The sequence below is a fragment of the Clostridium sp. C2-6-12 genome (assembly GCF_009928485.1).
GTDB lineage: Bacteria > Bacillota > Clostridia > Clostridiales > Clostridiaceae > Clostridium.
Genome location: NZ_JAABNP010000008.1, coordinates 115,343 through 164,826, shown reverse-complemented (window position 1 = coordinate 164,826; position 49,484 = coordinate 115,343). Strand labels below are relative to the sequence as shown.

47 protein-coding genes and 2 pseudogenes (1 of these 49 cut by a window edge) are annotated in these 49,484 nt (G+C 29.1%); 44 read left to right on the top strand and 5 right to left on the bottom strand.

What is annotated here, in order from left to right:
* Window positions 1-971 (bottom strand): annotated as a pseudogene (locus tag GXK56_RS09015) (collagen-like protein); the annotation flags it as partial.
* A 247-nt stretch (window positions 972-1,218) separates the two neighbouring features.
* Between GXK56_RS09015 and rfbA the strand changes: the two are divergent.
* The 4 genes from rfbA to rfbB are packed head-to-tail and all read left to right on the top strand — an operon-like array spanning window position 1,219 to window position 4,682.
* Window positions 1,219-2,106: a glucose-1-phosphate thymidylyltransferase RfbA gene (gene rfbA / locus GXK56_RS09010; RefSeq protein WP_160687132.1), complete on the top strand. Its 888-nt coding sequence runs from the start codon at window positions 1,219-1,221 to the stop codon at window positions 2,104-2,106.
* A gap of 12 nt (window positions 2,107-2,118) precedes the next feature.
* Entirely contained in the window at window positions 2,119-2,727 is a 609-nt protein-coding gene (gene rfbC / locus GXK56_RS09005; RefSeq protein WP_243156066.1) for a dTDP-4-dehydrorhamnose 3,5-epimerase, read from the top strand.
* Between the two features lie 8 nt (window positions 2,728-2,735).
* On the top strand, window positions 2,736-3,617 hold the full coding sequence (rfbD, locus tag GXK56_RS09000; protein ID WP_160687131.1) for a dTDP-4-dehydrorhamnose reductase: 882 nt from the start codon (window positions 2,736-2,738) through the stop codon (window positions 3,615-3,617).
* A 12-nt stretch (window positions 3,618-3,629) separates the two neighbouring features.
* A complete protein-coding gene (gene rfbB, locus GXK56_RS08995) occupies window positions 3,630-4,682 on the top strand; it encodes a dTDP-glucose 4,6-dehydratase (RefSeq protein WP_160687130.1) in 1,053 nt (350 codons plus the stop codon).
* Between the two features lie 248 nt (window positions 4,683-4,930).
* On the opposite strand, the gene GXK56_RS08990 is transcribed toward rfbB, so the two are convergent.
* Window positions 4,931-5,725 (bottom strand): HAD family hydrolase, encoded by a 795-nt coding sequence (locus GXK56_RS08990; protein WP_160687129.1) that lies wholly within the window; start codon window positions 5,723-5,725, stop codon window positions 4,931-4,933.
* 349 nt (window positions 5,726-6,074) lie between these two features.
* Between GXK56_RS08990 and lexA the strand changes: the two genes are divergently transcribed.
* The 3 genes from lexA (at window position 6,075) to fetB (ending at window position 9,174) form a co-directional block, all read left to right on the top strand.
* Window positions 6,075-7,598, top strand: a complete 1,524-nt coding sequence (lexA, locus tag GXK56_RS08985) for a transcriptional repressor LexA (RefSeq protein ID WP_160687128.1) — start codon at window positions 6,075-6,077, stop codon at window positions 7,596-7,598.
* A 168-nt stretch (window positions 7,599-7,766) separates the two neighbouring features.
* Entirely contained in the window at window positions 7,767-8,402 is a 636-nt protein-coding gene (locus GXK56_RS08980) for an ATP-binding cassette domain-containing protein (RefSeq protein WP_160687149.1), read from the top strand.
* Window positions 8,395-9,174: an iron export ABC transporter permease subunit FetB gene (fetB, locus tag GXK56_RS08975; protein ID WP_160687127.1), complete on the top strand. Its 780-nt coding sequence runs from the start codon at window positions 8,395-8,397 to the stop codon at window positions 9,172-9,174. Before GXK56_RS08980 ends, fetB begins: the two co-directional genes overlap by 8 nt.
* Before the next feature lie 29 nt (window positions 9,175-9,203).
* On the opposite strand, the gene GXK56_RS08970 is transcribed toward fetB, so the two are convergent.
* Window positions 9,204-9,782: a hypothetical protein gene (locus GXK56_RS08970; protein WP_160687126.1), complete on the bottom strand. Its 579-nt coding sequence runs from the start codon at window positions 9,780-9,782 to the stop codon at window positions 9,204-9,206.
* 215 nt (window positions 9,783-9,997) lie between these two features.
* Here GXK56_RS08970 and GXK56_RS08965 point away from each other — a divergent pair, with 215 nt between their 5' ends.
* The 11 genes from GXK56_RS08965 to GXK56_RS08915 all read left to right on the top strand — a co-directional run bounded on the left by GXK56_RS08965 (window position 9,998) and on the right by GXK56_RS08915 (window position 19,233).
* On the top strand, window positions 9,998-11,461 hold the full coding sequence (locus GXK56_RS08965) for an NADP-dependent glyceraldehyde-3-phosphate dehydrogenase (RefSeq protein WP_160687125.1): 1,464 nt from the start codon (window positions 9,998-10,000) through the stop codon (window positions 11,459-11,461).
* Between the two features lie 332 nt (window positions 11,462-11,793).
* Window positions 11,794-12,576, top strand: a complete 783-nt coding sequence (locus tag GXK56_RS08960) for a helix-turn-helix domain-containing protein (RefSeq protein ID WP_160687148.1) — start codon at window positions 11,794-11,796, stop codon at window positions 12,574-12,576.
* A gap of 100 nt (window positions 12,577-12,676) precedes the next feature.
* Complete coding sequence (locus GXK56_RS08955; protein WP_160687124.1) at window positions 12,677-13,678, top strand: acyltransferase; 1,002 nt, start codon at window positions 12,677-12,679, stop codon at window positions 13,676-13,678.
* A gap of 105 nt (window positions 13,679-13,783) precedes the next feature.
* Window positions 13,784-14,113: a hypothetical protein gene (locus GXK56_RS08950; RefSeq protein WP_160687123.1), complete on the top strand. Its 330-nt coding sequence runs from the start codon at window positions 13,784-13,786 to the stop codon at window positions 14,111-14,113.
* A gap of 79 nt (window positions 14,114-14,192) precedes the next feature.
* Window positions 14,193-14,789 carry a DUF1919 domain-containing protein gene (locus tag GXK56_RS08945; protein WP_160687122.1) on the top strand — a complete coding sequence of 199 codons (597 nt, stop codon included), beginning with the start codon at window positions 14,193-14,195 and terminating at the stop codon, window positions 14,787-14,789.
* Window positions 14,790-15,041: 252 nt separating this feature from the next.
* A complete protein-coding gene (locus GXK56_RS08940; RefSeq protein ID WP_160687121.1) occupies window positions 15,042-15,617 on the top strand; it encodes a flavin reductase family protein in 576 nt (191 codons plus the stop codon).
* 101 nt (window positions 15,618-15,718) lie between these two features.
* A complete protein-coding gene (locus tag GXK56_RS08935) occupies window positions 15,719-16,525 on the top strand; it encodes a class I SAM-dependent methyltransferase (RefSeq protein ID WP_160687120.1) in 807 nt (268 codons plus the stop codon).
* Window positions 16,526-16,611: 86 nt separating this feature from the next.
* Window positions 16,612-17,433 (top strand): class I SAM-dependent methyltransferase, encoded by an 822-nt coding sequence (locus GXK56_RS08930; protein WP_160687119.1) that lies wholly within the window; start codon window positions 16,612-16,614, stop codon window positions 17,431-17,433.
* A 290-nt stretch (window positions 17,434-17,723) separates the two neighbouring features.
* Window positions 17,724-17,870: a hypothetical protein gene (locus GXK56_RS08925; RefSeq protein WP_160687118.1), complete on the top strand. Its 147-nt coding sequence runs from the start codon at window positions 17,724-17,726 to the stop codon at window positions 17,868-17,870.
* A gap of 55 nt (window positions 17,871-17,925) precedes the next feature.
* Window positions 17,926-18,147 carry a hypothetical protein gene (locus GXK56_RS08920; RefSeq protein ID WP_160687117.1) on the top strand — a complete coding sequence of 74 codons (222 nt, stop codon included), beginning with the start codon at window positions 17,926-17,928 and terminating at the stop codon, window positions 18,145-18,147.
* Window positions 18,148-18,393: 246 nt separating this feature from the next.
* Window positions 18,394-19,233 carry a class I SAM-dependent methyltransferase gene (locus GXK56_RS08915; protein WP_160687116.1) on the top strand — a complete coding sequence of 280 codons (840 nt, stop codon included), beginning with the start codon at window positions 18,394-18,396 and terminating at the stop codon, window positions 19,231-19,233.
* 183 nt (window positions 19,234-19,416) lie between these two features.
* On the opposite strand, the gene GXK56_RS08910 is transcribed toward GXK56_RS08915, so the two are convergent.
* Entirely contained in the window at window positions 19,417-19,710 is a 294-nt protein-coding gene (locus GXK56_RS08910; RefSeq protein WP_160687115.1) for a hypothetical protein, read from the bottom strand.
* A 270-nt stretch (window positions 19,711-19,980) separates the two neighbouring features.
* On the opposite strand from GXK56_RS08910, the gene GXK56_RS08905 reads away from it, so the two are divergent.
* From GXK56_RS08905 to GXK56_RS08850, 14 genes are all read left to right on the top strand, one after another.
* Window positions 19,981-20,541, top strand: a complete 561-nt coding sequence (locus GXK56_RS08905) for a DUF1697 domain-containing protein (RefSeq protein WP_160687114.1) — start codon at window positions 19,981-19,983, stop codon at window positions 20,539-20,541.
* A 174-nt stretch (window positions 20,542-20,715) separates the two neighbouring features.
* Window positions 20,716-21,393, top strand: coding sequence for an isoprenylcysteine carboxylmethyltransferase family protein (locus GXK56_RS08900; protein WP_160687113.1), 678 nt, complete (start codon window positions 20,716-20,718; stop codon window positions 21,391-21,393).
* A 261-nt stretch (window positions 21,394-21,654) separates the two neighbouring features.
* Window positions 21,655-22,158, top strand: coding sequence for a hypothetical protein (locus GXK56_RS08895; protein ID WP_160687112.1), 504 nt, complete (start codon window positions 21,655-21,657; stop codon window positions 22,156-22,158).
* Window positions 22,159-22,299: 141 nt separating this feature from the next.
* Window positions 22,300-22,944 (top strand): DUF4362 domain-containing protein, encoded by a 645-nt coding sequence (locus tag GXK56_RS08890; protein WP_160687111.1) that lies wholly within the window; start codon window positions 22,300-22,302, stop codon window positions 22,942-22,944.
* Between the two features lie 127 nt (window positions 22,945-23,071).
* Window positions 23,072-23,458, top strand: coding sequence for a hypothetical protein (locus tag GXK56_RS08885; protein WP_160687110.1), 387 nt, complete (start codon window positions 23,072-23,074; stop codon window positions 23,456-23,458).
* A 281-nt stretch (window positions 23,459-23,739) separates the two neighbouring features.
* Window positions 23,740-24,081: a cupin domain-containing protein gene (locus GXK56_RS08880; RefSeq protein WP_160687109.1), complete on the top strand. Its 342-nt coding sequence runs from the start codon at window positions 23,740-23,742 to the stop codon at window positions 24,079-24,081.
* Window positions 24,082-24,181: 100 nt separating this feature from the next.
* A complete protein-coding gene (locus tag GXK56_RS08875) occupies window positions 24,182-24,658 on the top strand; it encodes an HIT family protein (RefSeq protein ID WP_160687108.1) in 477 nt (158 codons plus the stop codon).
* A gap of 267 nt (window positions 24,659-24,925) precedes the next feature.
* Window positions 24,926-25,342, top strand: coding sequence for a histidine phosphatase family protein (locus GXK56_RS08870; protein WP_243156065.1), 417 nt, complete (start codon window positions 24,926-24,928; stop codon window positions 25,340-25,342).
* The gene (locus tag GXK56_RS28120) at window positions 25,275-25,535 is read left to right on the top strand and encodes a hypothetical protein (RefSeq protein ID WP_243156068.1); all 261 of its coding nucleotides are present in this window, start codon (window positions 25,275-25,277) and stop codon (window positions 25,533-25,535) included. Before GXK56_RS08870 ends, GXK56_RS28120 begins: the two co-directional genes overlap by 68 nt.
* Window positions 25,536-25,596: 61 nt before the next feature.
* A complete protein-coding gene (locus GXK56_RS08865) occupies window positions 25,597-26,289 on the top strand; it encodes a class I SAM-dependent methyltransferase (protein WP_202127849.1) in 693 nt (230 codons plus the stop codon).
* A gap of 127 nt (window positions 26,290-26,416) precedes the next feature.
* Complete coding sequence (locus tag GXK56_RS08860; protein WP_160687107.1) at window positions 26,417-26,593, top strand: hypothetical protein; 177 nt, start codon at window positions 26,417-26,419, stop codon at window positions 26,591-26,593.
* A gap of 157 nt (window positions 26,594-26,750) precedes the next feature.
* The gene (locus GXK56_RS08855; RefSeq protein ID WP_160687106.1) at window positions 26,751-27,524 is read left to right on the top strand and encodes a class I SAM-dependent methyltransferase; all 774 of its coding nucleotides are present in this window, start codon (window positions 26,751-26,753) and stop codon (window positions 27,522-27,524) included.
* Window positions 27,525-27,720: 196 nt separating this feature from the next.
* The gene (locus GXK56_RS28530; RefSeq protein ID WP_279283097.1) at window positions 27,721-27,849 is read left to right on the top strand and encodes a hypothetical protein; all 129 of its coding nucleotides are present in this window, start codon (window positions 27,721-27,723) and stop codon (window positions 27,847-27,849) included.
* A 32-nt stretch (window positions 27,850-27,881) separates the two neighbouring features.
* Complete coding sequence (locus GXK56_RS08850; RefSeq protein ID WP_243156064.1) at window positions 27,882-28,220, top strand: GNAT family N-acetyltransferase; 339 nt, start codon at window positions 27,882-27,884, stop codon at window positions 28,218-28,220.
* 356 nt (window positions 28,221-28,576) lie between these two features.
* On the opposite strand, the gene GXK56_RS08845 is transcribed toward GXK56_RS08850, so the two are convergent.
* Window positions 28,577-29,617, bottom strand: coding sequence for a galactose ABC transporter substrate-binding protein (locus tag GXK56_RS08845; RefSeq protein ID WP_160687105.1), 1,041 nt, complete (start codon window positions 29,615-29,617; stop codon window positions 28,577-28,579).
* Window positions 29,618-30,247: 630 nt separating this feature from the next.
* On the opposite strand from GXK56_RS08845, the gene GXK56_RS08840 reads away from it, so the two are divergent.
* The 12 genes and pseudogenes from GXK56_RS08840 to GXK56_RS08785 all read left to right on the top strand — a co-directional run.
* Window positions 30,248-30,778: a GNAT family N-acetyltransferase gene (locus GXK56_RS08840; RefSeq protein WP_160687104.1), complete on the top strand. Its 531-nt coding sequence runs from the start codon at window positions 30,248-30,250 to the stop codon at window positions 30,776-30,778.
* An 84-nt stretch (window positions 30,779-30,862) separates the two neighbouring features.
* Complete coding sequence (mutS, locus tag GXK56_RS08835; protein ID WP_160687103.1) at window positions 30,863-33,676, top strand: DNA mismatch repair protein MutS; 2,814 nt, start codon at window positions 30,863-30,865, stop codon at window positions 33,674-33,676.
* A gap of 647 nt (window positions 33,677-34,323) precedes the next feature.
* A complete protein-coding gene (locus tag GXK56_RS08830) occupies window positions 34,324-39,105 on the top strand; it encodes an SMEK domain-containing protein (protein WP_160687102.1) in 4,782 nt (1,593 codons plus the stop codon).
* Between the two features lie 229 nt (window positions 39,106-39,334).
* Window positions 39,335-41,311, top strand: a complete 1,977-nt coding sequence (locus tag GXK56_RS08825; RefSeq protein ID WP_160687101.1) for an AAA family ATPase — start codon at window positions 39,335-39,337, stop codon at window positions 41,309-41,311.
* Between the two features lie 346 nt (window positions 41,312-41,657).
* Complete coding sequence (locus GXK56_RS08820; RefSeq protein WP_160687100.1) at window positions 41,658-41,900, top strand: type II toxin-antitoxin system Phd/YefM family antitoxin; 243 nt, start codon at window positions 41,658-41,660, stop codon at window positions 41,898-41,900.
* Window positions 41,897-42,277, top strand: coding sequence for a type II toxin-antitoxin system death-on-curing family toxin (locus tag GXK56_RS08815; protein WP_160687099.1), 381 nt, complete (start codon window positions 41,897-41,899; stop codon window positions 42,275-42,277). The genes GXK56_RS08820 and GXK56_RS08815 overlap by 4 nt, the downstream gene beginning before the upstream one ends.
* A gap of 548 nt (window positions 42,278-42,825) precedes the next feature.
* Complete coding sequence (locus GXK56_RS08810; protein WP_243156063.1) at window positions 42,826-43,734, top strand: SHOCT domain-containing protein; 909 nt, start codon at window positions 42,826-42,828, stop codon at window positions 43,732-43,734.
* A gap of 260 nt (window positions 43,735-43,994) precedes the next feature.
* The gene (locus tag GXK56_RS08805) at window positions 43,995-44,912 is read left to right on the top strand and encodes an HNH endonuclease (protein WP_160687098.1); all 918 of its coding nucleotides are present in this window, start codon (window positions 43,995-43,997) and stop codon (window positions 44,910-44,912) included.
* A gap of 225 nt (window positions 44,913-45,137) precedes the next feature.
* Window positions 45,138-45,350: pseudogene (locus GXK56_RS28115) on the top strand (DUF2442 domain-containing protein); the annotation flags it as partial.
* Window positions 45,351-45,726: 376 nt separating this feature from the next.
* Window positions 45,727-46,890, top strand: coding sequence for a DUF6361 family protein (locus tag GXK56_RS08795; RefSeq protein ID WP_160687097.1), 1,164 nt, complete (start codon window positions 45,727-45,729; stop codon window positions 46,888-46,890).
* Window positions 46,883-48,637, top strand: a complete 1,755-nt coding sequence (locus GXK56_RS08790) for a hypothetical protein (RefSeq protein WP_207710261.1) — start codon at window positions 46,883-46,885, stop codon at window positions 48,635-48,637. Before GXK56_RS08795 ends, GXK56_RS08790 begins: the two co-directional genes overlap by 8 nt.
* A gap of 2 nt (window positions 48,638-48,639) precedes the next feature.
* Window positions 48,640-49,484, top strand: partial view of a helicase C-terminal domain-containing protein gene (locus GXK56_RS08785; protein WP_160687095.1) — the 5' portion only. The gene runs 2,113 nt beyond the window's last position; 845 of the gene's 2,958 nt are visible here — the first part of the coding sequence; it begins with the start codon at window positions 48,640-48,642; its stop codon lies off the right edge, out of view.

The following is a 49,484-nucleotide window of genomic DNA, read 5'->3' as shown; positions in this document are numbered from 1 at the left end:
GCACCTTGACTACCTTGAGATCCTTGGTCACCTTGGAAACCTTGAGAACCTTGAGCACCTTGAGAACCTTGGTCACCTTGGAAACCTTGAGTTCCTTGAGATCCTTGAGCACCTTGACTACCTTGAGATCCTTGGTCACCTTGGAAACCTTGAGAACCTTGAGATCCTTGAGATCCTTGAGATCCTTGAGCGCCTTGAGAACCTTGGTCACCTTGGAAACCTTGAACACCTTGGAAGCCTTGAGCTCCTTGGTCACCTTGAGAACCTTGGAAGCCTTGACTACCTTGGGCGCCTTGGTCACCTTGGTCACCTTGGAAGCCTTGAGAACCTTGAATACCTTGGAAACCTAGAGCACCTTGAGCGCCTTGAACACCTTGAGAACCTTGAATACCTAGAGCACCTTGAGTGCCTTGACTACCTTGAGCACCTTGGAAACCTAGAGCACCTTGAGCGCCTTGAGGACCTTGAATACCTTGGAAACCTAGAGCACCTTGAGCGCCTTGAGGACCTTGAATACCTTGGAAGCCACGAGCACCTTGAGATCCTTGAGAACCTTGAATACCTTGGAAACCTAGAGCACCTTGAGGTCCTTGAGAACCTTGAACGCCTTGGAATCCACGAGCACCTTGACTACCTTGAGGACCTTGAACACCTTGAAAACCTAGAGCTCCTTGAGGACCTTGAACGCCTTGGAATCCACGAACACCTTGACTACCTTGTGTACCTTGAGGACCTTGGAGCCCTTGGAAGCCACGAGCACCTTGAGGTCCTTGAGGTCCTTGAGGCCCACGACGACCTTGAGGACCCTGAGGTCCTTCGCAACAATGGCATTTTCTTCTATCTATTGATTCGAGCAATCCTAATAAGCAAATATCATCATCTCTATCATCACAATCATCGTGAAAGTGATTTCTTTCCTGGTCATCTATTATATCATTTCTTTCATCATCAAAATAACTATTGTGTCCCACAGTGAATCTTTACCTCCTTTAAAACCAATAACGTGATATTACATTGTATGGTTGTTGTCATAATATGTTACACTTTATCCTTAACTATCTTGTGTTAATTTATTTTTCCTAATATACCGAGATTAGTTAAAAAATATTTATTGATAATTACTAAATAAGTCACTTTTTAATAGATAGGCTAATATTATATAAGTGTTAATTAGGCATACGAAAAAGTTAATATAATATATGTAAAAGAAGGGATAAGATGAAAGGGATAATACTAGCTGGAGGGTCTGGAACAAGGTTATATCCAGTAACTAAAGCTATTTCAAAGCAAATGGTTCCTATATATGATAAACCGATGATTTATTATCCAATGTCAGTTTTAATGCTTGCTGGAATAAGAGATATATTAATTATTTCAACACCAAGAGATATAGTTGATTATGAAGAATTATTTAAAGATGGAAAAACATTGGGATTAAATATTAGTTATGCAGTTCAAGAAAAACCTAATGGTCTTGCAGAAGCATTTTTAATTGGAGAAGAATTTATAGGCAAAGACAATGTTGCAATGGTACTTGGAGATAATATTTTCTATGGACAAAGCTTTTCGGATCATTTAAAAGAAGCTGCAGCTATAGAAAAGGGTGCATGTATTTTTGGATATTATGTTCAGAATCCAAAATCCTTTGGAGTAGTGGAATTTGATAAAGATGGAAAAGTCATTTCATTAGAAGAAAAACCAGAAATACCTAAATCAAAATATGTTGTACCAGGTCTTTATTTTTATGATAATTCAGTTGTTGAAAAAGCTAAGAAATTAAAACCCTCATTTAGAGGAGAGTTAGAAATAACTGATTTAAATAAATGCTATATGAAAGAAGGAACTTTAAAGGTTCAATTACTAGGAAGAGGAATGGCATGGCTTGATACAGGAACTCACAGTTCCATGCTTCAAGCTTCTAATTTTGTTGAAGCAGTTCAAAATACACAAGGAACATATATTGCGTGTATTGAAGAAATTGCTTATAGAAAAGGATGGATAAATTCAAATCAGGTTATTGACCTTGCAAAGCCATTAATGAAAAATGGGTATGGAGACTATTTAATTAATATAGTTGAGGAAGTTGAAGGTAGAAAAATAAAATAGAATAATTACAGCATGAATTTAATGAGAGGTGTAAATTTGAGTAATTTCATTAAAACCCAAATTGAAGGGGTTTATATAATTGAACCTAAAGTTTGGGGAGATAAAAGAGGTTATTTTATGGAAACCTACAATAAAAATGAGTTTTTAGAAGCTGGACTTAACATTGATTTTGTTCAAGATAATGAATCTAAATCAAAAAAAGGAGTTCTTAGAGGGCTTCATTTTCAAAAAAAGCATAGTCAAGGAAAGCTAGTAAGGGTAATTAAGGGAGAAATTTTTGATGTGGTAGTAGATTTAAGAATTGGATCTAAAACCTATTGCAAATGGGAAAGTTTTATTTTAAATGAAGAAAACAAAAAGCAGTTATATGTTCCAAAAGGATTTGCTCATGGATTTTTAGTATTATCAGATGAAGTTATATTTAATTATAAATGTACTGATTTTTATGCCCCAGAATATGATGGTGGAATTAAATGGGATGATAAAAATTTAAATATTAATTGGCCAATTCATATGGTAGAAAATATAATTTTATCCGATAAAGATAAAAATCATCCTAGTTTAAGAGAATTAGATTTAAGTAAATATGCGGATTTTAATATGTTATTAAAAGAGGTGTGACTTATATCATGAAAATATTAATATTAGGTTCAAAAGGTCAGTTAGGAAGTGAACTTCAAGACATTTTGAAAAGTGGAAGAGCAGACTTAGGAGAAATACCAGAAAATATCAGAAAATCCATAATTATTCCAATGGACTTGAAAGAATTAGATATAACTAATTTGCAGCAGGTTGAAGAGAAAATAAATACGTTAAAGCCAGATGTATTAATTAATTGCGCAGCAGCCACAAATGTTGATAAATGTGAAATAGAGATGGAAACAGCCTTTAAAGTAAATTCAATTGGTCCTAGAAATTTAGCTATAGCTTGTGATAAAATTGGAGCAAAAATAGTTCAAATTTCAACTGATTATGTATTTAATGGAAGTTCTAAAATACCATTAGCTGAATATGATTTAACATGTCCATGTAATGTTTATGGAAAAACAAAACTTTTAGGTGAAAATTATATTAGAGAATTTTCTTCAAAGTATTTTATAATAAGAACAGCATGGCTTTATGGATTTTCAGGTCATAATTTTGTTTATACAATGAGAAAACTTGCTAAAGATAACAATTATATAAAGGTTGTAAATGATCAAAAGGGCAGCCCTACAAATGCAAATGATTTAGCATATCATATATTAAAGATAATAAACACGGAAGAGTACGGTATATATCATTGTACAGGTAAAGGTGAATGTACATGGTATGAATTTGCAAAACTAATAATTGAACTTTCAGGAGAAAAATGTGAAGTAAGACCTTGCATATCAGAAGAATATAAAACTTTAGCAAAAAGACCGAAATATTCCTCTATGGATAATATGATGCTTAGAAATACTGTTGGCGATGAAATGAGAACTTGGAAAGAGGCTCTAAAATCATTTATAAATAAGTTAGAAAAGTAAAGAAGGTGTAAAATGAAGACATATTTAGTTACTGGTGGAGCTGGATTTATAGGCTCAAATTTTATTTTATATATGCTTAATAAATATAAAGATATTAAAATTATAAATTTAGATAAACTAACTTATGCAGGGAATTTAGAAAACCTTAAATCAATAGAAAATGATAGCAGATATACTTTTATTAAAGTTGATATTTGTGATAAAGACTTAATAAATAATCTCTTTGATTCAAATGAAATAAATTATGTTGTTCATTTTGCAGCAGAGTCACATGTTGATAGAAGTATAAAGGAACCTGAAATATTTGCTAAAACAAATGTGCTAGGTACAGTAAATTTACTCAATGCTGCAAAAAAGGCTTGGCAAGAAAAAGATGGATTTAAGGAAGGCGTTAAATTTCTTCATGTATCTACAGATGAGGTTTATGGTTCTTTAGCACCAGAAGGCTTCTTTGTAGAAACAACACCAATAAATCCTCATAGCCCTTATTCCTCAAGTAAAGCAAGTTCAGACTTAATGGTTAAAGCTTATTATGATACCTATAAAATGCCTGTAAATATTACAAGATGCTCAAACAATTATGGCCCGTTTCAATTTCCTGAAAAACTAATTCCATTAATAATTAATAATTGTCTTAATCATAAAGATATTCCTGTATATGGAGATGGGATGAATATTAGAGATTGGTTATATGTAGAAGATCATTGTAAAGCTATTGATATGGTAATCAATAATGGGAAAATAGGTGAAGTATACAATATTGGAGGCCATAACGAAAGAACAAATATGCAAATAGTCAAAACAATTATTTCGTTTATAAATGAAAATCTTGATAAAGCTGTAACTGAAAATTTGATCAAATATGTGGAGGATAGAAAAGGCCATGATAGAAGATATGGCATAGCTCCAGATAAAATAAGAGATGAATTAGGCTGGTACCCTGAAACCGCCTTTGAAGTGGGAATAAAAAAGACCATTAATTGGTATTTAAATAATATTAAATGGCTTGATAATGTAACTTCAGGAGACTATCAAAAGTACTATATAAATACGTATACATCTTAAAAGATAAGCACCTATAAAAAGAGCAGCTATGCTGCAATACGGATCTTATCACCTATAAAAAGAGCAGCTATGCAACAATATGTATCTTTTCTGCAATACGGATTTTTTCACAGTAAGGAATTTTCCTGTAATACGCAACTAATTAAGCACACCAAGAATGTATCACTATAAAAACAGTAGATAATTCTGTTTTACCACAAAATTATCTACTGTTTATATTTAGAAATTTGAGTACTTAGTTACTTATTTTATATTATACTATAATGTTTTAGAGCATGTTTTATTCCATCTTCTTCAACATCCTTTGTTACAAATGAAACTAAATCAAATAAGCTAGGATGACTATTTCCCATAGCAATACTGTTTTTTACATATTCAAGCATAGATAAATCATTAGTACTGTCGCCAATAGCATATGTATTTTCATGAGGAATATCTAAATGTTCCATTAAATATTGAATTCCTGAGGCTTTTGAATATCCTAGTGGAACTAATTCATAAAAACCTTCACCTCTATGTATAAACTCTAGTGTATTTTCAAATTCTTTATGGAAAGAATCAAAGTTGCTGCTTTCATTTGTCCAAATAACTAATTTATCAAAATCTATGTCAGCATCATCAAAGGTTTGTCCAGTGTAGAAGCCTACATCAGTATGACGTTTCTTAATCCTAAGGACTTCACTAGATATTATTTTTTCATCAGCATCGTAATAAACACCTTTTTTACCTTCTAAAATAGCATCAATATTACATTCACGAAGTTTTTTTACAATTTTCTTAGAAAAATCTACTCCTAAGCTTCTATAAAATAGTTCTTTATTCTTAAATTCTATGTATGTACCACATCCACAAACATATCCATCAAAATCAAGCTCTTTAATACAATCATCAATTTCTAAAATCGGTCTGCCTGTGTTTATAAATACAAGATGTCCATTATTTTGGGTCTTTCTTATAGCTTCTTTTGCACTTTCTGGAACAGTAAATGTCTTTTCGCTAAGTAAGGTTCCATCAATGTCAAAAAATATCATATTAGGTTTCATTTTATTCTCCTCTCGTGTTTTACCACTACAAAGTACTTAACTTTAGTTACCAAGTTTTCCTTTGTTAATTATACATACTTTATTTCACTAAAACAATGGCTGTGTGTTTGCTGTATTTGTGAAAAATATATAAAATTTAATTATATGATTGGCTTAATCACTTTAAATCACTAGGAATATGATTTATCTAACCTTTACATACAATTAAAAAATATAGTATAATTACAAAATAATTTAATATTTTCATTAGGATAAAAAATAAAATTTAAATTATGGACATTTCATTTGAATCATAGGTGAAATGCTAAATATATATTATAAATCTAAAGAAGAATGGAAGGAGGATAACATGGAATTTAATAGAGGACAAAGAAAAATAATTAATGGTAAGCCAAATGGTCATTTATTAATAAAAGGTATATCTGGAACAGGTAAAACAACTGCGTTTGTAAATAAAATTCCGTCATTACTTAATAAATATTGTATTTCTAAAGATGATAGAGTGCTAATAACAGCTTCTAGTGAAGAAAATATAAAAAAGATAGCCTTTATTTATGAAAATATAGAACAGGAAAAATATCATCAAAGCAGTTTTTTTGATACAGATAATAGTGATAAATTAGAAATGAACCTATTAACTTCATTAGTAACATATTATTTTAATCAATATAATAACACTCATAAGAAAAAATTTGATGTTGCTTCTTATGATGAAATTGAAAATGAGCTTAAAAACGCTATAAGTGTTATAAGAGAAAACTATTCAAAGAAAAAGATTAAAATTTTAAATAGTGAATTTTTTGATTTCATTAAAGAAGAAATTATATGGATTAAAGCTTGTAATTATTTGAAGCTTGAAGAATATCAAAATGCTTATAGACCTTCAAGAGTGAGCAATTGCTCTGGAGCACCTAAAAGTCTAAGAAAAAATTCAAAACAAAGACAAGCTATTCATGAAGTATTAGTTGAGTACAATAATAACTTAAAGAAAATTAATAAAATAGATAGCCAAGATATAGCGCTTTTAGCTTTAAAAGAGGCAATAAAGAAGCCTAGTAAAAAGTATACTCATATTTGTATAGATAACTGCCAAGAGTTAACTAAGGTTCAATTAGAATTATTAAAAGCAATTTATAATGAAAAAAATTATTCTAGCTTAACTTTTATATTTAATACTATGGCAGGCAATAATCCTTATGGTTATATTGCAAAAGGACGTTCATTTGCTAACCTTGGGTATGATATGAAGGGGAAAAGTGTTACATTAAGTACTATTTATACTGAGGAAGTTAATATAGAACCTGAAATTATTCAGTTACCAGCAAAGGAAAAAGCTAAGACAAAAGCTGTTAAATCTAATTCTGCTATGAATGCTAATACTACTCTTTACATAGATTTAAAGAGAAATATTTCTCATAGATTTTTTAAGGATTCAGGTGCAGAAGATGATATTTATATTGAATATGATGGAACTGAAGAAAAAGCTGAAAATGTTGTAAGCATTCCAGTATTTAATGAAATTGCTGCTGGTAATCCAATACTAATGAATGATTCTGTTGAAGATAATTATTCACTTCCAAAGGAATGGATTAGAAGTACCAAAGATGTCTTTATGCTTAAGGTAAAAGGTGACTCTATGATAAATAAAAACATATATGATGGAGATTATGTTGTAATAAGCAAACAAAACATGCCTAAAGTCCATGATATAGTAGCAGTAGATATTGAAGGTGAAGCTACTTTAAAAACCTATAAGGTTATTGATGGGAAAATTACTCTTACTCCAGAAAATGAACATTATGAACCTATAATCATAGAAGATCAGCAGTTTAGCTTTCTTGGAGTAGCAATTGGACTTGTAAAAAATTCTTAAAGTTAATTAATTTTAACTAATCTATAATGGAAATCCTTATAGTAATTGATATAATTATTATAGGGATTTTTTACGTAAAAATATGGTGGCAGTGAAAAATTAAAATCAGGTTCCTGTTCACCCATGATAAAAAGTAATCAACATATGTTAAAAGGAAGTGAAAAAGAAATGTTTAAATTAACTAATATAAAATTCAAAAATATATTAGACATTCCTTCTTTATATATAAATAAACCTATTACATGTATTTTAGGTAGTTCTGGAAGTGGAAAAACAACTCTACTTCGAATGTTAAATTGTTTAAATGTGCCTGATTCAGGTGCAATTGTTTACAATGATCTAGAACTTTCAAAAATTGATACTATAAAATTAAGAAGAAAAGTGGTTATGCTTGGACAAACTCCTGTAATTTATAGTGGTACAATAGAAGATAATTTGCAGATTGGTTTAGAATTTTCAAAAAAGCTTCCAGCTTCCCAAAGTGCAATGAAGGAAGTACTTGAAAGAGTTGAATTAAACAAACCCATAAATGATAGCTGTGCAAATCTTTCTGGTGGTGAAAAGCAGAGATTATGCCTTGCTAGAGTAATGTTAATGGATGCAGATACTTATCTTTTAGATGAACCATCAGCAGCTCTTGACAAAGAAACAGAATTATTTATTATAGATAATTTCACTAAATTTGTTTTGGAAAATAATAAAGAACTCATTATGGTAACTCATTCTGAACAAATAGCAGAAAAGTTTCCTGATTCAATAATAAGAATTGAAAAGGGAAAAGTAACGGAGGCTTACAATGAATAATGCAGTAATGAATCTTTCAGTCTTTCAGCTTTCCATTGCCTATGTATTTGTTTTAATTATGCTCTTTATTTTTAAATCAAGGGGAATTAAACGTGAAAAGGAAATTCTAATTGCTACAACAAGAATGACCTTGCAGCTTACTTTAATGGGATATGTATTAATGTTTGTTTTTAATAATCCTAGCTGGTGGTTGACTTCATTAATGATTGTTATAATGATTTCTTTTGCAATTTATAACATAGTTAAAAGAGTGAAAATACCTATGTCAAAGGAATTGAAACGTATTATTACAATTTCCATAGTTTTAGGAGCTCTTGTAACAGCTGTATTTTTTATAGTAGTAGTTTTAAGTGTACGTCCATGGTTTAATCCTCAATATTTTATACCTATATCAGGAATGATCATTGGTAATAGTATGACAGGAATTGCCCTAGGTGCAAATAAATTATGCAGTGATATGGCTGAAAAAAGAATTGAAATAGAAAATTCCTTAATGCTAGGCGCTACACCTGTAGCTGCTACAAAACAATTTGTAAATAACGCCTTTGACAGCGCTATCTTACCAACAATGAATAACATGCTGACCATGGGAATAGTATCTCTTCCAGGTATGATGACAGGGCAGATTCTTTCAGGAACTTTTCCACTTACAGCAATTAAATATCAAATAGGAATTATGCTTGCTATTTTAGGAAGTACGGCTGTATGTACTGTTTTATTTGTAACACTTGGATATAGGACATTCTTTACTAAAGATAATAGATTAAAATAAAGGAGAAGCAATTTAACTTCCATCAGAAATTAAATTGCTTCTTTTTCTATTGCTATTTCATTTATAATTTGTAAGATTTCATTCCAGTTATAAACTCTTGTAATATTTGAATTTAAAGGAAGTCTATTATAATTTGTATCAAGTAATAGGACTTTAAAACCATTTTCTGAAAGCGAAATTGCATTTTCATAGCTGTCTTCAATAAAGACATTACAATTAAGTTCAATAGCCTTAGGAACTTTATTATGAGTTCCAAGTACAAAAATTTCATCGAAAGGAATCTCGTTGCCTAGTAAATAGGAGAAGGTTAGAATTTCTAGAGACTTTTCTCTTGCAGTTACAAAATATAAGTTATTGTATTTATGAAGTATATCTAAAATTTCTTTTACATCCTTTCTCAAAGGCTCTTTACTATGAATTTCAACTTTTAGCTCTTCATAAAATTTTAAGTAGTCATTTTCTTCAACATTTAGTATTTTGTGAATTGCATATTCTGTAACTTGATCCTCAGTAATGTTTAAATTGAAATACTCATTTGCATAGTTTAACCAATAATAAGGATCTGTTATAGTTCCATCAATATCAATACAAATATTTAAATTTTTCATTTTATCACTCCTTGAATAAATTATTTGTTTAAAACTATTATATAAAACATATATTAAGAATAAATTAATAATAGGTTATAATTTAAATAACAGAAAATTATAAAGATTGTTAATTTTTTTATAATTACTATGGATTTTATTTTAATTATAGTATATCATAATATTAGTTAATAATTAATATTAATTGATATAATTTATTTAATAGAGGTGGAAATATGTTTAATTGTATAAGATGTGAAGATAATATTTTTAGAAATTTAATAGATGGACAGTGGGAAAGTAGTAAAAATGGGGAGTTTATACAAATTAATTCTCCAATAGATGGTTCTCTTATTGGGAAAGTTCCTGCAATGACTAAAGAAGAGGTTGATTTTGTTTTTGAATCTTCTAAGGCAGCACAATTAAAGTGGAAGAACGTGCCTGTAAATGAACGTGCTGAAATTCTTTATAAAGCTGCAAATATACTACTCGAAAATAGTGATGAACTTGCAGAAATTATGATTAGAGAAATAGGTAAGGATAAAAAGAGTTCTAAATCAGAAATTTCAAGAACAGCTGATTTTATAAGATTTACAGCTGATACTGCAAAAAATATGTCTGGAGAAAGCATTCCAGGAGATTCTTTCCCTGGATTTAATAGAAGTAAAATTTCAGTAGTGACAAGAGAACCTTTGGGAGTTGTTCTTGCAATATCACCATTTAATTATCCTGTAAATTTATCAGCTTCTAAAATAGCTCCAGCAATTGTTGCAGGAAATTCAGTAGTACTAAAGCCAGCAACTCAAGGAAGTTTATGTGGTTTGTATTTAGCTAGAGTCTTTGAAGAAGCTGGAGTTCCAAAAGGAGTATTAAATACTATTACAGGAAAAGGAAGTCAAATAGGTGATTATATTGTTACTCATCCAAATGTTAATTTTGTAAATTTCACAGGAAGTACAGAAGTTGGTGTGAGAATTTCTAAAATAACTAGTATGGTTCCACTACTTATGGAGCTTGGTGGAAAAGATGCTGCCATTGTCTTAGAAGATGCAGATTTAGACCTTGCTGCAAGTAATATAGTAGCAGGTGGGTATTCATATTCTGGTCAAAGATGTACAGCTGTAAAGAGAATTTTAGTTGTAGATAAAGTAGCAGATCAATTAGTAGCTAAGGTTAAAGAAAAAATGAATACACTAAAGGTTGGGAATCCATTAAATGAAGATGTGGATGTAGTGCCACTTATTAATACTAAGGCTGCAGATTTTGTAGTTGAATTAATTGAGGATGCAAAAGAAAAAGGTGCAGATTTAATTGTTGGTGGAAATAGAGAGGGTAATTTAATTTATCCAACACTATTTGATAATGTCACTGTAGATATGAGACTTGCATGGGAAGAACCATTTGGACCAGTACTTCCAATTATAAGAGTAAAAGATAAAGATGAGGCTATAAAAATAGCAAACAAATCTGAATATGGATTACAAAGTGCTGTTTTCACAGAAAATATAAATGATGCGTTTTATATAGCTGATAAACTTGAAGTTGGAACAGTTCAAGTAAATAATAAGACAGAAAGAGGTCCAGATCATTTCCCATTCCTTGGAGTAAAGGCTTCTGGAATAGGAACTCAAGGAATAAGATATTCTATTGAATCTATGTCTAGACCTAAGGCAACAGTAATTAATGTATTAAGAGGATAATGAGTACAAAATTTAGGCAGAGGTTATAAAACTTCTGCCTAAATTTTATGTTCCGCTTCTTTATGTTAAGTGTTTGATTATATAAATAGGTATTTTTAATTAATTGTACTACTTTATATTTTAGTAATATAATTATCTAAACGAATTTAGTCACGATATAGTGACAGAATTCAAGTAAATAATAACTATATTATGAAATAATCAATTAGATTTAATTTTAAGGTTAATTTTAAAGATAAATCAACCAATTTGAAGTTTGTAACTAAAAATTTAAAGGTATACAATAGAATTGTCACCAGATAGTGACAAAATTTATTAAAGGAGTGAATTTTATAAGTATTACTATTATTACCACAGAAAACAAACGACTTTGTCCAGCTGTAGTATATGGCAGCGAAGATGAACAGTTAAAAACACCTATTATAAATATAGATGACATTTATGATTTACTATATAAAAAACAAAGTATTTTAGTTATGTCCAGGCAATATGATCAATATGGAAAAGAATTAAAACATTTTCATGGACAGTTAGATAAATCAGATATTAAAGCAATGTTTGCTACAGTTGATGAAGAAAATAAAAAAGATTTAAATTCAATTATGACCTTATCTGAAGCAGCTAAAAAATGGGGGCTTGCCAATGGCTCTACCATAAGAAAAGCAATAGAAAGAGGTAAGTTTAATCAAGATGAAATAAAACAAGCTGGAGATGTTTGGATAACAACTTACTCTGCAATGGAAAAAGTATTTGGACCAATTAAAAATGAAGATAATGAATTTATAATATATGATGATTTCGAAACTGTTTATTTAACCAAGGCATATTATGAATATGCTCAATTAACTTTTCTTAAAGGACCTAATTATGAAGCGCTTAAAAAGGATCTTGAAACTAAATATCAATATATTAAAGAGGTGTTTACAAAAGGCCTCAATGCTTTAAGAAATAACCAAAAGGTGATTATAAAAAAAAGTAGAAACAACCAAGTGAGGCAAGTTATATGTAATGAAGAAGAATACTATTTTTACATTCAAGTATTCAAAAGCAGAAGAAATTTAGCTCCAGAACTAATTGATAGATTATTAAATGATTTAAAAGCAGTTTCAAATTAAATTAATAAATAAAGCAAATTACTATTACGACAAAGATTTTAATCAATTAACCAAAGAAGACCAGAGAAGTATTCCAATATAATTTAAGGAGATGGACGGTATGGAAACAAAAAGTTCAAGTTACTTTGGTATGGTGGATGTATTACGTTTAGTATTTGCTATTGGAGTTGCTGCAATTCATACGATGGCTTTTCAATCTGTTAATGAAAATATGAGAATTGCCACAAGTATGGGGGGTGCTAGACTTGCAGTGCCATTTTTCTTTATAGTTTCAGGTTATTTCTTATACAATAGAATAAATTCAGAGAAGGAACCAAAAGCAACCTTAAAAAGATTATTAATCCTATATTTAACATGGGTAGTCATAGAGTTCATCACTTTGCTCCCTATGGTTTTAACCAATTTTAATCTTCCTATTTTATTTCTTATTAAGAGATTGTTACTTGTAGGAGTTACAGGAAGCCTTTGGTATATATCTTCTTTAATAATCACAATCTTTGTAATTTCACCATTATTAAAGAGGGATAAAATAATTCCACTTCTTATAATTGGAGCTATACTATATCTTTTTGGAACAACAGGTGATACCTATTATGGATTCTTTGAAAATACTATGGTTAGTTCTTTAAATTCTGCTTATGTTTCTATATTTATGATGCCTCAAGTTGGAATAACAGAAGCTGTTTTATTTGTTACTTTGGGTGCAGTAGTTAATAAGTATAAATTAAATGAAAAAATAAAAAATTCTGGTGTGTTATGTATTATTTCAATTACATTACTGCTATTAGAAACCTTTGTATTAAATAAAACAGGTATAGCTAAAGATGCTAACATGTATTTATCAGCAATAATTGCAGCTCCATTAATTTTTATTTGGGCACTAAATTATAATAAAAATATTTCAACTAAGTTTTCAAAGGCATGTAGAGAATATAGTTTAGGAATATATTGTTCACATCAAATAATAATGATTAATATTGCTATATTCATTCCATTCTTATATGCAAATTCACTTGTCAGATACCTTTGTACTGTTATTATTTCAGCATTAATTATTGCAGGTATAAGAAAAACTAAAGCGAAAAATTATCTTTTAAAGTAAGCGTGGTTATTGGGTGAGCTGTCACTAAGTTATCAGAAGTTATCAGAAGATCATTAGAAGAGCATTTTTCCATATAATTAAAATGACTTGTTGGAGGTTGTTGCTATGGTATTAGTAAATTGTAAATGGAAACAGCAGGATATTATAAACCACGTTGAAGCTATAGAAATTGATGGGATTCAAATCTTCAAGCATGTAAAGACTGAGGGGATGAGAATGTATTTTGATTCAAAAGTTGGAAATGAAGTAAGAAACATGGACAAGTCATCATTTATGGAATATATGATGATAATGGAAGCTATAATGCAGATTCATGGCTGGCAAGCTCTTGCAATTAGCATTTTACCTGTAGTGAATAACAGCGTTTTTGAAGGCTATAAATATACAGTTTGTAGAGATACTAAAGCAATGGATTGTCAAAGACTTTTAAAATAATATTATTAGAGAAATAAATTAGATAGAAATAATATGAAGAGCATCATTAAATAATAAAAGAAAATGGAGTGAGGGGGATATGCTGTCAAGTTTAGAAATATCATTAAACTCAAAAGATGAAAAATTTAGTATAATCTGCAACAATTGTTTGGGAGGATTTATTTATCAATATTATAACCTTGAATATAGAACTCCTACCCTTGGTTTATTTTTTCTAGCAAAGGATTATATTAAATTATTATCAAATATTAAGTTTTACCTTTCAAAGGAATTAGAATTTATTGATCCTAAAGATTCGATTCATTATGAAGAATTTAAGGATGTAAAAATGACTATAGAATTTCCAATTGGAAGATTAGATGATATTGAGCTATACTTTTTGCATTATAAAAGCAAAGAAGAAGCCTTTGAAAAATGGACTAGGAGAATTAATAAAATCAACTGGGAGGATTTAATAGTTATCTTAGCTGAAAATGAAACCTGTAATTATGAAATAATAAAGCAATTTGACGCTTTGCCATTTAAAAATAAAGTATGCTTCACTAAAGAATCTTACCCAGAAATAAAATCCTCATGCTGCATAGAAGAAATGAAAGATCCTAAAAGGTTATGGGATGTGAAAACAATATTAATGCATTTTAACTTAACAGAGTTTATTAATAATAGAATTCATTAGGAAATATATGAGATAACAGGTCAATTGGAAAACTTCTTTTGACTTGTTATTTTTGTTTTTATATTTCAATTTTGATGTGTTCCATATATCAAAATAATAGACTTAAAATAGAAAGCTAATGTATGTATGACATGTGTGATATTTTGTAAATTATGTTATAATAAGTGTTATTATAAACAATAGTTTAATTAAAAATAGTAATTATAATTGAGTAGTAATTGACTTTCCATATTGAAGAAGGAGATTAAAGTTATGAATAAAATTAATATTCTGCCTGAACAAATATTTTGTCCTCAACCTATGTATGTAATTGGAACATATAATGAAGATAATCAACCTAACTTCAGCGTTATCACTTGGATTGGCTTCAACTGGAATGGTAGTCCACATATCATGCTTGGTATTGGTGGGAAGAAAAAAACAAAAGAAAATATTCAAAGAACAAAAATGTTCTCTGCAAATCTTGTGAGTACTGATATGCTGTGGTTAGCAGATTATTTTGGTTGTACACATGGAAGTGAAGGTATAAAAAATAAAATAAATTATGACTTTAATAATGGTAGTGTTTTAAATGTACCATTACTTGATAGCAGCAAGTGGGTATTTGAATGTGAAGTGAGCAAAATCATTGAGTTAGAGGGAAGTCATATATTTATTGGTAAGATTAAGAATATTCAAATTGCAGAACAATTTAAGAATATGGATATGGAAATGATTGATTTATTACAATTAGATCCAGTTCTTTATGCACCATATAATTATTTTAAAATAAGTGATAAACTAGGAAATTGTGGTGATTGGGAGAAACACATTCATGAATTTGATTGATACTCAAGGAGTGTTAGTTCAATTGATTCAAATTTTCCATGTAAATCATAATTGTATGGTGAAGAAAATTTATATATAAACCTGGAAAGGATGATGAATTTATGAAAAATAATGTACATATAAATGCAGATAGATTTTTGGGCTTTGCTGATGTTTATGATAATGCACGACCTAAATGTCCTGAAAAAGTTAAGGAGATATTACTTAAATATTTAGGGAAAAGTCCATCTGTTGTTGTAGACTTGGGATGTGGTACTGGTCTTTCCACAACAATTTGGAGTGGAGTAAGTAATAAAGTCATCGGTATAGAACCCAGTAAAGATATGATTAAATTAGCAAGGGAAAAGGCTTCTAATTTAGAAAATGTTAATTTTGTTTCTGGATTTTCAGACAACACTGGATTAGAAAATAGTTCCGTAGACATTATTACATGTTCTCAATCATTTCACTGGATGAATCCAGAAACCACATTAAATGAAGCGTCAAGAATATTAAAGAAAGGTGGTATTTTTGCAGTTTATGATTGTGACTGGCCACCTGTATGTAATTGGGAAGCAGAATTTGAATATAAAAAACTTTTTGAGAAAGTTACTGAAATTGAATCCCAATATCCCAACATTAGAGACAGTTTTGTAAAATTTGATAAAGAAAATCATCTTGCTAACATTAAAAATAGTTTAAATTTCCGATATGTAAGAGAAATTGTTTTTTCAAACACTGAAAATTGCAATGCACAAAGGTTTATTGAAATTGCATTAAGCCAAGGTGGACTACAATCTATCATAAAATCAAACATAGATGAAATAAATCCATTTATATTGGCTTTTAAAGAGAAAATTATTGATATTTTTGGTACTGCTGAATTTGAAATAGATTTCTGTTACAGAATGAGAATTGGAGTTAAATAGAAATATACTGCAAAACATTAATATATTGTTGAACAACAGTAAATATGTGCGAACTAAAAATTATTTTTAAATAGGAGGGTACTTGAATGACTGATTTTGAAAAAATAAAATCTTATTATTCTGTCTTTGATGAACAGCATCGATTAGAAAACGCAGAAGGTCGCCTTGAGTATGATATTTGCAAAAATACTATTCTTCAATATCTAAACAAATCTGATTGCATCTTAGATTTAGGCGGAGGAGCTGGTAAGTATTCTATTGAACTTGCGAAGCAAGGTTATAATGTTACACTTGCTGATTTATCGGAACGATTACTTAAACAAGCAAAAACATATGTCGAGGAAAATAACATTCCCCCACTCCAAAGTTATGATGTCGTTAACGCTATTGATTTAAGTTGTTATGATGACAACAGCTTTGATGTTATCATATTATTTGGACCGTTGTATCATTTGTTAGATAGTGATGAACGAAACAAATGCATATCAGAAGTCTATCGAGTGTTAAGGCCAAATGGAATTATATTTGCGAGCTTTATCCCTTATTTAACTGGTGTAGTTGGTGTTGTTAGTCGTGCCTTCTATTTTCCTCAACAAGTCAACGAGCATAACTTATCTGAAGTATTTGAAACTGGAAGATTTCATAATAATGCTAATGTGATGTTTCAAGAGGGGTATTATCCAGAGTCAAAGGAAATAGAAAAGCTGTTTAGGGAACATAATTTCACTCAAATTCTTTTACGGTCAATAAGAAGTTTTGGACATAATAAAGAAGAAAAATTATATGAGTTATTTGAAAAAGATATCTCTCTATTCAACAAGATGATTGAACTAATAAATAAAACTTCTACAAACCCTGCAATAATTGAAACATGTGGACATGCACTTTACATAGGGCGTAAGTGCTAATAATAAGCATAATCAGAAGTTGCTTTACTTCACAATGTGCTTATTTGACGCAGTAATTGATAAAAATAGTGTTTTTGAAAAAAATAATAGTATATATTTGTAAAATATGTTATGATTAATAAAAAATGGTATATAATTATGTAATAATTATTTTAAGTCAAGAAGAGGATAAAATGAAAAAAGTAAACTGATCATTAAAGCAAGGTTCTTACTTTGGTTTAACATGTTTTGCTTGAGGAGAAAAATGTGCAGATGAAGTTACAGACAGGGAGTATTATGAAAAACACCGTGTGGGCATTGCCTTTACTAAGGAAAAACTCGAACAAATATTTAGTAAAGACTTTGAAGTTGTAGAGATAAGAAAATATAAAGATGGAAAAGAAGGTACTTTACAAGGTTTAAGCTTCATGTGGACAGCCTTGTTTAAAAAGAAATAACTTTTCAGATAGTGAACAATGTAAATTTTAGGAAATAAAAAAGTGAGGTATAGGAATGAGTAAAAAACAAGGAAAAAAATTTATTATATCAGAGCAAGAGCCACGAGAATGTGAGTATTGCGGGGAGATTTCTGAATTACGACCATATGGCAAAAATGGGGCAAATATATGCTTCAAATGTGGCATGAAAAATGAAAAGGAAGCCGAAAAGCAATTTATGAAAATATTGGATGATGTAGATGAAGTAGTTGTTGTAAAAGCAAATATTTTAAATTAAGTATTACGCATACTAAGAAATTATTCATCAATTATAGAAAAGATGTAGCCAATTAAAATAATGTTCTTTCTAAAATAAGTAATACAATATTTACAAAATATGCTATAATTAATATTGATAGTAAATTAATGCAACTATAGACTATTTATTTTTTGAGAGGCGGTGGTTATATGAATGAAAGCGACATTACAGACATTAGTGACATTATAACGATCAAAAATTTAATAATGATAAGGAGATGCTTTTATGAGTTACAACCCCGAAATCCCAAAAAACAGATATGATAATTATGGAGACCGTGAATGGACTCGTCTTGAAAAAGATGGACACGGAGAACTTCTTTACCAGGTACATTTGGATATATTAAAGCGTTATATTACTCAAGATTACAAGGTTTTAGAAATAGGTGCTGGTTCTGGGCGATATACAAAAGATATTGTGAATATGTGCAATGAACTAACTGTAGGAGATATATCTGCACATCAGATAGAATTTAATAAATCGAAAATGAAAGAACTTTCATTGTTTGATAAAGTTAAGATGTTTTGTGTATTAGATGTGTTGGATATGGGAACTTTTGAAGATTCCTCTTTTGATTGCATTGTGTGTATTGGAGGAGTAATAAACTATCTTTTAGATAAGGAAAAGGATGGTATAAATGAGATGTTAAGAGTTCTAAAGCCAGGTGGAATATTGATTGTAGGTGCTATGAGTTTTATCGGTGCATCACTATATTATTTAGATGGCATTAGGTATGAAAAAGATCAATTTGGCATTGAAGCTACAAAGTGGATATTTAATACAGGTATTCAAGATGAAGAGCACTATCCTGTCCCAAGTAAGCACTATGTCCATATGATGAGAAGTTCAGAAATGGATGAGCTATTTGCAGATTTTCCTGTTACTATAAAAGAGAGAAGTTCTGCTGGATTATTTACACAAGCTGGTGATTCTGCATTAGAGAATTGTAGACAAGATGAAGAATTTTGGAAGCTAGTTATAGAAAAAGAAATTGCTTTCACTAAATTGCAAGGAACCCTGGATTGTGGAATGAATATCATTTATGTGTTAGAAAAAAATAATTAACTTAAAAAAATTTTATTTTTGGAAATAAATAAAAAGCTGCATTACTAACCTTGTAATGTAGCTTTTCTTATTCATGCAGATCAATTTAAGAATAACATATAATAATCTATTCCATAAAAATATTGCAATTTCAATATGAAGCTACAATATTTCAATTTATTCTATGTTTTTAGTAATATTTAATCAAGACTGATTACGATTTGACTTTACAGGTAATGCCCAAACTAAAAGGGAGGTTGTTGGACCGTAAACAAAAAAGCCTTTAACCATAAGTTGATATTCTCTTGCAATATTTAAGCTATCAATAATTAAAACTCCAGCAATACTTATTATAAATGAAGCTAAAATCATTCCAATTCTTCTGCTTATTTTACTATTAATAAATTTTTCTACATCTAATTTTAAACATATGTTAAAGCATATTAAAAATGATATTATATATGCTCCAATTGCTAAAAGATAAAAATAACCTTTCATAAAGATAAATCTCCTTTTACTTTAATAAAATAATCTAAATACATAATATGCTAATTATAACATATTTAAAGATATTTACAAATAAGTTCATAATTGCAACAAAATTTATAATAAGTATAAGCAAAGTAATTATATGTTTGTGTGGGAATAATACAATTAGTATGATTTGTGTTTTACAAATTTTAAATAATGTGGAATTTACAATTTGTGTTATAATTGATTCATATATATTGGGATTGATTAATTTTCATGTTAAGGAGAGTTTGTAATATGAATATTTATATAGCATTTTTAAGAGGTATTAATGTAGGGGGTAAAAATAAAATTAAGATGGCGGATTTGAAACTAATGTTTGAATCAATTGGACTTTGTGAAGTAAAAACATATATTCAAAGTGGAAATGTTTTATTTAAATCAAATGAAACAGAAGAAGCTTTAAGTTATAAAATTGAACATGAAATTGAGTCAGTCTTTGGGATTTCTGTAGAAGTTATTTTGAGAACATCTGAAGAGTTAGAAAAGATTATTTCAAATTGCCCATTCTCCAAGGAGGAAATAACAGAAGCAGAGACTTTATCTGATTCAGAGAGTTTATATGTTGCATTGCTAAAACATAATCCTTTGAAAGAAAACATTGAGGTTTTAGATGTTTATAGAAGTGAAAGTGATAAATATTATATTGTAGGAAGAGAGGTATATCTTTTATTTAATAATAGCATTAGAAATTCAAAACTTGCTAATAATCTTCATAAATTAAAGGTATCAACAACTGTACGTAATTGGAATACCCTAAGCAAACTTAATGCATTGGCAAAAGACATGCACCTCTAAAAAAAGCAGCTATGCTGCAATCAAGAACTTCTCACTTATAAAAAGAGTGGCTATGCCACAATACGAAACTTTCCCGCAATATGGAACTGTTCTGTAATTAGCAAAAGTCATTCGTATTTTCTTCCTAACAATGGGTTATAATTATAAATAAAACTGATAATTGGGGTGGATTATATGAAGAATATGATTGGGAAAAGTGTTTCTGGACTTATAATGCTTTTGTCTATTATAGGAGCATTGATTTTTTTACCTGCGTGGACAGTTAAGTACCTACAAGCTTGGCTTTATTTGCTTGTTTTTGCTATTTCAACAATATTGATTACCATATATTTATTTATAAAGGATCAGAAACTTTTGGAGCGACGTCTTAATGCTGGCTCAGCAGCTGAAAAGGAAGAGAGTCAAAAAGTTATACAAACAATTGCAAGTGTATTTTTTTGTTCAATGTATATTATTGCAGGACTTGATCATCATTTTAATTTATCAAATATTCCAATGTACATTAGTATATTAGCAAACGTTTTTGTTATATTAGGATTTTTCATAGTATTTCTTGTATTCAAAGAAAATACTTATACTTCGGCTATAATTGAAGTTGATAGAGATCAAAAAGTAATATCAACTGGCATGTATGGAATAGTTCGTCATCCAATGTACTTTGGAGCAATACTTATGCTGGTAGCATCAGCTATTGCATTAGGATCATATTGGGCTTTACTTAGTGTAGCAGCTTTAACATTTACTATTATAGCTAGGCTTCTTAATGAAGAAAAATTTTTAGCTAAGAATTTATCTGGGTATAATGAATATTGTGAAAAGGTGAGATATCATTTGATTCCATTCATATGGTAGGCTAATATTATGGAATATATTAGCCTATTATAGTATGATCATTAAACATATTACTCCTACTATAAAATTTCCGATTACGTTAATTTCATCAGTAGTTTTTTCTTTTGAAAGTGAGATAGGAAGGTATATTTTATTGTTTACAAATATGATAGACAAGCTATTTGGTTAAATAGCAAACATTTTCAATTTATGCTACAATTAACTAATCATAGTAGGATAGGTGAAAAAAAGAAATTTTAAAAGTATTGGAGATACAGTTAAATGAGCATAAGATTTATTAGTGTTTTGGGATTGTTAATATTAATGATTGCTTTAATGTATAGCACTTTAGGGAGTGGTATAACTCTAGTGATATTCACAATAATGTTCTTAGCCATGGCTATTTTATTTACCATTAAGCAAGAATATCACGATAAATATTTGAGTTTTATAAATCCAGGATTATATAGAACATACAGAGAAAAAGGCGATGCGTTTTTAAGAAAAAAGAGAAATATGAATATAATAAGCTATTACATAATTTCTGTTATGATGGGATTTAATTCGTTTATGGAAATAAAATTAATGGATAGAAAACCAATTTTTGATTTTGGTCAATTTATTTCATTTGCATTAGTAGTTTTTATTGCAATGATTATAATAAATTATGTTTCTATTTTAATAGCAAAAAAGTCTGAAAATGCAAATAAAGATTTAGGTTTGAATATTATTATAGGTATTGCATTTGCTATTCTTCTAATTGGTTTTGTAAGTTTTAGTATTTAATTCAGAATAGTGAGTTATCATTTAATAACGGAGGAAAAGGTATGACAGAAAAAGAAATGTGGGACATGTATACAAATAATAGCAATGTGAAAAATAAATAATAAGCATAATATGCAACTAAAAAATTCGGGAGATAAGGTAATGAAAAAATATATATTATTAGTAAGCATATTAACAGTAGTTTTAATAATTAGTGGATGTACCAATAGTAAGAATTCTAATGATACTATAGATAATAAGTCCACAGTTTCTAATGAAACTACTTCAGCTCAAGAAAAAAATGATTTAGAGAAGACTAAAATAGAAGAAGCTAAGGAATTAGAAGCATCATTTCAAGAAATAAGTGATTTAAAGAAGCCTGATATAGAAGAAGCTAGAAATTTCGAGAAATCCCTTAAAAATGGCAGTGTAATAATGATTAGTAGAGATAATAGCAAAGAGCATGAAGTGTATAACATAGCATCCTTAGATAAATTTATTGATTCATTTAATAATGGTAATGAAGGTTATGTGCGTGTAATTAAAGGAGGAATCAACAAGGATGGCACATTTTTAGTTAATAAACTTGAAGAGTATGAAACTGATGGTAAAGTAATTAAAGATTTAGTATATGACACATACGCTGATAAAAATAAATTTGTACCAGGAAAGCCGTGTTATTCGCCTAAAATGACAAAGGTTAGTACAGATGATGCAATTAGATATGCTATTCTTGAAAGTAAAGATACTCCAGATAATATGGGCGCAACTGTAATTAGTTTTGATAAGAGTAGTATAAAAAAATAAACTAACAAATTGGAAGTCGTATTATTTTAAGAAGAACTTACTACTTTTACAAAATATGCTATAATTAATACAGAAAAGTAAATGATAGTGAACTACACATTATTTATATTTTACAAGGAGGGAAAATATGAAAAATTATACTCAAGTTTATGTGAAAAATAGTTTTGAAGCGGCAGAAATGTATTGTAAAGCCTTTGGTGCAGAGATTACATTTGAAATGAAAAATGATGACAAAACTGCTTATACTCACTGTGAATTATCTGTAGATGGCGAAGGATTTTTAGCATTAAGTGAAGCAGCGAATCCTTGTGACATAAACATAGTTCACAAAATGAAATGGGAAACTATGACGTTTAATGTTTTTGAGATGGGAAGTGAAGAAGCGGTTCGTAATGCCTTTAATATTTTGAGTAATGGCGGTGTTATTATTAATCCCATTCAGGAAGTTCCATGGAGCAAGTGTTGTGCGACTGTTATAGATAAATTTGGAGTGTGTTGGTGGATTGCAATTTGATAAACATAATAAGCATAATACGAAGTTAGTTTAATTCATAATCTTTATAATTTATGTATCACTGAAAATAAATAGCAAAGTGTAAAATCGTATTATTCAAGGAGATTTGAGTTTGCGATTTTTTTAATCCGTAATTCTATTAAATTATGCATCAATATAGGACGCAGTAAATTATAAAAATGTTCTTTGTAAATTGAATAATATTGTTTTTACAAAATATGCTATAATTAATACAGAGTGGTAAGTTATTATGTATTATGTAAAAATAGGAGGTATTAAAAATGAAAGATTTCCCAGAGTTTATGAAAAATGAAAAAAATCATATCAGTAGTAGTCAACAAAATACAGATGACATTGATGGTTATTATTTTGAGGGGCAAGATGGTAGCCAAATGGCTTTTTGGACATGTTATTCAGATAGGGTTTCTAAAGAACATAAGCATGAATTTGATGAATATACGGTTGTTGTTGCGGGTCAGTATACAGCAATTATTGACGGAAAGGAAATTGTTTTAAATCCAGGTGATGAGATATTTGTTCCTAAAGGAACTTTACAAGGTGGACGTTATATTGCAGGAACACGAACAATTTCAGCTTTTGGCGGAAAAAGAATCCATAAGTAAGTTTAATGAGATTTTTACAAAATATGTTATAATTAATACAGAATAGTAAAATATTGCGTACATTTGAAATCTAAATTATGTATATTGGAGGATGGTTTAAGTGGGGTTTCATAATAATCTAAAAAAGTGGGAGCAATTCTCAAGAATTGAAGGGTGTCCTGTTTGTCAAAACTGGCCTCATCCAGAAGGTGAAGTTTTAATTAAAGAGTTTCCTAACTCATGGCTAATTGCAACTGAAAAAACATCTTGTTTGTGGGGACAATGCTGTATTGTTGCTAAAACTCATGCAGTTGAGTTATATGATTTGAATGAAAGTGAACTCCTCAATTATATGAAAGAAGTTCAAGTTGTTGCAAAGGCATTAAAGGAGATAACAAATGCTATAAAAATAAACTATGAAATTCATGGAAATACAATTCCTCATTTACATATGCATCTGTTTCCAAGATATGTAAAAGAACCGTTTAAGGCGGGTGGTGCAATTGATTATAGTATGGTTGAACCATCAGTTTATAAAGACAATGAATTTAAAGATTTTGTAGAACATATGAAGCAGATTTTAGATAAAGTATTTTAATAAATTAAAGATGTTTCGTAATTTTCTTAAATCATGAATTAATAAAATTAAATAACAAATTGTAAAATCGTATTATTCAAGAGATTGAATCTGCGATTTTTTTAATGCGCGATTCAAGAAAATTATGCATCAATTGTACATTTAACATAGCAAAATATAAAAATGTTCTTTTAAAATTAAACAATAGTATTTTTACAAGTATGTTACAATTAATATAAAATGGTAAATTATTGTTAAGATAAATAACTTTGGATTGGAGAAGATTATATGAAAAGCATTATTACAATTCAGCATACACAGTCAATTCACCATACTAATGGTATGGTTGGTTCATGGACGGATTGGGATCTATCTGAACATGGAAAAATTCAGGCAAATAAAATAGGTTCAAACTTATCACTTGAATTGAAAAATAAAGAATACATAGTATATTCTTCAGATTTATTACGTGCTAAACATACTGCTGAAATAGTTTCTAAATACTTGGATATTAAACCAATAATTACAGAGGTATTAAGAGAAAGAAATTTGGGCATGGCAGTAGGCAAATCAGTACAATGGTTAAAAGAAAACATAGAGTGTCAAGAAAAAACCATAGATGATAAAATGTTTCATAATGCAGAATCACGAAGAGATGTATGGAATAGACTATATCCATTTTATAAAAAAAATATTATCAGATAAGCATGAGAATATCATTATAATTTCTCATGGAGATACATTAAGCATTTTTAATGCTTTGTGGCTTGGTATAAATGTTGAGATGCTGAATCAATGTGATTTATTTGGGATGGCTGGTGGAGTATCGTTTTTGAATGAAAATCCTGATGGTAAACATATTATTAGACGTTTGAGTGATATGTCATATTTGAAATAATTATATAGAAGAAGCAAAATTAATTTTAAATTGAATAAACTAAATTGGAATTAAGGAGGAAATGATTAGATGGGTATGGAATGGTATGATAGCCAAAAGGAATGGTGGATATAAGAGCTATGTAGTATTTACCGTTGAAGGAATTTCTGGTGAAGCTGTTTTTGAAAAAGAATTAGTTCAATTATTACATAATTCTAAATCAACCTTAGACGCAGGATGTGGACATGGAGAGTTTGCCATTAAAATGGCAAAAGATGCTCATAATATTATTGGGTTTGATTGGTCTATAGAATTATTAAAGATTGCTAATTCCATAAAGGAACACTATAAAATAAATAATGTAAACTTTGTACATGCTACAACAAAAGAAGAATTACCATTTGAAGATGGAAAATTTGACTTAATATATTGTAGGCGAGGACCAACTTCAATTGCTTACCATAGTCGAGTTCTTCGCTCTGGAGGAATAATCTATGGTATTTGCCCTGAATATCCTAATATTATTGACATTGTTTCAAAAAGACTGTCAGATAATGATTTTGTTAACATTGAGATAAATGTTTTTGATGATGCAATATTAGTTTTTCCTAATATTAAAGAATTTGCAAAGTTTTTAACAGCGTTTCCTGGTAATCCAGATTATATATTGTCTGAAAATAAGCAGATGTTAGATAAAAAAGTAAAGGAAAACATCATAGATGGGCGATTATGTTATAAACAATGGCGATTTATTTGGAAGGCTACAAAAGCATAGAAATATTTATTTATAATTTGTAGATTTGACGCAGTAAATTAAAAAGATGTTCTTTTAAAATTAAATAGTTTGGTATTTACAAAATATGCTATAATATAAAATATATTGTTAAGAGGATGTGAAGTTTATGATTAATGAATATTGTCCTAAATGTAATGAGTTAACAAGCATGATAATGACTACTATAGAAAAAGAAGAAAAAGATAATACTGGTAAAGAGGTTAAAATAATAACAAACAGTTATCATTGCAATAAGTGTAATACATTTGTACGAAGCGAGGATACGAAGATATCTATAGAATAAATAGGTATAATCTATTTATAGTACATAAAAACATCGCCCAATAAATAAAAAAATATTGAAAATACCGCATTGAATTGCGGTGTTTTTTATATTTTAAACATTGCGCAATAGTAAATTATTGTGAAGTATAAGCTATTAATAAGCAGGGAGTGTTAAGATGAAACATATAGATAATTATATAAAATTCAACGAAAAATCATGGGATAATTTTTCAGATGCAAATTACCAATGGACTATTCCAGTAAGTAGTGAGACTATTGAGTTGGCAAAAAAAGGGGTATGGGATGTTGTTATTACACCAACAAAGCATGTTCCGAAAAGTTGGTTCCCTAAAGACTTTAATAATATTAAAGTTTTGTGTTTGGCTGGCGGGGGTGGACAGCAAGGGCCAATATTTGCTGCATTGGGTGCAGAGGTTATAGTATTTGATAATTGCAAAAAGCAGCTAGAAAAGGACGAGTTTGTTGCTCAACGTGATGGATTAAAAATTAAAACCATACATGGTGATATGAAAGATTTATCTGTATTAAAGGATGAAACATTTGACTTCATAATGCAGTTTGCTGGCGCATATGTAGATACGGTTTTGCCTGTGTGGAAGGAAGCATATCGTGTATTGAAAAAAGGTGGAACAATGATTGCTGGCCATAATAATCCGAATGAATTTATTTTTGATCTTGAGTCGATGGAAAAAGGTAAATTTGTTGTTAGACACAAGATACCTTATTCAGACTTGACAAGCCTTACAAAAGAAGAATTTAAAAAAGTAACTGCAAAGGAAGGAGTTTGTTTTGGACATTCCCTGGAAGATTTAATACAAGGTCAAATTGATGTCGGGTTTTTAATTGCAGGTTTTTATGAGGATGTAGGTGGTTCGCCTTTAGATGAGTATATACCTACTTTCTTTGCTACTAAGGCAATTAAATTGTAAGCTTAGCGTTATAAGTAAAATCCTTAATGACACCAATTCGCATTCTTCTTTATTTATATATTATTAAAAATAAATAGAAAATTGTTGCAAATTAAATAATACAGTATTTACAATTTGTGCTATCATTAATTAGTGATGGTAAATTATTTTATAATATATAAGATATATAAATGAGGAGATTTTAGGAGGAAAGCGAATGTTGGAATCAGAAAGATTATTGTTAAAACCTTTATCTTTTAATGAACTAGTATATATTTATAATGATAAAATTGATGACGTTGAAACTCGTATTGAACCAGAGCAATATATGATTTTGTTAAAGTAGCAATATCAAAAAAAATAGAGAAAATGCAAAGGGTGAGCGAATATATTCATGTGTGTTATACATATTGGCTAATTATTAATAAGGCGAATGGAAATGGAATAGGGTTTATAGGATTTAAAGGAATTCCAGACGAAAAAGGATATATTGAAGTTGGGTATAGTATATCTCATAATTATAGGAGGAAAGGATTTATGACTGAGGCATTATTTTTATTAATAGATTGGGCTTCAAAATATCCTAACTGTAATGGAATAACAGCAACAAAAGTTTTAAAAACGAATGTAGGGTCAAATGAGGTACTAAGTAATTGTAATTTTATATTAGTAGATTCCTCAAATGAATTTAATAATTACATGATTAAATTTAATTAATAGGCTATGTTTTAATATAGTGTTAAAATATAGTCTAAAAAATTATAGGTGGGATTGTCCACCTATAATACCCACTATAAGCATATTGTGCAGTTGAGTTAATATATAACCTTTAATTTAAATAAAAATAATTAAACTCCCCATAATAATTTACATAATTATTATGGGGAGTTATTTGGATGATTCAACAAATTGTGCTAGTTAGATTTAAGTAGATATTACTTAAAGCTGCATTTTTGTGGTAAAAGTTTTTAAATTCAGAAGAGTTCCGAAATGTAGAGACGTTTTGAATCGTGTCCATGCACATCCCAGCATCGGGAAGGGTAATGTTATAGTTTACTCTAATTTATCCTTGATTATCTTTTATATTCATGATAAGGCATTTGTACTGTAACTCCTGTTTCATCAAATTTATAATTTGTGTTTTCAAGAGGATTCCGATTATGAGCTAAATTCATTCCAATGGCATAAAGAGCTTCAGCTATTTCATTAGAATCTTGAAAAACAGTCCCAGTCATAATACCTTTATTAATTAAATCTATAGCTTCAGGTATTCCATCAATTCCGAAAATAGGAATATTTTTTGATTTATCTCCTTTGTTGTATCCATATTTTTGCAATGCTTTTATAACTCCTATTGCCATAGCATCATTGTTTGAAATTATCGCATCAAATTTACCATTATATCTTAAAAATAATAAGCTCATCGAATCTTCAGCACATTTTTCATCCCAAGAACAAGATTTTGATAGAATTTCTTGTGTTTTTATTCCTGAATTATTGATAGTTGAGATAGAATATAAACTTCTATCAATTGTTACAGTTATATTTTCTGGTCCTTTAAACATAATATATTGAAAGATATTATCGCTATTAAGGTCTATAGATTTTTTGTTAGAATTCCATTCGTTAACAATAAGATCTCCCTGTAGAACACCGGATTGTTTAGAATCTGTTGATATTACTACAGATTTGTTAAAAGATTTAATCGGCTCAGTATCAAAAGGTACAGTATTAAATAAAATTATTGGAGTATTTTTTTGTTTAGTTTTATCTATAACTGATGATACTGTATTATTATCTAAATTAACCAAATTTAAAAATAAAAGATCATAATCACTTTGTAGAACAGAATCTATGAGTGTGTTTTGTATATCTTGATTTCTTTGACCATCATAAAAGGTAAAGTTAATCTGACTTTCATTTTTATTTTGAATTTCTTCTAAGCTTTTACGAACTAAAGAAATATAAGGATCATCAAAACTAAATAATATTACAGCTGTTTTAACTGGTTTCACTGAAATTATTTGTGCTCTAGCATATATAGTATTATGAAGAGTATTTATTGATAAGGTGGTTAATATAATTATAGCTAGTATTGTTTTAAATATTTTCATTATAATCCTCCATATATATTTTTTGAAATATAAATATTTAGTATTAGATTTATCGTTTGATTTAAAATTTATTCTTATCAAAAGAAAATGGAAAATGTTTCATTTTGTAAAATTTTATCCCCAAGTATTTAGGTGGATTTTTATTAGGAAATTTGATACCACACACACCTAATTTATATACACAATCTTCTTATATCGAGTAATAAGCGGACAATACCGCGAGTAATTTTAAGGCTATATTTAAACATTATATTAATACATAGCCATTAATCTAAATAAAAATAATGAAAATCCCTGGAATAATTGTTATAATTGTTCTGGGGATAAACTCAGTTAACAGTTATAGAGGGACAAAAGTCCTCAGAATAAATAATGCGTATATTAAAATAAAAGGACAACAGGCTAGTTGATTTTATAGAGATAGTGCTTAAAGCCGCATTTTTGGCGCTTATTCTGTACCATATATATGGTAATATGGTTTAGAATAGATATTCTAATATTCTTAAGAATATACACATTTATGAAGAGCAGCTATTCTGCAATATGGGACTTATCACATATATAAAGAGTGGCTATGCCACAATACGGACTTTCCACTAATAAAAAGAGCAGCTGAAAGGTGGTTTCAAAATGGTCATTAGAAAGGCAAATGATTCTGACATAGAATTGATTGCTAATTTATATATTGAAAATTGGAAGAAAACATACAGGGGATTGCTTTCGAATGAATTTTTAAATAGTTTAAAGGTTAGTGATGGAATACAAAAATGGCAAGAGTATCTAAAAAAAGAAAGACATATGATTTTTGTTGCGTATGAAGATGAAAAATTTCTTGGTTTCTCTGCCTGTAAAGAAGATGACGAAATAGAGTCTTGTTTATATTTAGATTCTTTACATGTTTCTGAAGCTTCGAGAGGAAAAGGTATTGGAACAAAATTAATCAATACAGTAGGTCATTATGCTTATAGCCAAGGCTATAAATGTATGAGTATTTGCATTGTAAAAGGAAACTCAAACGCAAAAATTTTATATGAAAAACTTGGTGCAACGCATTATAAAGATTTTATTGATTATTTTGGTGGCACCCAATCAAATTCAGAAAAACTTATTTGGGATAATTTAAATTCTTTTGTACAAATTCAAATTTATGAATTTCATTAGTGCTTAGATATTTCTAATAGTTAATATATTATATAAAAGTTACAACAGCAGAAATAAACGTACGTTATTAAGGAGGAAATTACTATGGCTTTAACGCCAATGATGGTTGAGTATATGAAAACAAAGGAGGAATACAGCGATTGTATTCTATTCTATAGATTAGGCGATTTTTATGAAATGTTTTTTGACGATGCAGTTACTGTATCTCGTGAACTTGAATTAGTGCTTACAGGGAAAAACTGTGGACTTGAAGAAAGAGCTCCTATGTGTGGTATTCCACATCATGCAGCAGCAGCTTATGTTCCAAGGCTTGTTAGCAAAGGCTATAAGGTTGCAATTTGTGAGCAGCTTGAAGATCCTAAAGAAGCTAAGGGAATTGTAAAAAGAGGGGTTGTAAAAATAATTACACCTGGTACTTTTGTAGATAATAATTCTCTTGAAAATGACAATACTTATTTAATGGCTATTTGTGAAGATGATGATAAAATTGGTTTAGCAATTTCAGATATAAGTACTGGAGAATTTAAAACTACCTCTTTTGCTAATATTAAAATAAGTTTATTAGATGAAATTTCAAAGGTATCACCTAAGGAAATCCTTGTTGATGAAAATATGAGTGAAAGTCTTATTGAAGAAATTAAAGGTTCAACAGGAGCATTTATTTCTAAAAAGAACTTTTCTGAGTTTTTTGTTACAAGGGAAGAATTATTAGAACAATTTTCATATTTAGAAGTTGCAGGTTTAACTAAGGAAAGAGAACTTGCAAGTTCAGTATTACTTAAGTACATATATGAAACTCAAATGATGAGTTTAACAAATATCAATTTACTAGAACAATATGAAATAGTTAACTTCATGACTATAGATGGTAATTCAAGAAGAAACCTTGAACTTACTGAAAGTATAAGAGAAAAAAGCAAAAAAGGATCTCTTTTATGGGTGCTAGATAAAAGTGCAACTTCCATGGGAGGAAGAACTCTAAGAAAATGGATAGAAGAACCATTAATCATTAAATCAGAAATAGAAAAAAGATTAAATGGAGTTAATGAATTATTTAATTCTATAGGCTTTAATGAAGATTTAAGAACAGCTTTAAAGGAAATTTATGATATAGAAAGAATTGTAGGTAAAATATCTAATAAAAATGTAAATGCAAAAGATATGTTATCACTTAAAGCTTCTTTAGAAAAAATTCCTGGAATTAAAGCACTATTAAAAAATGCATCGTCAGACCTTTTAAAAGAATATTATGGAGATTTAGATGAATTAGAAGATGTAAGAAGTTTATTAGAAGCATCTATTAATGAAGAACCAGCTTTAAGCATAAAAGAAGGAAACTTAATTAAAGATGGCTATAATGCAGAAGTAGATGAATTAAGGGAATCAAAGCTTCATGGTAAGGAATGGATTGCAGCTCTAGAGAATCGTGAAAGAGAATTTACTGGAATCAAATCCTTAAAGGTAGGTTATAACAAGGTTTTTGGATATTATATAGAAATTACAAAATCAAATTATAATTCTATTCCTGAAGGAAGATATGTAAGAAAACAAACTTTAGCAAATGCTGAAAGATACATAACAGAAGAGCTAAAGGTAATGGAAGATAAGATCTTAGGCTCTGAAGAAAGACTAATTAATTTAGAATATGGTTTATTTGTAGAAATACGTGATTCAATAGAAAAAGAAATTTCAAGGCTTAAGAAAAGTGCTAGAATAATTTCTAATTTAGATGGAATATCTACTTTAGCTTTAGTAGCTCTTGAAAATGACTATGTTAAACCAGAAATCAATGAAGAAGGTTTAATTGAAATTCAAGACGGAAGACATCCAGTTGTTGAAAAGGTAATAGGAAAAGGTGAGTTTGTATCTAACAATACTAAGTTAAATCAAACAGATAAAGAATTACTCCTTATAACAGGTCCTAATATGGCAGGTAAATCTACATATATGAGACAGGTGGCACTTATTACCTTAATGGCTCAAATAGGTTCCTTTGTACCAGCAGCTTCAGCCAATATTTCAATTTGCGATAAGATATTCACAAGAATTGGAGCTTCAGATGACTTAGCAGGTGGTAAATCAACCTTCATGGTAGAAATGTGGGAGGTTTCCAACATATTAAAAAATGCTACTTCAAAGAGCTTAGTTCTATTAGATGAAGTAGGAAGAGGAACTTCAACCTATGATGGACTTTCAATAGCTTGGTCTGTAATAGAATATATAACAGGAAATGATAATTTAAGATGCAAAACCCTATTTGCAACACATTATCATGAATTAGTAAAACTTGAAGGAATCCTTCCAAGAGTTAAAAACTACTCTGTAGCAGTTAAGAAAATGAAAGACAGCGTAATATTCCTAAGAAAAATAGTAGAAGGCGGAGCAGATGAATCCTATGGTATAGAAGTTGCAAAGCTAGCTGGACTTCCTGAAAAGGTAATTGAAAGAGCTAGAGAAATACTGTTGAGTATTGAAGGGGAAAATAGCTTTGATATTCATAAGGTAACTAATGGAGAATTTAGAAGTAGTGATGAAGTGGCTGTTGATAGTGGTTCTGCTAATAATGATGAATATGGTTCTGAAAAGGCTTTAGAAATAGCAAATCAAACAGTTAATGAAACTGTAGAGGAAATTAAGGTTGAAAGTGATTCTTCTAATAAGGTTGAAAATAAGCTAGAGGATGAGAGCTTTGATAATGCTGTAGTTAAAGAAGAAAGTACTCATAAGAAACATAAGCATAAGGACGTTTCTAATAATATGCAGTTGGATTTTGCTTTTATGGAAAAGGAAGCTTTTCTTAAGGAAGTTAGCGAAGTTGATATTTTAGGGTTAAATCCTATGGAGGCTATGAATACTTTGTATAGGTTGGTGGCTGAGGCTAAGAAGTTGAATAATTAATTGGAGGCTAGTTGCGGCTCGCCTCCACCATGAGAACCACGACCATTTGTATGTGGCTTGAATAGCTGCTTATAGGTGGTCGTGTATTGTATTGTTATGGGGTAGCTCTGCCTCTGCCAATGGTGAATTTTAATTAGATGAGAAGGTACAGTTATCTGATAGCGAAAGCCTGGAGGATAATATAGGATTAATAAAAATTATAGATAAGAAATTGAATTAATTTTATTATTATTATTTCTTAAAAAAGTTATATTAGATAAAGGTTGGAAAAAATGCTTTTTATTAAAACAAATCTCCCAAAGATATAGAATTATAATATATATGTTTTATTTCAAATGATTCATCAGGTTTAAACGTCATTTTTTATTTACTAAAAGCACGTTAAAAATATCGTGTTGCTATAGCAACAGTCTCCAGTAAATTAAGGAAATTGGTTATTATGGAGGAAAAATATTTTGTAAAATTGATAGTTATGTCATAATTAGAATGTTAAGAAGCGGTTGAAATGAAATAGCCTAGTTTTTATTGTGAACTGATGAAGCATTGGTATCACATGTGCCGTTAGGATATGAACTATGCGGGCATTTAAAGTGTGGATTGCAGAAGGCTGACGGCGACAATACAAAGAAGTTAGAGGGGGGATATGATTGAAAGAATCTGATAAGCGAATTCAATTTATCGCAGATTACATTTCTGCCTATGAAGAGAAAATCAAGTTGCTTAACATCAACGGACTTTTTGATGCTGCTAAATTGTTTGAATTATTTGCAATTGAAGTTGGAGGTTTATACTTTGGTCAGAAGCTTAGTAATTTAAATATTGATACATATACTTATCCTTGCGTTGATTTAATTTCAGCGGATAAGCAAATTTACATTCAAGTGAGTACGACCAAGGACATTCCTGCAAAGATAAAAACAACTCTTGAGAACATTAGGGATTCAAAGCGAGTTGAAATTAACACGTTGACAAATGTAAAGTTTTTCGTGCTTAATAATGAGAGTGTGGACAAAGTAAAGGACTATAAAGGAAATAACCAGATAGGTAGTATTTCCTTTACTAAAGCAAGCGACTTAATTACAACAAAGGATATTCTTCAAAAAGCAATAGACAATCTGGAGTTTCAAATTTCCTTATATGAACTGCTTAAGCTGGAAATAGAGAGTATTAAAGATAATGCATATAAACTTCAAGAAGCTATTGAGAATAGCAAAACCATAGGATTAGGTAATATAGATTGTAAAATAAATAATGAATATGAAATAGATCGAAGTGAACTTATTTCTAAGATAAAAGCAGCTAATCATAATAATATTTCTATTCAAGGAGGAGCTGGTAGTGGCAAGTCCGTTCTTTGTAAGAAGATTGTTGAAGAAGAAGTAAATCTAATTTATGCAAGGGCAGAAAGGTTTCTTGAAGAAACGGACATAAACAACATTTGGGGGTTTAATGTTGGGCAAACGCTTGAATATCTAGGTGACAAGCCAGTTATTTTTTTTATTGATTCCCTTGAATTTATTGCTGATAGCCGAACTAAATTAGATCTATTATGCGTTCTATATGAATCTGCAAAAAAATATCCTTCATCAAAAATAATCACTTCATGCCGTACAAGTGATAAAAACGCTTTCTTGAAAATAGAGAGTAATTATTCAATTTATTCATATGAAGTCTCCGAATTAATGATAACAGAACAATTGGCGATTGCAAATAACTATCCAATTATTAAAAAAATGTTGGACATGAATTCCTATACTGAACTTCTGAAATCGCCATTTTATATAAATTTGATAGTTTCACAAATTACAGACATTGATAATATTTTTGATGAAAATCAGCTAAGAGAGTATATTTGGCAGCATATAATCTGTTTAGGTGAGAACGAGGTTAAGAAAGTCATTGAGTCAATAGTTTTTACTAGAGCTAAGGATTTTTCGCTTGGTGCAATCATCTCAGAATACGATACAAGAATATTAAAAAATCTAATTTCAAAAGGAATATTGGTCAGCAACGGAAAGACTGTTAGATTGAAATACGATATTTTTGAAGATATTTGCTTTGAGCAACATCTAGATAATGAATTTAATAAATGCAAAGGTAAATATAATAAATTTTTTGAGGAGATAGAAACTTTTGGCAGGTGTATTTATAGGCGTTATCAAATTTGGATTTCAAATAAATTATTTGCGGAAAATAACCGCGAAAAATTCTTATACGAGTTAGTTTTTTCAGATAAAATGCCACAAAATTGGAGAAAACAAACAGAAATAGGCTTAGTTAAATCAAGATATTGTAGCCAATTTTTTTGTGAGTATGGGCAAACAATAATTAAAAACGGTAGGCTTGATGATTTTCTCAAAACAACAAACTTATATGCATTTGAAATCAATAGCTTTTTTGCAAAATTGATTCCTTACATTCAGTTACTACCGAGTGGACAAGGGAGAGGTAGCTTGATAAATTTAATTTCAGAATATAAATTGTACCAAAAAGATGAAATTTTACGCTTAGATTTAGAAAAAATCTGCTCAGATTATTCCAAGGTACAGTTGTATGAAAAACAAACAGCAGAAAATACTTGCAATATTTTGGAACATATTATTGATAAATATATAATGGAATGTGAAGAAAAAAAATATTATAAATTAGATGATATAGTAAATGGGTTGCTTACACCTGTTTATCTAATGGTGGAATATTCTAAAGAATGGATAAAAGAATTTTGGGATAGGTTAAAGACTTACTATAATGGTGATAATCGCGATAAGAAACGACTTGCGAAAGATATTATTAAGGACACTCTCAAGTTTAAGCATACGAAGCTAGCAGAGCATTTGCCAATGGAATTATGTAATCTTGCAGAAATGTTTTGGACATATTCACCTAAGAATAACCATAATCAAGATAACTTCTATTTCTATGAAATGGAAAGGGATAGAGATGATATATCCTACCAGTACGGGTTAAGTGAAAGGGCAGAAGAATATGAATATGGAGCTACTCGGAACGATGTAATAGATAATAATTTCTTTTATATTTTGTTCAAAAAGAATTTTTGGACAGGCTTGAATTGGGCAATTAATTTTGTTAATAAATCAGTATTAGATTTGGCAGAAAAACATGAAGATGATTTACCAACTTATGAAATTAATTTTATTGAAGATAACGTAAAAAAGTCTTATTTAGGTTTTACAGAAATGTGGTTAGTAACAACGCAAGAGGACAGAATGCCAATGGTTATAAGTGATTTAATATATTGCTTAAAAGAAGAGCTGCGCAGTGTTATAGAAAACGATGCTGTTGTGAATAAAGAAACTGCTAAATTTGCTGAAAATGTGAAAAAGCTTATCTACGAAAAATCAAACAATATAGCATTCCTAACTATTATTGCTGATATAGGAATGGAGTTTTGTGAAAAATTGCCTGGCTATGCACTAGAATTAACAACAAATATTGATATCATTCTTAATGACTTAACAAGACTTTCTTTATTAATAAAAAATCCAGCGTTAGAAATACTTGAAAAACAAATAATGATGATGATGAGCATGCCATTTTCACTTACTGATAGGTATAAGAAAAAGGATATGAAGCCATATAATTTGCTGGATTATGTTAGAGCTTCTCAAATTTATTATAGTGAAGAAGTTAAGGGAAAGTGTCATAAGATTTTAGACTATCTCTATTCTATTGTGCCAAATGATAAAGAACATGCAATTAGTTATTTGCAAATTCAAAAGATGGATTTACGAACTTCACAGGCAGTAAATGTTAACGATACTACCATAGCATTGTGTCCAACTATCACAGGCGAAGCTGAGAAGATAACAATTAAAAATAAAGAACAAAGACAGCCAGAAAAAAACATATCATCATTAATAGAAGATTGTAACAAAAAAATTAGCAGAAAAGAATTTGAATTAAAAGATTGCCTTGACGCAATAGATTTGATATTAAAAACAAGTGAAAATTGTATTACGCCAGAAGTTTATGGTAAAGTTCTCATTGGTTTTATTAGTATTGCTCTAAATGATAAGGAACTTGATGATGATATACGAGCAAGATTTTGTGAAATGTGGATAAATGGAATAAAAGGTTATTTTTCGATGAATGGTTTAATTTTCGAATATAGCTGTTGTTGGGTTCTTTTTTCACAAGTTGAGACAAATGTTGCTGATACAATAAAAAAACAAATAAAGAAATTAATTCTAGATTTAATATTGTATGAGGGGCAAAATGGAGTAATAAAGGCAATAGCACGTTATGCAAAATTATATTTAAGGACTAATCAACAACTTTCAAGGGCTATATTCAATACAATTATTAAATTTGCAGAAGATGAAATGGATCATCAAAAATTCAATGCCCAATATATTAATAAATATAGAAAAGAAGAAGATTTTATTTTTATCCCAAATGCACACAAAAAACTTTTAGGCGTTGATTCTTATATAGAAAAGGATAAAAGAAAAAAATATAAAAGCCAAAAAGATGAAATAATTGTAGAGTATTTATTTAATAATGCTAAGCTTGATTTATCAAATTTTGATATGGACAATTATGATATAACAACAGTATGTTATGCTATTAACTGTGGTTTATCTTTAGATGATAATGATTTTGCAATGAGTGTTAAGAAATTGCTTATGGCTATGATTAATGTATGGAAAATAAACAAGAAAACATATCATTCACATGATATACTTGGTGTTTATCCACTATATGAAGTTATGGATTTCTTTCAAAGAGAACTTGTCGCAAATGAGATTAAGACAATAGCCGTTTTAGACATTCTTTTTACTGAAGTTGATTTTTCAATATTTACGAGTGAAACTATAAAATTTTATCTTGATGTGTTTGGGTCATTACTCTCAGAGTATTTTGATTCACATAGTGATAAAGACAAGCGAGCTAATTGTGAAAAGATTATTTACTTATTAGAGAGTAAGATTGTGGAAATAAAAGAAGAGAAGGTTAGAGTTGAATTGTACAAATCGTTGATATTGTCTATTACTACATATGGTGCTGGTGGAGATTGGAGTAAATGTCCATCTGGGTATTCTTATCAAGATAAGCAATTTTTAAATGTTTTATTTAGCAAATATGGCGGATTTCATTTAAAAGAGATACTGACTACAATTTATAAACTTCACTTAGATAAATTACTTCCGGAGATACTTTTATCAGTGAGAGATGCGTTCAAGAATGCTCCGCGAACAAATAAATATAGCTGCGATGTGTTTGCAGAAATAGTAAGGGAGAAAAAAGCAATTGTTCTAAAAATGATAACAAAAGCTTTCTTAGATTTAAGCGACAGAATAAAACAAGATGACGATTTGACAAAGGCATTTGAAGAAATCTTGGAGATGCTTGTGGAAATAAGCTACGAAGAAGCAGCAACAATATTAGATGAATTCAGAGTTCACTAAACGTTTAGTAAGTTAAATTAAAATATATAATTCATTTTGAAGAAGAATGTACTAGTAAGGAGAGTTACCATTATAATAAGAACTATGTGAGAATTAGTGGATTTCAAAGGTCATGATTCGCCTCCTGGAATCCACGAAAATCTGGAATTTTCGTGTTTTTTTTATATTATTCAGCAAATTATATGTTATAATATGTTATTATATTGATTATAAGGAGAATAATAACACTATGATTGTTGGATTGTTTATTAGACATTTTAAGGTATATCAAGGCGTTAATTATATACCGATATGTGAGAATTATGAAAATAAATTCACATCATTTATTGGGGATAATGGAGTTGGAAAAAGTTCTACTTTAGAAGCGGCAAATACATTTTTTAACAATGGATATTGGAATGTTACCAAAGTAACGAAGAAGTCACAAGCATTTATAGCACCAGTGTTTTTGATAAAAAAAATAGATTTACTAAGAAAAGTAAACGCAGATACAGAACTAATTGATTGTATAGAATTTTTAAGCACATATTTTTGGAGTGTTACTACTGATGCAAATTCAAACTTAAGTAAAGAAGAATATACGAATTTTTTCTCTCAGCGAGAAGAATTAAAAGAAAAGTTTAGTATAAATGAATATTATTTATTATTAACTGGTATAGACTATGATAATAAATCTAAAATAAGCTTTATAACTTTTAATAATGATCTAATAAGTAAGATTCCTGAAGAGTTAAGATCTTTTAATATGGATAGGATATTAGAAGTTATTAGAAGCTATTATAAATATATTTATATTCCTGTTCAGACATCGAGTTCTGATGTATTAAGAATAGAGAGTACAGAAATACAAAATTTAATGAATTCAAATATACTTGATGATATTGATGATATATTAAATGAAAAGAAATTCCAAAGTGAGAAGAGAAGAAATAATATTAGTGTTATAGATTACCTTAATGATTCATTAAATTTATATATGGATGAAGTAAATCAAATAATTCAAAAAATAGATAATAATTATGAATTTAAGGTAGAAGGTGCGTATAAGAAAAATTTAACATCAAATGATGTTAGAAGAAAAATATTAGAAGCATATTTTTCTATTAGAACATTAAAAAAAGATAAAAAAGAAATACAAGAATTAAGCTCTGGGGAACAAAGAATTGCAATAATAGATATAGCAACAGCTTTTTTAACCAATAATGTAGATAATGACGAACAAGTTATATTTGCAATTGATGAACCTGAAAACTCACTTCATATCTCAAAATCATTTAATCAATTCGAAAGGCTTAACAAATTAGCAACTAATCATCAAATTTTAATTACAACACATTGGTATGGATCATTACCTGTTACACATAAAGGTTACTTAGTATATTTAAAGAAAATATTTATGGATAAAGTTTATAGAGTTAAACTTCATAAATTCAAGCTTGATAATTATTTTGAGAGTAGAAAAAAACTTCCTAAAGATATAATGATAAAGGGATATTTTGAATTAACTTCTTCAATTTTAAGTTGTATGCGAGCAGATAAAACTAATTGGATAATATGTAAAGGAACAGATGATAAGGGGTATATAGAACATTATTTAGGAAAAAGAGTGGAAAATTTAAAGATATTTTGTGTAGGCGGTTGTGGAAATGTAATTAAGATTTTTAAATATTTATATACGCCATTATCTGAAAAAGATGAATCAGAAGAAATTAATAGTAAAATTTTATGTTTAGTTGATACCGATGATAATGTTATTAGTTTAGATTGTGATAGTCAAACTAGAAATAAAAAGTTAAGGATAGCTAGACTTCAAGTAGATAACCAATTCAATACTTCATTGAAAAATTTAGATCCTAATGGAAATCATATAAGTACAGAAATAGAAGACTGCTTAAATCCTTCAATTTTATATGATGCTATTGAGTTTGTAGTAAATAATCAAGGCACTGAAATGCAAAAACAAGTGCTAAGTTATTATAAATTAAATGAAGATATTACTGTTTCTAGGGTAAAAGGAGAACAATCCATATTTAAATTAACTAATATTGAAGGAGCAGATAAAAAAGAAGTTTTATATCAATTGTTTGAAGATAGCTATTTAAAATATAGCATTTGCAAAAAATACATAGAGCTTTCTAGTTTTTTAGAAGAAGATATTCCGCATATATTTGAAGAAATAGCAGTATATTTTAACGAGAATATTTAAAAAATAATAATCATTATAAGTGGAATTATATAAATGAATGACTTAATTAATATAGTAAAATCATTTGATGAAAGCAAGAGAGATATGCTTACAAAATTATATATTCATAGTAGTTGGTTTGAAGAATTATCAATATAAATGCCAAATGATTTATTTATCATTTAACTCAAGTAAATTCTGATATTGAATTAGACAAAATGTTAAAATTAACGATTAGATTAATATGATAATTTCTCATATTCCTTATTTTCATTGAAGTTTGTATAAAAATTTGGACATTAACGGGATTTTAGGTTTAATTTATCCTAAAAAAGTGTATAATATAATTATAGAAGGAGGTTTTTTTATGCAAGTAAATATTAATAATTTAGTTTCTATATCTGAAGCTAATCAAAATTTCTCTAAAGTTGCAAGAATGGTAGATGAAAATGGTGCAGCAGTTATTCTTAAAAATAATTCACCAAGATATGTTTTAATAGATTATAGTAAGTTTCAGCAAGATACTATTGCAGATGATGCTACAGTAGAAGAAGCCACAAATAATATTTTAAGTAAACACTTAAAGGCATTTGAGGAGTTGGCGAAATGAAACACCTAAGTAAGCAGCAAATTATGCACTTGCATTCGTTAGCAATTAAAAAGACTGGTGGTTTAGATGGAATTAGAGATGAAGGGTTATTGGAATCAGCTATAAATTCTCCATTTCAGTCATTTGCAGGCGAAGAATTATATCCATCGATACAGTCTAAAGCTGCAAGGTTAGGGTTTAGCATTATTAATAATCATCCTTTCTTAGATGGAAACAAGAGAATAGGTATTTTAGTAATGATGGTGTTTTTAGATGTAAACGGAATTGAACTACTCTGTAGTGATGAAGATGTTATAGACCTTGGATTAGGAGTTGCATCAGGAAAATATGATTCTGAATATATGAAAGAATGGATTATTACTTTTAGTAATAAGTAGAAATGAATTTTATTTGTATATTTTAAAGGTCACGCTTCGCCTGCCCATGAAACCTACGAAAATTAGTTATTAGATTTTCGTGGGTTCATTTTTTGTGTTTTTGAATCCTGTTTGATTTTCCGTGGGGATCAGGAGTAATAAAATATATAATGAATTAAATTAAAACAAATGGTATAATTACATATATTATGTAATCAGGCACAAGAAAAAATAGAAATTGAAGTTTGTCTACTTTTGATTTTTGATATTTATGGCTGTTAGAATCGTCGAAAGCCCATTGATTTAAAGGTATATCTTTGAGATAAACAAAACAAGTTTATAAATAGTTTTATTAAATATAGATTATATAAAAGTAAATCAGGGGATCGTTTTTTGTATAGAAAAGTGATGCAATGCTTTATAATTAAGAAGAGTAGTGTAAGTATTTTACACTAACAAAAGTGACTATGGAGGGATAATATGAATAACAGTGAGGAAATAATAAATTTGAATTAGCATTAACTACAGCATTAAAAGTTCCAGGAGTGAAAGTAGATAGGACTAGCTTCATGAAAAAAGAATTAAGGAATCATGTTTCGGAAGAAAAAATTAATCAAGCTATTGAATCAAATACAATAGAAGCAGGAATTGACTTGTTTGTATTGGATAAAGTAGCAAAAAATATAGTAAGTAAAAGAACAACACAAACGGCAGGTGCTTCTTTTTTGGCTGGATTACCAGGTGGACTTGCTATGGCGGCAACTATACCAGCTGATACATTGCAATTTTTTGGTGTGGCACTTATAATTGCACAGGAATTAGCTTACTTATATGGTTTTGAAGATTTATGGGAAGATGATAATATTGATAGTGAAAGAGTGAAAAATGAATTAATACTTTTTTTAGGAGCAATGTTTGGCGTTGGAGGAGCAAATACTGCGTTAAGATTAATTTCGACTAACATGGCAAAACAAGTATTAAAAAAATTACCACAGCAAGCATTAACTAAGACTATATATTACCCTATAATAAAGAAAATAGCAGGAATAATAGGTTTAAAGATGACAAAAGACACATTTGCAAAAGGAGCATCTAAAGCAATACCTATTTTAGGTGGTGTAATTTCTGGAGGGCTAACATATATGTCTATGAAACCTATGGGGAATAGATTAAGGGAAGCATTAGCAAATTCAGTAAATCCAAATTATACAGAAGAAGATTTGAAAAATGATATTCAGGATTTAGAAAGAGAGACAGGAGAAGCTATAGATATTGAATATGTAGCTGTAGATACTGAATATAACGGCATAATAGAAGAATCCTTTATAGAAAAGGAAGAAAATTTTAATATTAATAAGTTCAATTTAACAGATGAACTTGTAAAATTAAAGAAGATACTTGATGATGGTATAATTACAGAAGAAGAATTTAAAGGAATAAAAAAAGATTTAATAAATAAGAGTATGCAAGCGAATTGATAGGAAGCTATAAATATATAGTAATAAAATAACTTATATCACAAATAAAAATATGATATAAGTTATTTTATATTTCACTGAAAGGTGGAAAAACATGATTAAAACTCAAAGAAGAATAACTAGAGATGATTTATTAAATCTGTTTTCAATAGACACATTTTGAAACACTTTATGAATGTAATGCTAATATATTTAATTTAAAATTCATTTTTTGTGAAGAGCGTGATATAATAGAAAAATATGTAATAAAGTGAAAGAAGATGATAAAAATAATGTTTGGTATAATTTTAGCCTTATTTATAGCTTGGAAAATCTATGAATATACTTATTATAAAGGGGAAAATTTTAATAAATTAAAAAAAGATTTGAATAGTTATATTGTTAGTTGCAATGAGCTAAACGATCATATTGAGCAGCTCAAAGAAACTTATTCAGATCTTAGAAAAACCAACTATGGGACTGCACAATTAAATGATGCAAGTAGATATAATTATAAAAGAGAAGAACAATTAAAAGCTAAAAAATCAGAATACATTTATGAATGTTCTGCAACTGTATGCAAAAATGCTGAAATGCAACCTTTTAAATATTTATGTAAGTATTTTAATATAAAATCAGATGAAGAATCACTGGAGAGTTTTGAAAATGTTTTAAATAATTTCTCTGCTGCTGAAGAGGGAAAACAATTACTTAGTAATGAACTTGAAAAGATTAAAGAATCTATTAAAAATGATATTCCATTTCTTATTAGAACGTTTAACATGAAGAAATTCATGCTAAAGTTAGGATTTAAAGTAATTGATTTTAGCACATTATATTTTCCAGTTTACACATTTAGATATGTGAGTCCTGGTGGAAATAAATCCACTCATTGCGATATTAAATTAGATATAAATAATCTAAATAATTTTGTAGAATATCTTTCAGGGGTTGTTAACTTTAGAAAAAGTTCAGTCGGACAAAGAGCATTAATGACTTCAAAGTTAAGAGAAAAAATAAAACAAAGAGATAATTATACTTGTCAAAAATGTGGATTATCTATAAGCGATGAAAGAAATCTATTACTAGAGATTGACCATATAATGCCAATTTCAAAAGGTGGTATGTCTATAGAAGAAAATTTGCAAACACTTTGTTGGAAATGCAATCGTACAAAGGGAGCAAAAGTAAATAATTAAGTGTTAACAAAATAGTAATTAAGTCATTATTTATTATACAGTTAAATCTAAGGTTAACTATTGAAATTAGCAGTTAAGGCTAGTTTTAGCATGGGCTGAATTTCATCAAGATGAATTAAAAGCTGATTGGAAATTAGCTATGGATAGTGAATTACCATTTAAAATAGATCCTTTGAAATAGGAAGTGATAGTATGTATTTATCAGTTAAATAAGTTAAAACGTTAAGTGAATATAAATTATTATTAACTTTCGAAAATGGAGAGGTAAGATTATTTGATATGAGTCAATATCTAGAAAAAGGTATATTTAGAGAATTAAAAGATTTATCTTTATTCAAATCTGCACGAGTTAGTTTTGACACAGTGGAATGGGGGAATGAAGCTGATATTGAGCCAGAAACTCTATATGAAGATAGTGTTCTTTATATTATTAGTTAATGGTGTATTTCAAAGGCCACGCTTCGCCTCCACCAAAGAAGAACTAGAATTCTAATACAATGCAAAGCCACTGATTTCTATGGCTTTCAGTATTTATTAGGACAAACCTTGTTTGGGAGTTTAAGTTTTAGAGAGTAAATTTATATATTTTTGTACTGGATACGCGCACTCCTAATGTTTTGAAAATTAGGGGTGTGCACTTTTTTGCAGAAATATATTCATTCAAATTAATCCTGATTTTAATAAAAATTAAAGAAATTCCTCATACAATGCATATTTCTCAAAAATATATTACAATTAAATCAAACATCAAAAATATGAGATATAGGTTAATCATTCAATATAAATTAAAAATAAGAAAGTTCAGGTAAACAAAATGCAATTAGGATGGATAGATTTTTCAAGAGAAGAACGAAACAAGGTCATGGCAACACTTGATTTGTTGTCTGATTCAAAGGCACTAGATGAATTAGGAATAGGAACATTAAGAGATAGATACGCTGATATTCTATTTCCAGGCATATCAACAATCCAAACAAGAGCTAAGTATTTTGTGATTATTCCATATATTTTTAGCTTGGCTGTGGCACAAAAGTTTAAAAGAGCAAGTGAGATTATACCTTGGGTTAATAGAATAGAGGACAATCTAGTTTCAACTTTAGTTGAGAATGGTGGAGAAGATGATGCTGGAATTATTGGGAGCAGAGCTTTAAAGCAAGGTAAGTATGTAAAAAGAAAACCTTCCTCTATTTATTGGAATGGGATGCGTATCTATGGAATTTTACTTGATAATCGTATTTCTATGGATCAAGCGGCAACATTAATTTACAATCAAGGAAATAAGAAAAGAAATATTGAAATTGTTAAAGGTGAGGAATCCTATGATGATGAAACTGCAGCTAATGATGGAATTTCTATTTTCTCACCTATTAAGGCAAATTATGATTTTGAAGAGGAAATAGATATTAGATTAACTAAGGAAGAAGCTTTATATATTAGTAATCATATAATTTCATCTTCATATTCAAAAGATTCTTTATTATCATTTATTATTAAAAACAAGATAAATATTAGTGATTTTAGTTTTGATGAATTAGAAGGATTACCAATGCCAATTTATATGAAAAATGATTATAAGCTGGCAAAGGAGTTAGCGGATTTTATATATGGAGCTCATATAAGATATAACGTTATATATTCTGAAAATAAGGTTACAAAGCAACTAGAATCTTGGAATAATTGGATTAATAATTTTGATGCAGGAGCTTTAAGGTTTGAGGAAATTATGACAAGAATCAATTGTAAGGGAATAACTAAGGATTTTCTAAAGAAGTTTCTTAAAGCAGTGATAAATAAAGATATTGAAGTTATTGATAGATGTATTATAAATAGAGAAAAAGAGGTTAAGGGTGAACGTGCAAAACTTTGTAAGCCTATGGAATATCAATATAATACTGCTATTCATAATTATAAGCTTAATTATAGATATTATTCAGCACGTACTATAATTAATGAAATTTTAGAAGGGCTAGGTGAATAAATTGGCTAAAACATTATTAAGTCCCTCAGAAAATCGTTTAGACTATGGTAATTTACTTCAACCAGATATAGGTTATGAGGTTGAATTTGCAGTTGCCTTAACATATTCTTTAGATTTGGAAGCCTTATTAGGAGTACCTATGTCACTAGGATTACTTGAGAACATGGATTCTAATTTAAAAGATATTCCCATGTTCTTATTAGAAGGAATTAGAAAAAGTAGTGATAAAATTGCTATCTTTTGTAATCCAGGAGGAATAAAGCTGCCTCAAAAGATACAAAGTGTGTATTCCTTATTGGAGAATAGTGTTTTTGAAGTTAAAGCTAATGAAATTAGTAATTTTCATCCCAAGATGTGGTTTATTAAATATTCAGATGATGATGGAAATGCTTATATTAAGATAATTGTTTTAAGTAGAAATTTAACCTTTGATAGAAGTTGGGATGTTTCCTTTGCCTTTACTGGAAGAGTTGGAAGGCATAGAAGCAGGACTAAAAATGAGAATATTCCATTAAAGGATATGCTTGAGTTTGTAAAGGTGTATGCAAATAAAGATAAGAAGGATAAAATCTCAGATCTTCAAGAAAATATCTTAGATGTTAAGGAGTTTGAATTAGATTCACCTTTTGAAAGCTATGAGTTTATGCCTATTGGAATTCCAGGATATAAAGGTAATGATTTAGATTTATTTAATACTCACAATGAACTTTTAGTTGTATCTCCATTTTTAAGTGATGATATTATTGAAAGATTTGAGCAAAGTTCAAGATATACAAGAAAGATAATAACTAGAAGAAGCTCTATTACAAATAAAACCCTAGACGCATTTAATAATGGTGTTTATGCTATGAAAGATATAATTGTGGATGGTGGAGATGAAGAAAGTATAGAACAATGGCAGAAGCAAGATATCCATGGCAAATTATATTTTGAGAGTGGTTATGATGGGAATTTTCTATATTTAGGTTCAGCTAATGCTTCTCACAACGCCTTTTACAATAATGTTGAATTTCTAATTAAGTTAAAATTTAAAGCAAGAACTATGAGTTATCAAAAGTTTATTGGTGATTTCTTGCCAGAGGAGGATAATCCTTTTGAATTAGTAACAAATGTTGAAAGGAACAAAAAAGAAGAGGAACAAGATATATATTCAAAACAAATTAAAGAGATTATTTGGGCAATAAAAGATGCAAGGGTTATAAGTAACGGTACAAACTATGATGTTCAAGTAAACTTTAAAAAACTTAATCCTGACATAAGAGGTAAAATAGCTCCACTTATGCGAAATAATTCTTACAAGGAAATAGAAGAGTCAACAACTTTAGAGAAGCTGACCATTACACAGTTTTCAGAATTCTATGTAATAAAAGTAGGAGATAAAGAAGTTGTTGTAAAAATAAAAACTAAGGATATACCAAAGGATAGAGACGATAAAATATACCAATCCATCATTAAAAGCAAGGATGATTTTTATGCTTATGTTTCCTTTTTACTAGGGGATAGCTATACAGAGTCAGCCTATGAATTAAGAGAATACATGGAAAGCAGAAGTTCATCAGATGGTAATTCTAAGTTAGATGACAATGCAGTTATTATCTATGAAAAAATGCTTCAAATAATTATTGATAATCCAAATAAGTTGAAGGCTATTGAAGCTGTAATGAAACGATTAGATAGTGATGTTGTATCAGAAGATTTTAAGAAGATGTATAACACATTTATTTTAGCAGCAAAGAAGGTGAAGTAAGGATGAAGGCAAAGGATTTTCAAGAGGCTACAGCTGAAAGAATTTTTCAAGTGTTTAAAAATGAAGGACAAAATAGAGTGCTTTTAGCTGATGAGGTTGGACTAGGAAAAACTATAATAGCCAAAACTGTTATTGAAAAGGTGGCTAAGTGGCATAAAGATAATTTAAAGGATGGTTTTTTCAAGGTGGTGTATATTTGTTCCAATGCTAATATAGCCAGACAAAATTCTAGAAAGCTGGGAATTCCAAAGAAAAACTGTGTAGAAGTATCTCAAGGAAGATTATCCATGCAGCATTTAAAAATATATATGCAGGAAAGTGAAGACCATGATTATATGCAGTTGATTCCCTTAACACCTATAACCTCTTTTGCAACAATTAAAAGTTCTGGAAGCGTATCGGAACGCGCACTTATGTATGCTTTAATGAAAAGAATGGATTGTTTTAAGCATATGAAAGGCTTTAAAGCTTTCATGAGTAATAATACTAAGGCATTTTATGAATGGACAATGGAGTATTATGAAGGACTAGTTATTGAATGTAATAACATATGTGGTAATAGATATATTTCAGAAATGGTTGAAGCTCTAAATAAGAAAATTTCACCTGAATTGATAGATGCAATAATGGAAAGAAGTAGCTTGGCAATACATGAAGAAAGCTATAGCAATAATGATATTTTAACTGAATTAAGAACTATTTTTGCACAGATAAGTCTTGATAAATTAGAGCCAGCTTTAGTAATAATGGATGAATTTCAAAACTTTAGACAGCTTTTACATGCAGAAAGTGAAACAGGAATGATTGTTGAGAAGTTTTTAAAACATGATAGCACAAAGGTTCTACT

Excerpts from the sequence above, each read along its gene's own strand:
- GXK56_RS08895 (WP_160687112.1), top strand. The coding sequence starts at position 21,655 with ATGAGCATAAGATTTATTAGTGTTTTGGGATTGTTAATATTAATGATT.
- GXK56_RS08795 (WP_160687097.1), top strand. The coding sequence starts at position 45,727 with ATGCAATTAGGATGGATAGATTTTTCAAGAGAAGAACGAAACAAGGTC.
- GXK56_RS28120 (WP_243156068.1), top strand. The coding sequence starts at position 25,275 with ATGCAGAATCACGAAGAGATGTATGGAATAGACTATATCCATTTTATA.
- GXK56_RS08865 (WP_202127849.1), top strand. The coding sequence starts at position 25,597 with ATGATTAGATGGGTATGGAATGGTATGATAGCCAAAAGGAATGGTGGA.
- GXK56_RS08955 (WP_160687124.1), top strand. The coding sequence starts at position 12,677 with ATGGAAACAAAAAGTTCAAGTTACTTTGGTATGGTGGATGTATTACGT.
- GXK56_RS08825 (WP_160687101.1), top strand. The coding sequence starts at position 39,335 with ATGATTGTTGGATTGTTTATTAGACATTTTAAGGTATATCAAGGCGTT.
- GXK56_RS08805 (WP_160687098.1), top strand. The coding sequence starts at position 43,995 with ATGATAAAAATAATGTTTGGTATAATTTTAGCCTTATTTATAGCTTGG.
- GXK56_RS08980 (WP_160687149.1), top strand. The coding sequence starts at position 7,767 with ATGTTTAAATTAACTAATATAAAATTCAAAAATATATTAGACATTCCT.
- GXK56_RS08970 (WP_160687126.1), bottom strand. The coding sequence starts at position 9,782 with ATGAAAAATTTAAATATTTGTATTGATATTGATGGAACTATAACAGAT.
- GXK56_RS08920 (WP_160687117.1), top strand. The coding sequence starts at position 17,926 with ATGAGTAAAAAACAAGGAAAAAAATTTATTATATCAGAGCAAGAGCCA.
- GXK56_RS08820 (WP_160687100.1), top strand. The coding sequence starts at position 41,658 with ATGCAAGTAAATATTAATAATTTAGTTTCTATATCTGAAGCTAATCAA.
- GXK56_RS08950 (WP_160687123.1), top strand. The coding sequence starts at position 13,784 with ATGGTATTAGTAAATTGTAAATGGAAACAGCAGGATATTATAAACCAC.
- GXK56_RS08930 (WP_160687119.1), top strand. The coding sequence starts at position 16,612 with ATGACTGATTTTGAAAAAATAAAATCTTATTATTCTGTCTTTGATGAA.
- GXK56_RS08870 (WP_243156065.1), top strand. The coding sequence starts at position 24,926 with ATGAAAAGCATTATTACAATTCAGCATACACAGTCAATTCACCATACT.
- rfbB (WP_160687130.1), top strand. The coding sequence starts at position 3,630 with ATGAAGACATATTTAGTTACTGGTGGAGCTGGATTTATAGGCTCAAAT.
- GXK56_RS08815 (WP_160687099.1), top strand. The coding sequence starts at position 41,897 with ATGAAACACCTAAGTAAGCAGCAAATTATGCACTTGCATTCGTTAGCA.
- rfbA (WP_160687132.1), top strand. The coding sequence starts at position 1,219 with ATGAAAGGGATAATACTAGCTGGAGGGTCTGGAACAAGGTTATATCCA.
- rfbD (WP_160687131.1), top strand. The coding sequence starts at position 2,736 with ATGAAAATATTAATATTAGGTTCAAAAGGTCAGTTAGGAAGTGAACTT.
- lexA (WP_160687128.1), top strand. The coding sequence starts at position 6,075 with ATGGAATTTAATAGAGGACAAAGAAAAATAATTAATGGTAAGCCAAAT.
- GXK56_RS08890 (WP_160687111.1), top strand. The coding sequence starts at position 22,300 with ATGAAAAAATATATATTATTAGTAAGCATATTAACAGTAGTTTTAATA.
- GXK56_RS08885 (WP_160687110.1), top strand. The coding sequence starts at position 23,072 with ATGAAAAATTATACTCAAGTTTATGTGAAAAATAGTTTTGAAGCGGCA.
- GXK56_RS08965 (WP_160687125.1), top strand. The coding sequence starts at position 9,998 with ATGTTTAATTGTATAAGATGTGAAGATAATATTTTTAGAAATTTAATA.
- rfbC (WP_243156066.1), top strand. The coding sequence starts at position 2,119 with ATGAATTTAATGAGAGGTGTAAATTTGAGTAATTTCATTAAAACCCAA.
- GXK56_RS08810 (WP_243156063.1), top strand. The coding sequence starts at position 42,826 with ATGAAAAAAGAATTAAGGAATCATGTTTCGGAAGAAAAAATTAATCAA.
- GXK56_RS08855 (WP_160687106.1), top strand. The coding sequence starts at position 26,751 with ATGAAACATATAGATAATTATATAAAATTCAACGAAAAATCATGGGAT.
- GXK56_RS08860 (WP_160687107.1), top strand. The coding sequence starts at position 26,417 with ATGATTAATGAATATTGTCCTAAATGTAATGAGTTAACAAGCATGATA.
- GXK56_RS08990 (WP_160687129.1), bottom strand. The coding sequence starts at position 5,725 with ATGAAACCTAATATGATATTTTTTGACATTGATGGAACCTTACTTAGC.
- GXK56_RS08900 (WP_160687113.1), top strand. The coding sequence starts at position 20,716 with ATGAAGAATATGATTGGGAAAAGTGTTTCTGGACTTATAATGCTTTTG.
- GXK56_RS08845 (WP_160687105.1), bottom strand. The coding sequence starts at position 29,617 with ATGAAAATATTTAAAACAATACTAGCTATAATTATATTAACCACCTTA.
- fetB (WP_160687127.1), top strand. The coding sequence starts at position 8,395 with ATGAATAATGCAGTAATGAATCTTTCAGTCTTTCAGCTTTCCATTGCC.
- GXK56_RS28530 (WP_279283097.1), top strand. The coding sequence starts at position 27,721 with ATGTTGGAATCAGAAAGATTATTGTTAAAACCTTTATCTTTTAATGAA.
- GXK56_RS08910 (WP_160687115.1), bottom strand. The coding sequence starts at position 19,710 with ATGAAAGGTTATTTTTATCTTTTAGCAATTGGAGCATATATAATATCA.
- mutS (WP_160687103.1), top strand. The coding sequence starts at position 30,863 with ATGGCTTTAACGCCAATGATGGTTGAGTATATGAAAACAAAGGAGGAA.
- GXK56_RS08880 (WP_160687109.1), top strand. The coding sequence starts at position 23,740 with ATGAAAGATTTCCCAGAGTTTATGAAAAATGAAAAAAATCATATCAGT.
- GXK56_RS08840 (WP_160687104.1), top strand. The coding sequence starts at position 30,248 with ATGGTCATTAGAAAGGCAAATGATTCTGACATAGAATTGATTGCTAAT.
- GXK56_RS08940 (WP_160687121.1), top strand. The coding sequence starts at position 15,042 with ATGAATAAAATTAATATTCTGCCTGAACAAATATTTTGTCCTCAACCT.
- GXK56_RS08915 (WP_160687116.1), top strand. The coding sequence starts at position 18,394 with ATGAGTTACAACCCCGAAATCCCAAAAAACAGATATGATAATTATGGA.
- GXK56_RS08905 (WP_160687114.1), top strand. The coding sequence starts at position 19,981 with ATGAATATTTATATAGCATTTTTAAGAGGTATTAATGTAGGGGGTAAA.
- GXK56_RS08945 (WP_160687122.1), top strand. The coding sequence starts at position 14,193 with ATGCTGTCAAGTTTAGAAATATCATTAAACTCAAAAGATGAAAAATTT.
- GXK56_RS08935 (WP_160687120.1), top strand. The coding sequence starts at position 15,719 with ATGAAAAATAATGTACATATAAATGCAGATAGATTTTTGGGCTTTGCT.